Annotated in this window: 54 protein-coding genes (1 of these 54 only partly in view); 35 read left to right on the top strand and 19 right to left on the bottom strand. The window is 41.9% G+C overall.

Annotated features, from left to right (window positions below):
- From nrfA to ACFQ1G_RS05765, 5 genes are all read right to left on the bottom strand, one after another.
- Window positions 1–974: the 5' portion of an ammonia-forming cytochrome c nitrite reductase gene (gene nrfA, locus ACFQ1G_RS05745; protein WP_380737474.1), read on the bottom strand. The gene continues 529 nt to the left of window position 1, outside the view; only the first 974 of its 1,503 coding nucleotides appear in the window; it begins with the start codon at window positions 972–974; its stop codon lies off the left edge, out of view.
- Window positions 964–1,578 carry a cytochrome c nitrite reductase small subunit gene (gene nrfH / locus ACFQ1G_RS05750; RefSeq protein WP_380737476.1) on the bottom strand — a complete coding sequence of 205 codons (615 nt, stop codon included), beginning with the start codon at window positions 1,576–1,578 and terminating at the stop codon, window positions 964–966. Before nrfH ends, nrfA begins: the two co-directional genes overlap by 11 nt.
- A 304-nt stretch (window positions 1,579–1,882) precedes the next feature.
- Window positions 1,883–4,138 carry a catalase/peroxidase HPI gene (katG, locus tag ACFQ1G_RS05755; RefSeq protein WP_380737478.1) on the bottom strand — a complete coding sequence of 752 codons (2,256 nt, stop codon included), beginning with the start codon at window positions 4,136–4,138 and terminating at the stop codon, window positions 1,883–1,885.
- Window positions 4,139–4,318: 180 nt separating this feature from the next.
- Window positions 4,319–4,738 carry a hypothetical protein gene (locus ACFQ1G_RS05760; RefSeq protein ID WP_380737480.1) on the bottom strand — a complete coding sequence of 140 codons (420 nt, stop codon included), beginning with the start codon at window positions 4,736–4,738 and terminating at the stop codon, window positions 4,319–4,321.
- Window positions 4,739–5,019: 281 nt separating this feature from the next.
- Window positions 5,020–5,244, bottom strand: a complete 225-nt coding sequence (locus tag ACFQ1G_RS05765) for a hypothetical protein (RefSeq protein WP_380737482.1) — start codon at window positions 5,242–5,244, stop codon at window positions 5,020–5,022.
- A gap of 298 nt (window positions 5,245–5,542) precedes the next feature.
- Here ACFQ1G_RS05765 and ACFQ1G_RS05770 point away from each other — a divergent pair, with 298 nt between their 5' ends.
- Window positions 5,543–6,331: a DUF1206 domain-containing protein gene (locus tag ACFQ1G_RS05770; RefSeq protein ID WP_380737484.1), complete on the top strand. Its 789-nt coding sequence runs from the start codon at window positions 5,543–5,545 to the stop codon at window positions 6,329–6,331.
- 183 nt (window positions 6,332–6,514) lie between these two features.
- Here ACFQ1G_RS05770 and ACFQ1G_RS05775 read toward each other — a convergent pair whose 3' ends face one another.
- From ACFQ1G_RS05775 to ACFQ1G_RS05785, 3 genes are all read right to left on the bottom strand, one after another.
- Window positions 6,515–7,204, bottom strand: coding sequence for an aspartate/glutamate racemase family protein (locus ACFQ1G_RS05775; RefSeq protein WP_380737485.1), 690 nt, complete (start codon window positions 7,202–7,204; stop codon window positions 6,515–6,517).
- 119 nt (window positions 7,205–7,323) lie between these two features.
- Entirely contained in the window at window positions 7,324–8,541 is a 1,218-nt protein-coding gene (locus ACFQ1G_RS05780; RefSeq protein WP_380737487.1) for a S8 family peptidase, read from the bottom strand.
- A 219-nt stretch (window positions 8,542–8,760) separates the two neighbouring features.
- Window positions 8,761–9,072, bottom strand: a complete 312-nt coding sequence (locus tag ACFQ1G_RS05785; RefSeq protein ID WP_380737488.1) for a rhodanese-like domain-containing protein — start codon at window positions 9,070–9,072, stop codon at window positions 8,761–8,763.
- Window positions 9,073–9,398: 326 nt separating this feature from the next.
- Here ACFQ1G_RS05785 and ACFQ1G_RS05790 point away from each other — a divergent pair, with 326 nt between their 5' ends.
- The 9 genes from ACFQ1G_RS05790 (at window position 9,399) to ACFQ1G_RS05830 (ending at window position 16,298) form a co-directional block, all read left to right on the top strand.
- Window positions 9,399–10,793, top strand: coding sequence for an anthranilate synthase component I family protein (locus ACFQ1G_RS05790; protein WP_380737490.1), 1,395 nt, complete (start codon window positions 9,399–9,401; stop codon window positions 10,791–10,793).
- 30 nt (window positions 10,794–10,823) lie between these two features.
- Window positions 10,824–11,453 (top strand): anthranilate synthase component II, encoded by a 630-nt coding sequence (locus ACFQ1G_RS05795; protein ID WP_380737492.1) that lies wholly within the window; start codon window positions 10,824–10,826, stop codon window positions 11,451–11,453.
- On the top strand, window positions 11,450–12,445 hold the full coding sequence (gene trpD, locus ACFQ1G_RS05800) for an anthranilate phosphoribosyltransferase (protein WP_380737494.1): 996 nt from the start codon (window positions 11,450–11,452) through the stop codon (window positions 12,443–12,445). The genes ACFQ1G_RS05795 and trpD overlap by 4 nt, the downstream gene beginning before the upstream one ends.
- 13 nt (window positions 12,446–12,458) lie before the next feature.
- Entirely contained in the window at window positions 12,459–13,247 is a 789-nt protein-coding gene (gene trpC, locus ACFQ1G_RS05805; RefSeq protein WP_380737496.1) for an indole-3-glycerol phosphate synthase TrpC, read from the top strand.
- Between the two features lies 1 nt (window position 13,248).
- Window positions 13,249–13,911: a phosphoribosylanthranilate isomerase gene (locus ACFQ1G_RS05810; RefSeq protein WP_380737498.1), complete on the top strand. Its 663-nt coding sequence runs from the start codon at window positions 13,249–13,251 to the stop codon at window positions 13,909–13,911.
- Between the two features lie 11 nt (window positions 13,912–13,922).
- A complete protein-coding gene (trpB, locus tag ACFQ1G_RS05815) occupies window positions 13,923–15,104 on the top strand; it encodes a tryptophan synthase subunit beta (protein ID WP_380737500.1) in 1,182 nt (393 codons plus the stop codon).
- A gap of 51 nt (window positions 15,105–15,155) precedes the next feature.
- Complete coding sequence (gene trpA, locus ACFQ1G_RS05820; RefSeq protein ID WP_380737502.1) at window positions 15,156–15,923, top strand: tryptophan synthase subunit alpha; 768 nt, start codon at window positions 15,156–15,158, stop codon at window positions 15,921–15,923.
- 82 nt (window positions 15,924–16,005) lie between these two features.
- Window positions 16,006–16,164, top strand: a complete 159-nt coding sequence (locus ACFQ1G_RS05825; protein ID WP_380737504.1) for a hypothetical protein — start codon at window positions 16,006–16,008, stop codon at window positions 16,162–16,164.
- Window positions 16,164–16,298: a 30S ribosomal protein THX gene (locus tag ACFQ1G_RS05830; protein WP_380737506.1), complete on the top strand. Its 135-nt coding sequence runs from the start codon at window positions 16,164–16,166 to the stop codon at window positions 16,296–16,298. Before ACFQ1G_RS05825 ends, ACFQ1G_RS05830 begins: the two co-directional genes overlap by 1 nt.
- On the opposite strand, the gene ACFQ1G_RS05835 is transcribed toward ACFQ1G_RS05830, so the two are convergent.
- The 5 genes from ACFQ1G_RS05835 to ACFQ1G_RS05855 form a co-directional block, all read right to left on the bottom strand.
- A complete protein-coding gene (locus ACFQ1G_RS05835; RefSeq protein ID WP_380737508.1) occupies window positions 16,295–16,954 on the bottom strand; it encodes a uracil-DNA glycosylase family protein in 660 nt (219 codons plus the stop codon). The genes ACFQ1G_RS05830 and ACFQ1G_RS05835 overlap by 4 nt on opposite strands.
- Before the next feature lie 53 nt (window positions 16,955–17,007).
- Window positions 17,008–20,460: a pyruvate carboxylase gene (locus ACFQ1G_RS05840; protein WP_380737510.1), complete on the bottom strand. Its 3,453-nt coding sequence runs from the start codon at window positions 20,458–20,460 to the stop codon at window positions 17,008–17,010.
- 156 nt (window positions 20,461–20,616) lie between these two features.
- The gene (gene yaaA / locus ACFQ1G_RS05845) at window positions 20,617–21,378 is read right to left on the bottom strand and encodes a peroxide stress protein YaaA (RefSeq protein WP_380737512.1); all 762 of its coding nucleotides are present in this window, start codon (window positions 21,376–21,378) and stop codon (window positions 20,617–20,619) included.
- A gap of 118 nt (window positions 21,379–21,496) precedes the next feature.
- The gene (locus ACFQ1G_RS05850) at window positions 21,497–22,549 is read right to left on the bottom strand and encodes an RluA family pseudouridine synthase (protein ID WP_380738466.1); all 1,053 of its coding nucleotides are present in this window, start codon (window positions 22,547–22,549) and stop codon (window positions 21,497–21,499) included.
- Window positions 22,539–23,174 (bottom strand): PASTA domain-containing protein, encoded by a 636-nt coding sequence (locus tag ACFQ1G_RS05855; RefSeq protein WP_380737514.1) that lies wholly within the window; start codon window positions 23,172–23,174, stop codon window positions 22,539–22,541. The genes ACFQ1G_RS05850 and ACFQ1G_RS05855 overlap by 11 nt, the downstream gene beginning before the upstream one ends.
- 101 nt (window positions 23,175–23,275) lie before the next feature.
- On the opposite strand from ACFQ1G_RS05855, the gene ACFQ1G_RS05860 reads away from it, so the two are divergent.
- Together ACFQ1G_RS05860 and coaD are read left to right on the top strand one after the other, a co-directional pair.
- Window positions 23,276–24,253, top strand: a complete 978-nt coding sequence (locus tag ACFQ1G_RS05860; protein WP_380737516.1) for a D-alanine--D-alanine ligase — start codon at window positions 23,276–23,278, stop codon at window positions 24,251–24,253.
- Window positions 24,254–24,298: 45 nt separating this feature from the next.
- A complete protein-coding gene (gene coaD / locus ACFQ1G_RS05865) occupies window positions 24,299–24,751 on the top strand; it encodes a pantetheine-phosphate adenylyltransferase (protein ID WP_380737518.1) in 453 nt (150 codons plus the stop codon).
- Window positions 24,752–24,760: 9 nt separating this feature from the next.
- On the opposite strand, the gene ACFQ1G_RS05870 is transcribed toward coaD, so the two are convergent.
- Window positions 24,761–27,049, bottom strand: coding sequence for a TonB-dependent receptor plug domain-containing protein (locus ACFQ1G_RS05870; RefSeq protein ID WP_380737520.1), 2,289 nt, complete (start codon window positions 27,047–27,049; stop codon window positions 24,761–24,763).
- Between the two features lie 186 nt (window positions 27,050–27,235).
- On the opposite strand from ACFQ1G_RS05870, the gene ACFQ1G_RS05875 reads away from it, so the two are divergent.
- The gene (locus ACFQ1G_RS05875; protein WP_380737522.1) at window positions 27,236–28,987 is read left to right on the top strand and encodes a M14 family metallopeptidase; all 1,752 of its coding nucleotides are present in this window, start codon (window positions 27,236–27,238) and stop codon (window positions 28,985–28,987) included.
- Here the strand turns inward: ACFQ1G_RS05875 and ACFQ1G_RS05880 are convergent.
- A complete protein-coding gene (locus tag ACFQ1G_RS05880; protein ID WP_380737524.1) occupies window positions 28,955–29,578 on the bottom strand; it encodes an NUDIX hydrolase in 624 nt (207 codons plus the stop codon). The two genes, ACFQ1G_RS05875 and ACFQ1G_RS05880, sit on opposite strands and share 33 nt — an antisense overlap.
- A gap of 7 nt (window positions 29,579–29,585) precedes the next feature.
- Between ACFQ1G_RS05880 and pyrE the strand changes: the two genes are divergently transcribed.
- Together pyrE and ACFQ1G_RS05890 are read left to right on the top strand one after the other, a co-directional pair.
- Window positions 29,586–30,227, top strand: a complete 642-nt coding sequence (pyrE, locus tag ACFQ1G_RS05885; protein WP_380737526.1) for an orotate phosphoribosyltransferase — start codon at window positions 29,586–29,588, stop codon at window positions 30,225–30,227.
- Window positions 30,228–30,231: 4 nt separating this feature from the next.
- Entirely contained in the window at window positions 30,232–30,627 is a 396-nt protein-coding gene (locus tag ACFQ1G_RS05890; RefSeq protein ID WP_380737528.1) for an SRPBCC family protein, read from the top strand.
- On the opposite strand, the gene ACFQ1G_RS05895 is transcribed toward ACFQ1G_RS05890, so the two are convergent.
- Window positions 30,624–31,355 carry a biotin--[acetyl-CoA-carboxylase] ligase gene (locus ACFQ1G_RS05895; protein WP_380737530.1) on the bottom strand — a complete coding sequence of 244 codons (732 nt, stop codon included), beginning with the start codon at window positions 31,353–31,355 and terminating at the stop codon, window positions 30,624–30,626. The two genes, ACFQ1G_RS05890 and ACFQ1G_RS05895, sit on opposite strands and share 4 nt — an antisense overlap.
- A 93-nt stretch (window positions 31,356–31,448) precedes the next feature.
- Here ACFQ1G_RS05895 and rsfS point away from each other — a divergent pair, with 93 nt between their 5' ends.
- The 6 genes from rsfS to ACFQ1G_RS05925 all read left to right on the top strand — a co-directional run bounded on the left by rsfS (window position 31,449) and on the right by ACFQ1G_RS05925 (window position 36,336).
- Window positions 31,449–31,820 (top strand): ribosome silencing factor, encoded by a 372-nt coding sequence (gene rsfS / locus ACFQ1G_RS05900; protein WP_380737532.1) that lies wholly within the window; start codon window positions 31,449–31,451, stop codon window positions 31,818–31,820.
- A 17-nt stretch (window positions 31,821–31,837) separates the two neighbouring features.
- Window positions 31,838–33,889 carry an ATP-dependent zinc metalloprotease FtsH gene (ftsH, locus tag ACFQ1G_RS05905; RefSeq protein ID WP_380737534.1) on the top strand — a complete coding sequence of 684 codons (2,052 nt, stop codon included), beginning with the start codon at window positions 31,838–31,840 and terminating at the stop codon, window positions 33,887–33,889.
- 98 nt (window positions 33,890–33,987) lie between these two features.
- Window positions 33,988–34,599: an LUD domain-containing protein gene (locus ACFQ1G_RS05910; RefSeq protein ID WP_380737536.1), complete on the top strand. Its 612-nt coding sequence runs from the start codon at window positions 33,988–33,990 to the stop codon at window positions 34,597–34,599.
- A gap of 1 nt (window position 34,600) precedes the next feature.
- A complete protein-coding gene (locus ACFQ1G_RS05915; RefSeq protein ID WP_380737538.1) occupies window positions 34,601–35,404 on the top strand; it encodes a phosphatidate cytidylyltransferase in 804 nt (267 codons plus the stop codon).
- The gene (locus tag ACFQ1G_RS05920) at window positions 35,394–36,047 is read left to right on the top strand and encodes a phosphatidylserine decarboxylase family protein (protein ID WP_380737540.1); all 654 of its coding nucleotides are present in this window, start codon (window positions 35,394–35,396) and stop codon (window positions 36,045–36,047) included. The genes ACFQ1G_RS05915 and ACFQ1G_RS05920 overlap by 11 nt, the downstream gene beginning before the upstream one ends.
- Before the next feature lie 22 nt (window positions 36,048–36,069).
- Entirely contained in the window at window positions 36,070–36,336 is a 267-nt protein-coding gene (locus ACFQ1G_RS05925; protein WP_380737542.1) for an acyl-CoA-binding protein, read from the top strand.
- Window positions 36,337–36,407: 71 nt separating this feature from the next.
- Here the strand turns inward: ACFQ1G_RS05925 and ACFQ1G_RS05930 are convergent, their stop codons facing one another.
- Entirely contained in the window at window positions 36,408–39,041 is a 2,634-nt protein-coding gene (locus ACFQ1G_RS05930) for a valine--tRNA ligase (protein ID WP_380737544.1), read from the bottom strand.
- Window positions 39,042–39,179: 138 nt separating this feature from the next.
- Between ACFQ1G_RS05930 and ACFQ1G_RS05935 the strand changes: the two genes are divergently transcribed.
- Window positions 39,180–39,566, top strand: coding sequence for a DUF1573 domain-containing protein (locus tag ACFQ1G_RS05935; protein ID WP_380737545.1), 387 nt, complete (start codon window positions 39,180–39,182; stop codon window positions 39,564–39,566).
- Between the two features lie 52 nt (window positions 39,567–39,618).
- Here the strand turns inward: ACFQ1G_RS05935 and ACFQ1G_RS05940 are convergent, their stop codons facing one another.
- Window positions 39,619–40,944, bottom strand: coding sequence for an aspartyl protease family protein (locus ACFQ1G_RS05940; protein ID WP_380737546.1), 1,326 nt, complete (start codon window positions 40,942–40,944; stop codon window positions 39,619–39,621).
- Between the two features lie 89 nt (window positions 40,945–41,033).
- Here ACFQ1G_RS05940 and ACFQ1G_RS05945 point away from each other — a divergent pair, with 89 nt between their 5' ends.
- From ACFQ1G_RS05945 to ACFQ1G_RS05980, 8 genes are all read left to right on the top strand, one after another.
- Complete coding sequence (locus ACFQ1G_RS05945) at window positions 41,034–42,224, top strand: pyridoxal phosphate-dependent aminotransferase (RefSeq protein WP_380737548.1); 1,191 nt, start codon at window positions 41,034–41,036, stop codon at window positions 42,222–42,224.
- A complete protein-coding gene (murB, locus tag ACFQ1G_RS05950; protein WP_380737550.1) occupies window positions 42,224–43,237 on the top strand; it encodes a UDP-N-acetylmuramate dehydrogenase in 1,014 nt (337 codons plus the stop codon). The genes ACFQ1G_RS05945 and murB overlap by 1 nt, the downstream gene beginning before the upstream one ends.
- A gap of 152 nt (window positions 43,238–43,389) precedes the next feature.
- The gene (locus tag ACFQ1G_RS05955; RefSeq protein WP_380737552.1) at window positions 43,390–43,596 is read left to right on the top strand and encodes a membrane or secreted protein; all 207 of its coding nucleotides are present in this window, start codon (window positions 43,390–43,392) and stop codon (window positions 43,594–43,596) included.
- A 13-nt stretch (window positions 43,597–43,609) separates the two neighbouring features.
- Window positions 43,610–44,710, top strand: coding sequence for a glycosyltransferase (locus ACFQ1G_RS05960; RefSeq protein WP_380737554.1), 1,101 nt, complete (start codon window positions 43,610–43,612; stop codon window positions 44,708–44,710).
- Window positions 44,701–45,270, top strand: a complete 570-nt coding sequence (locus tag ACFQ1G_RS05965) for an RNA polymerase sigma factor (protein ID WP_380737556.1) — start codon at window positions 44,701–44,703, stop codon at window positions 45,268–45,270. The genes ACFQ1G_RS05960 and ACFQ1G_RS05965 overlap by 10 nt, the downstream gene beginning before the upstream one ends.
- A gap of 123 nt (window positions 45,271–45,393) precedes the next feature.
- Complete coding sequence (gene lipA / locus ACFQ1G_RS05970; RefSeq protein ID WP_380737558.1) at window positions 45,394–46,263, top strand: lipoyl synthase; 870 nt, start codon at window positions 45,394–45,396, stop codon at window positions 46,261–46,263.
- Between the two features lie 29 nt (window positions 46,264–46,292).
- Window positions 46,293–47,300: a type I glyceraldehyde-3-phosphate dehydrogenase gene (gene gap / locus ACFQ1G_RS05975; protein ID WP_380738468.1), complete on the top strand. Its 1,008-nt coding sequence runs from the start codon at window positions 46,293–46,295 to the stop codon at window positions 47,298–47,300.
- Between the two features lie 31 nt (window positions 47,301–47,331).
- Window positions 47,332–49,563 (top strand): tetratricopeptide repeat-containing hybrid sensor histidine kinase/response regulator, encoded by a 2,232-nt coding sequence (locus ACFQ1G_RS05980; protein WP_380737560.1) that lies wholly within the window; start codon window positions 47,332–47,334, stop codon window positions 49,561–49,563.
- 102 nt (window positions 49,564–49,665) lie between these two features.
- On the opposite strand, the gene lpxK is transcribed toward ACFQ1G_RS05980, so the two are convergent.
- Window positions 49,666–50,667: a tetraacyldisaccharide 4'-kinase gene (gene lpxK / locus ACFQ1G_RS05985; RefSeq protein ID WP_380737562.1), complete on the bottom strand. Its 1,002-nt coding sequence runs from the start codon at window positions 50,665–50,667 to the stop codon at window positions 49,666–49,668.
- A 114-nt stretch (window positions 50,668–50,781) separates the two neighbouring features.
- Here lpxK and ACFQ1G_RS05990 point away from each other — a divergent pair, with 114 nt between their 5' ends.
- The 5 genes from ACFQ1G_RS05990 to ACFQ1G_RS06010 all read left to right on the top strand — a co-directional run bounded on the left by ACFQ1G_RS05990 (window position 50,782) and on the right by ACFQ1G_RS06010 (window position 55,894).
- Window positions 50,782–51,879, top strand: coding sequence for a Nif3-like dinuclear metal center hexameric protein (locus ACFQ1G_RS05990; protein WP_380737565.1), 1,098 nt, complete (start codon window positions 50,782–50,784; stop codon window positions 51,877–51,879).
- A 2-nt stretch (window positions 51,880–51,881) separates the two neighbouring features.
- On the top strand, window positions 51,882–52,661 hold the full coding sequence (locus ACFQ1G_RS05995; RefSeq protein ID WP_380737567.1) for a zinc ribbon domain-containing protein: 780 nt from the start codon (window positions 51,882–51,884) through the stop codon (window positions 52,659–52,661).
- Between the two features lie 474 nt (window positions 52,662–53,135).
- On the top strand, window positions 53,136–53,690 hold the full coding sequence (locus tag ACFQ1G_RS06000) for a hypothetical protein (RefSeq protein WP_380737569.1): 555 nt from the start codon (window positions 53,136–53,138) through the stop codon (window positions 53,688–53,690).
- A gap of 1 nt (window position 53,691) precedes the next feature.
- Window positions 53,692–54,354: a peptide-methionine (S)-S-oxide reductase MsrA gene (gene msrA, locus ACFQ1G_RS06005; protein WP_380737571.1), complete on the top strand. Its 663-nt coding sequence runs from the start codon at window positions 53,692–53,694 to the stop codon at window positions 54,352–54,354.
- A 52-nt stretch (window positions 54,355–54,406) separates the two neighbouring features.
- Window positions 54,407–55,894: a potassium/proton antiporter gene (locus ACFQ1G_RS06010; protein ID WP_380737573.1), complete on the top strand. Its 1,488-nt coding sequence runs from the start codon at window positions 54,407–54,409 to the stop codon at window positions 55,892–55,894.
- Window positions 55,895–56,522 lie beyond the last annotated feature (628 nt).

Consider the following 56,522-nt stretch of genomic DNA (forward strand, 5'->3'; position numbering starts at 1 on the left):
GCATTTGAGGTATTGTTCAAAGGAGATTGGATATGGTGGTCTGTGAACTTTTGACCGCCTTCACTTTTATAAGGCATATGACAATCCGCGCAGGAAACTCCCCTGTCTGCATGAACCCCTGTCACGAAAGTTTCATACCCCGGATGCTGTGCTTTTAGCATTGGCGCTTTACTTAACTTATGTGTCCAGTCTGAAAACTGAATATTATCATAATATCTCTCCATGTCTTCTACAGTGGTACCTTCTTCCCATGGAAATACCAGATAAGGCACACCTTCTTTACCCGGAAGGTTCTTATTAAAGTAATATTCCACGTGACATTGCGCACACACCAGCGAGCGCATTTCATTATGGGTAGCGTTATTTATATCTTTTCCCATAGCATCAAAGGCCTCTACTAGAGCAGGTCTGGTGATTCGAAGTTTCATACTTTTTGGGTCGTGACAATCTGCACAACCAATAGGATTCACCACCTCATGACCTTTATCTGCCCATTTTCCGCTGTAGAACTCGGCAACTCCAATTTCATTCATTAATCTTGGAACATCGGGACTTTTACAAGTCCAGCAGGTAGAAGGCATAGGCCCATCTCCTTCTCCTTTAGGGCCACCGGTTCTTAAAGTATTATGAATGTCCTCGATCGCGTAGGCATGTCCGCGACCCTGGTTATAATCTTTTGAAAAACCGTAACCTGCGAACAAAATAACAAGATTAGGGTCTTCTTCAAGAACGTCGATCATAGACGATCCTCCCTGGAAAGAGGAAAAGGAAGTATCCCTGGTTTGCATGAAAGACTGATATTCTTTAGGATAATTCTCGCCCCATACTTCATTTCTTGGTTCATTCTCTGCAATCTCAACTTTAGGGGTGAACTGATATTTTGCTTCAGACTTCCGGTTAATGATGCTGGAAGCCAATAGTCCTAAAAGGAATACGACTATAATGGTTACAATAAATAATACTTTATTTTTCATTCTTCGGGTTTTTATCTGTTTGTTCTGCCAACCAATCGGGAATAACCATTTCTTCCTGGTCGGTAGGAATAGGTGCCAAATTATATTTAATAGTAGTTAATCCGTGTACATCTCCATGAGGAACTTGTTGATGACAGCTCCAGCATTGTCTTCCAGTCCGTTTTTCGCGGTGATCATCCACCCAGCCGTCATATTTTACCTGAGTCACCTGCTGTACATGACAACGAATACAGTTTTGCTGAACCACTTCTTGAGAAGCCTCTTTCATCTTGATCACATCAGGTTCTGCTCTTGCCGTAAATACTGAAGCATGGTATAGACCATCTTTAGCTTTGAAATAATATTTATTCACCACATTATCATGTGGCACATGACAATCATTACAATTAGCCCATTCCCTATGTGAACTGTTCATCCAGCTGTTGTACACCGGGGTCATAACATGACAATTGACACATGCCTGCGGATCATCTGAAAGATATGAGGTTACCCTGGCCTCCTTCATCATGAACAATCCTAACCCAATGATAATTGCGATAAAAAATAATGCGACCTGACGCCAATTAGAGCCTTTTTGAGGTAATAGATTAAATGGTGATTTCATATTGGAAGGTCTGCTGGTTAGTTTACTCTAATGTCAATGTTATAGAATATGGGATTTTTATCAAATAGATTCTTCCAATTTTAAAAAGGGAACCTATTTGATTGGCTCTTAATCCGGCTATATCATTTTCATTACAAAAATATTCCGACCATTTTACCCGATTTATGACAATGATCAGTATTTGAAAAATAAAATTAAGAAAATTTTAATACTTCGGAAATTTAATAACTCAGTTATTCTTCTTTTTGGAAAGGACAAAAAAAAAGACCGGCTCTACCGGTCTTTTAACTAAATTATCGCTTAGTTATTTAAGATCAAAACGATCCAGCTCCATCACTTTTGCCCATGCTTTGACAAAATCCTTAACGAATTTCTCCTTAGCATCTGAAGAGGCATAAACTTCTGTAAGGGCACGCAATTCCGAATTTGACCCAAAAATTAGATCTACCCTGGTACCGGTCCATTTTACTTCCCCAGAAGCGCGATCTTTTCCTTCAAAAACATGTTTGTCATCTGAAGTTGCCTTCCAGGCAGTTCTCATGTCAAGTAGGTTGGTAAAGAAGTCATTTGTGAGCTTCCCCGGGTTATCGGTAAACACTCCGTGCTTCGAACCGTCAAAATTTGTTTCCAGCACGCGCATTCCTCCAACCAGAACGGTCATTTCTGGAGCGGTGAGTGTAAGCAACTGCGATCTGTCTACCAACATCTCTTCAGCCGAAGCCGTAACATCTTCACTCTGCCTTAAGAAATTTCGGAAACCGTCCGCACTCGGTTCTAAAGCATCAAAAGCCTCCACGTCGGTTTGCTCCTGGGAGGCATCGGTACGACCGGGATGAAACGGCACCTTAACTTCATATCCGGCATCTTTCGCGGCTTTCTCAACGGCAGCACAGCCTCCCAACACGATCATATCAGCCAGGGAAACTTTTTTGTTTCCAGATTGTGCTTCGTCAAAAGTAGATTTCAACTCTTCTAACTTCATGATCACTTTTTGTAATTCTGCCGGATTATTGACCTGCCAGTTCTTTTGAGGAGTTAAACGAATTCGAGCTCCATTAGCCCCTCCCCTTTTATCAGAACCCCTAAAAGTAGATGCAGAGGCCCAAGCTGTTGTAACTAGCTGCGAAACGGTCAAACCTGAATCCAGGATCTTTGATTTCAATTCGGAAATATCCTGCTCGTTGATCAAATCATGATCAACCGCTGGAACAGGATCCTGCCATATTAATTCCTCTTTTGGCACATCTGGCCCAAGATACCTGTTAATTGGACCCATATCCCTATGGGTCAATTTATACCAGGCTTTTGCAAAGGCATCTGCAAACTCATCGGGATTCTCATAAAAATGTCTGGATATCTTTTCATACTCCGGATCCATCCTTAAGGAAAGATCTGTGGTCAACATAAAGGGAGGATGTTTTTTTGAAAAGTCGTGAGCGTCAGGGATCAGGTCGGCATCAACACCATCTTTAGGTTGCCATTGATAAGCACCACCCGGTCCTTTCACGCATTCCCAGTCATATTTAAAAAGGTTTTCAAAGAAAAAATTACTCCATTTCGTAGGAGTCTGTGTCCATGCTCCCTCTATACCACTGGTTATGGTATCTCCGGCTTTCCCACTCTGGAAGCTGTTTTTCCAGCCTAATCCCATATCTTCAAGAGAAGCGCCTGCAGGCTCTACATCTACATATTTTTCAGGATCAGCAGCACCATGAGTTTTTCCGAAGGTGTGTCCCCCTGCGATTAAGGCAACTGTCTCATAATCGTTCATTGCCATTCTTCCGAAGGTCTCCCGAATATGATCGGCAGCGGCAATAGGATCGGGATTTCCGTTAGGGCCTTCAGGATTAACATAGATCAATCCCATATGGGTAGCTCCAAGAGGGTTTTCCAATTTCTCCTTCTGGAATCGTTCTTTATTTCCCAACCATTCCCCTTCAGATCCCCAATAAATATCCTCTTCAGGTTGCCAGATATCCTCACGTCCTCCACCGAATCCAAATGGTTTAAGTCCCATAGACTCCAAAGCGCAGTTACCAGCCAGTATCATTAAATCTGCCCAGGATATCTTTCTTCCATATTTCTGTTTAATCGGCCACAGCAAAAGACGGGCCTTGTCCAGGTTCGCATTATCAGGCCAGCTGTTAAGTGGGGCGAATCTCTGAGATCCTGAACCTGCACCACCACGTCCATCTCCAATACGATAAGTTCCCGCACTGTGCCAGGCCATTCTTATAAAGAAAGGGCCATAATGACCATAATCTGCCGGCCACCAGTCCTGTGAATTGGTCATTAGTTCAAAAAGATCTTTTTTGACCGCATTCAGATCGAGACTTTTAAATTCTTCGGCATAATTAAAATCCTCGTCCATAGGATCAGCTAAAGTAGAATGTTGACGAAGGATACTTAGATTAAGTTGATTAGGCCACCAATCCCGGTTCGAAGTTCCGGTCCCGGCGGTAAATTTCACGGCTCCCCCTGTAAAAGGGCATTTACTTGATTCGTTAACTTCCCAAACTTTGTGGCTATCGGGATTGCTGGAGTGCTCATGTTGTGACATCTTTTTGATTTTTGATTTAACAGATACCCTAAAATATAAGAATATAATTTCTTGTATTTTAACTTTTTATCGCAAAAATCAATGATAACCATGTATAAAATTTATATCACCTTCTAAAAAGCAAAATCCCGTCAAAACTTTTGACGGGACCTATCATTTTTTCCGAAGAAACCGGAACTACTATTTTCTCTTTTGAATGGCTTCCGCTTCTTTTTGAGAAATTCGTTTTCCATTGTAGAAATATACCACGAAGGCATCGTCAAATCCATTCCTACGAAGCTCTCGCTTTAATCGTGAAGCTTCATGACGTAGACGAGTCCTACCCCAAATATATTTGGTCAATCCGTTATGTTCATAGGAATAAACGTTTCCTAAATTCTTTAAACGTGCATCAGTTGATGAAAGTGGTTCTTTCGAAGTCAAAAATTGAACTTTGTAAACCAGACCGGACTGCCAGTCTAATAAATTAGCTGAAGTCATGTTAGAAACTTCTGAAATGGCTTTAATGGCCGATTCATCTGAAGTTTGTTTTGATTGAGCACCCGCATATGAAGTTATAAAGCCCAATAATACGGTTAAGATCAGAGTAATTTTTCTCAAGGCTGTTAGTTTTATGGTGTTAAAAAAAGGTTAATTAAGGCGAAAGTATAAAATTCAGAACGAAAAACTACATCCACTCGCCAAAGTGCGCGATTTACAGGTTATGTGACACAATCAACACTAATAAAGCGTGGAATAAAATACTTGAGAAGACATTAGGATCATCACAAATAAATTTTTGTCAGGCCTAACTAAACGAAAAAAAGAGGTAAATTTTTGCAGGCGGAATCCTGGGTTGGTGATATAAAATTCAGAAAGAATTGGAGAATATTATTTAAGCCTTAGGACCCTGAAGACAGTCTTTGCATTCTTCGCTGGTAAACCTCAGCTAGGATAGCATTGGTTTCCTTGTATTTAGGAGTTAACTTTTCGACACTGCCATTGGCAGTATCGGTCAATTCTTCACCACAACACTTACATCTATACTCATGAACGTGGGCGGTAATATTATTTGAGACCACATACTGATGTCCTAAAACTGCACAGATTAATTTTTTGAGGATCATATTGAAATGATTTTTTTCTTAAACATTCTTAAGCCAACTCCCTGACCGTTAACGCTAATTTAACAATAAAAATATGGAAATCTGCTTAAAAATATTATTTATTCGATGAAATACACAATTTAGTTTGTTTTCCTACTTAATTTTTGTAGGACACATGTTAAATATTTCCCTACAAAATAAGAGTCTGTTTAGAAATTTCCAAAAATAATTCTAGCTCCGGTTCCTTAAATTATTTATAAATCATTTGTAGTCATCGGCTTTTCCAGTATTTTAAGAGATCAACCAACTAAACAACCAGATGGACAAAAAAATCAAAAACACGGCGAGGACAGGATTTGTTGCAAAAGGAGTAGTATATGGTATCACCGGCGTACTAACTTTTATGGCAGCATTTAATATGGGCGGCCAAAAAACAGGACGCTTACAGGTCCTTGAATTTCTGGACAAACAGACCTTCGGAAATATTCTTCTAATCTTAATGGGAATAGGTCTTATCGCATATGCCATATGGAGGTTTATTCAGAGTATAAAGGATCCTGAAAATATAGGTACTGATACCAAAGGAAAGGCTAAGCGAGTCGCTTTTTTCATAAGTGGGATCATTTATCTCGGCCTGGCAGTGATGGCAATTTTAAGAGTCGTAGGCTCAGGAGGCGGTAGCGGTTCAGGATCACAGGCACAGAAATCATCTTTTCTGGCCAGCGAAACGGGTTTGATTTTGATAGGGATAGCCGGTGCAGGAATTGTGATCGCCGGGATCTACCAGTTCATTAAGGCTTATAGAAATGATTACACCAAAAAATTCGACCTATCCTCGCTAAGTGAAGAGAAAAAAAGAAGGAGCATTAAAAAAACAGCTGAATTCGGATTAAGTTCAAGAGGGGTCATTTTCCTGATCATAGGTTATTTTGCCCTAAAAGCCTCGTTTACATCAGACCCATCAAAAATTAAAACTACTACAGAAGCATTTTCATTTATACAGGATTCATCTTATGGCGCATGGCTCATGGGATTGGTAGCAGCAGGTCTGGTTGCTTACGCGATCTATATGTTCCTCATGGCAAAATACAGGAGATTCCAGGGGTAAATTAGAAGAACATTTTTGGGGGTTTTACCCCATAGCGTACGCATTACTTTCTAACTACATTTGAATATACCAATTAAGATTTAACACGTGTACGATTTTAAAAGGTAGTTTGTAAATTTTTAGTATTACAAAGAAGGAAGAGAGATTGGGGGATCTCTCTTCCTTTTATTTTATACCTTTTAATCAATAATCGGTTTCCAGAATAAAATCCACGGCTTTTTTAGCATGCAGATGGGTGGTGGCAATTAGAGGGATATCAAAATCCTTCTCATCTACCAGTAAAGGCAATTCTGTGCAACCAAGGATAATTCCCTCAGCTCCTTTTTCCTTTAACAATTGCATCTGGTCAATAAAGAAAGAACGGGCTGTTTGGGTGAATTTACCCTGGGTAAGTTCCGCAGAAACAAATTGGTGAGCTGTATCCAGATATTCCTCCTCAGGAATGATGGTGTCAATGTCATAATTAGCTTTTAACCTCTTCTGAATAAAGCCTCCCGTCATGGTGGGCTTATTCCCTAAAAGACCCAGGGTTTTCAATTCCCGTTTCGTTGCCTCTTCCCCAACCGAATCAGCAATATGAAGAATAGGAATAGAGATCTTTGGCTGAACATATTCATACACCATATGAGGCGTATTGGCACATATCACTAATGCTTTCGCTCCGGCTATTTCGAGTTTTCTGGCAATATGCAAGTATGCCAAATTGATCTTTTCCCAGTTCTGCTCCCTCATTAATTCAATATTAAGACTATAAATAATGAGAGGAGGATTGGCCTGTGGGCCTATTTTCTTCCCTGCCAATTCATTAATAAGACGATAATACACAATTGTGGAGTGCCAGGAAGTTCCTCCTATAAGACCTATGGTACGCATAACTTCGAAACTTTGTTTAAAGATATGTAAACCATCAGGTTGCTTTTGTGACCAAGGTCACATATAATAAAAAAAGCACCCATACGGGTGCTTTTAATTATTTCAAGTAAGATCTTTTCTTAATGAACAATGATAGCATCTGCGTTTCCGTCAGGATCACCGTTTACAGTTCCGTCTGTACTTGCATTTCCTAAAAGAAGTACACCGGCAGCATGTGGAGATGCCATAGAAGTACCGCTAATAGTATTATAACCACCATCTTTCCATGTAGACTTAATAGCCACACCAGGTGCACAATAATCTACTGGCGGGTTACTGAAGTTAGAGAAAGAAGCCCAGTTATCATTTTTATCCATGGCAGAAATTGTATAGATATTTGGACCATTTGCTCTGGCTGGAGAATGGTTATTCGCATCATCAGTCTCATTACCGGCTGCAAGTGCGAAAATAATTCCAGATGCAGCAGCATTTTTCACAGCTGTATCCAAAGCATCTGAAACAGGACCTCCAAGACTCATGTTTGCAACATCACCTGGATTTCCATTTTGAGCAACATGGTTAACACCCGCAATAACTCCTGAATAAGATCCGCTTCCACGGCTATCCAAAACCTTTACAGGGATTACAGTTGCTCCCGGAGCAACACCAATTACCCCTTCGCTGTTATCAAGAGCACCAATGGTCCCTGCAACGTGAGATCCGTGACCGTTACCATCGTCAAGAGATTTGGCATCTCTTCCTGAAGTAAAAGCGTTAAACCCTCTTGAAGCGTCTACATTAAGGTCAGGGTGATCAAGATCGATTCCTGAATCGATTATCCAGGCCACGCCAGATCCGGTATAAGCACCGCCTCCATTAACTCTGGTGATACCGAAAGGAACTTCCTGACCGCTTCCACCTCCTCCGGTTCCTGGATCTGAACAAGGGTTAGTTGGAGTTCCACAAGGAGGTGCCAAAGCAATAATTCTGTCTTGCTCCACAAAAGCCACGTCTGCACTGTTTCTTAGCTTAGCAGCCTGGTCTTTTGTCATCCTTACACTAACACCTGAAAGTGCAGCACTATAAACACTTAAGATCTCAGCATTACCGATCATATTGTCGGACATTATCTTCTGGGTCTTAGATTTGACCGCTTCCTTGTTCAGGTTATGATCTCCCTGTAATTTTCCGCCTTCGCGGTACACAACTATATACTGGTCAGGAATAGGTTGTGAAAAAGCTTGAGCAGCTTCCGGTGCATCTGGGGTTGAAACTTCTGTTCCGTCTTTGGAGCAGGAAACAAATGCTGTCGCAGCAAATGCTAAAGCCCAAAGAGTAGAGGTTTTTTTAAACTTCATAAAGTAAATTTTAATGGTTAATGTTAAAAGATTTGCCGAATCTATGTTTTATTAATTAAAATTAAAATTTTTTAACATTTAAAGAATCAGCAATAAACTCATTAAAAAGCATCATATTAGACACAAATCCCCCATAAAACCTACACCTATTGACGTAAAAAAGGGCAACTGTTAAAAATTTCACAGCCGCCCTTTTTCGGTTTTATAATAATCTGAAAGTTACTCAGCCTTCTCGCCTTCCCATTGTGAAAAACCTCCAATAAGATTATAGGTTTGCTTAAAGCCTTTTTGATCCATCAAATTACAGGCTTGAGCACTTCTTGCCCCCGACCTGCAATACACATAATAATTCTTTTCTTTATCCAGCTTATCAAGTTCCTGAAGAAACTCCTGGCCTTTATAAATATCTATATTTTTGGCTTCAGGAATATACCCTTCTTCCACCTCTAATTCGGTTCTCACATCAAGGATCACGGCATTGTCGTCATTACTGATCTGCTTTCTCCACTCTTCTTGTGATAATTCTTTCATAAACGCTATTTTTAATTTGTTATATACCTACAATAAATGTTCCGCTCGCAAATATAAGAATCCAAACTTCCCACCTTCGTTAGAGGATTCAAAAATCTACGATGTTATAATCTGTCATAAAAAGTTGGTAATAATACAAATCCCTTTTATATTTGTCCGCAATGAACCTAACTGTACAACATAACTGGTGGTGGAAATACTTACGTCAAACGTCGTGAGCAACACCTCCTGTAACTATATTACAAAGGCTTGTCATCGCGACAAGCCTTTTTTATTTTCAGCTATTTTGATCTTCTGCAGAAGCGGAATCATTTAAAAAGACAAACATGATTAAACTGAATACCACTTATAAAAAGTTACTTGCCGATACCTTTACCCCTGTAAGTATTTATTTAAAGATAAGAGACCGCTACCCGAACAGTCTCCTGCTTGAAAGTAGCGATTACCACGGCAGTGAGAACAGTTTTTCATATATATGCTGTAATCCGCTTGCGTCAATAAAGGTTCAAAATGAAAAGGTCACCGAAACTTTTCCTGACGGTAGTTTAAAAGAGACTAATATTACCGGCGAAACCAGTATTCCCGAAACCGTACAAAACTTTGCCCGTCAGTTTGAGACGACAGGCCCTCACTTTAATTTCATTAACCAGGGTCTCTTCGGATACATCGCCTATGATGCGGTAAAATATTTCGAAAACATCGAACTTCAGAAGAAAAAAGGAGACCTTCAAATCCCCGAAATTTATTACGCCGTCTATCAGAACATTATTGCGATCAACCACTTCAACAATGAGGCGTATATTTTTGATCATAGCGTCAATTCCGAAAATAACCTGGATGAGATCGAGCAGCTTTTAAAAGTGAAGAATTTTGCTTCCTTTCATTTTTCCGCGGAAGGTGAGCCGGTTTCAAATGAAACCGATGAAGGTTATATTGAAAAAGTGTTGGAGGCAAAAAAACATTGCCATCGCGGAGATGTTTTCCAAATGGTACTCTCCCGAAGATTCTCACAGGCCTTTAAAGGGGATGAATTCAATGTTTATAGAGCCCTGCGGAATGTGAATCCTTCCCCATATTTATTTTACTTCGATTACGGTGATTTTAAGATCTTCGGAAGTTCTCCCGAAGCTCAACTGGTAGTAAAAGATGATAAGGCTGAGATCCATCCCATCGCCGGAACTTTTAAGAGAACGGGAAACGATGAACACGATGCTCAAAGCGCTAAAGCACTGGCCGCCGACGAAAAAGAAAATGCAGAACACGTAATGCTCGTTGACCTTGCCCGTAATGACCTGAGTCGTCATGGTAGTGAGGTGAAAGTGGAAACTTATAAAGAGATCCAATTCTTTTCACATGTGATCCACCTGGTAAGTAAGGTTACTGGTAAAAAGAACGATGACACCAGCACTATGCAAATGGTGGCAGATACTTTTCCTGCCGGTACTTTGAGTGGCGCACCAAAACACAAGGCGATGCAACTCATTGAGAAATTAGAGAATGTGAACCGGGATTTCTATGGTGGAGCCATCGGGTTTATGGATTTCAAAGGAAATTTCAATCATGCGATCGTCATACGATCTTTTTTGAGTAAAAATCATCAGCTTCATTACCAGGCGGGAGCCGGAATTGTTTCCGAATCAAAAGAAGAGAATGAATTACAGGAAGTTTATAACAAATTAGGCGCCCTTACCCGGGCACTTGAAATAGCAGAAACCATCTAATCCCGGTAAAATGGGAATAACTATATAGAGATGAAAAAGAATACAAAACAAATTTCAGTACTGGTGATCGATAATTACGATTCCTTTGTTTACAACCTGGTTCATTACCTGGAAGAATTGGATTGCAAAGTCACCGTAAAACGAAATAATGAACTTGATCTCGAAGAAGTAGAGGACTACGACAAGATCCTGCTTTCTCCCGGACCCGGAATACCGGATGAAGCCGGCCTACTTAAAGCAATCATTTCCAAATACGCATCCAAAAAGAGCATTTTAGGAGTCTGTCTCGGGCAGCAAGCTATAGGGGAAGTTTTTGGCGGAAAGATCATCAACCTTAAGGATGTGTTCCATGGGGTGGCATCAAAAATAAGTGTTTCGGTAAGCGATGAGCTTTTATTCAAGGACCTTGAAAAGGAAATGGAAGTTGGCCGTTATCACTCATGGGTGGTGGACAAGGCCCTCCCAGATTGCCTGGAGGCTACATCTTTTGACGAGAACGGGCAGATCATGTCATTACGCCACAAAATATATGATGTTCGCGGGGTGCAGTTTCATCCGGAATCTGTTTTGACTCCACAGGGAAAACAGATGATCAGGAACTGGGTCGAGAATACTCCTTTAACTGAAAATGAACCGGAAAACAAACCAGAAGCAGAATGAAAGAATTATTGAACAGACTTATCAATCACGAAACCATTTCGAAAGCCGAAGCAAGATCAGTATTGGTAAATATTTCGAAGGGCGAATATAACGAAAGTCAGATCGCCGCTTTTCTCACGGTCTATATGATGAGGAGCATTACCATCGATGAACTGGAGGGTTTCAGGGACGCTTTACTGGAATTGTGTTTAAAGGTTGATCTCCAACAATATGATCCCATCGATCTCTGCGGAACGGGTGGCGACGGAAAAGACACTTTCAACATCTCTACCCTGGCTTCCTTTGTTACGGCAGGTGCAGGAGTGCCGGTGGCAAAACACGGAAATTACGGGGTGTCTTCAGGCTGCGGAAGTTCAAATGTTATGGAGTTTCTGGGAATACGATTCAGCAATGAGAAAGACTTTCTGAAAAAAAGCATGGATGAAGCAGGGATCTGTTTTTTACACGCCGCTCTTTTTCACCCGGCAATGAAAAAGGTGGCACCCATCAGAAAATCTCTGGCGGTTAAAACCTTCTTCAATATGCTTGGGCCAATGGTGAATCCGGCATTTCCGAAGAAACAGGTGGTGGGTGTTTTTAATCTGGAACTTGCCAGGATGTATGGATACCTGTATCAAAAAAGCGATAAAAGCTTCAGTATTTTGCATGCATTAGACGGTTATGACGAGATCTCCCTCACGGGAAACACCAAACTCATCTCAAATAATTCCGAGGGAATCCTGAAGCCTGAAGATTTCGGGGTGGAGAAAATATCCTCCGAAGCGATCTCAGGCGGAAACAGTATAGACTCAGCGGCTGCTATTTTCATGCACATCTTACATGGAAACGGAACGGAAGCTCAAAACAATGTCGTTTGTGCCAATGCGGGTGTAGCTATTCAAACTGCCAAAAATGTCAGTTTACAGGAAGGTTTTGATATGGCAAAAGAATCCCTCCTTTCAGGGCAGGCACTCATGACCTTTAAAAAATTGAAAAACCTAAGCCGGGCTTAAAAAAGAAATAACCATGAACATTTTAGATAAGATAGCAGCTCATAAACGTGAGGAAGTAGAATTGCGCAAGGAAGAAGTACCGGTAGAAATGCTCGCCTTATTACCGCATTTTGAAAGGAAATGTGTGTCTATGAGTGAGAATCTGAAAAAGTCATCCACAGGGATCATTGCCGAATTCAAGAGGCGCTCCCCTTCCCACCCGGAGATTAACCTGGATGCAGATGCGAAGGAAATCACTACCGGATATGAACAGGCCGGAGCTTCGGCCCTTTCAGTGCTTACCGATGAGGAATTCTTTGGCGGAAGCATGGATGATCTCATGCTTGCAAGAGAAGCAGTAAAACTGCCATTACTTCGGAAGGATTTCATCATTGACGAATACCAGATCTATGAAGCAAAGGCCATTGGTGCAGACGCTATTCTTCTTATCGCCGCGATACTTGATCGAAAGGAAATTGAAGATTTTTCCGGCACTGCTAAAAAACTTGGGCTGGAGGTACTTTTGGAAGTTCATAATGAGGAAGAGCTGGAACGTTCGATAATGCCGGGTATTGACATGATTGGTGTCAATAACCGAGACTTAAAAACCTTTGAAGTAGATCTTGAAAACAGCAAAAAACTGGCTGCGAATATCCCTGATGAATTCGTGAAGATCTCAGAAAGCGGGATCAATGATACAGCGGCAATTAAGGATCTTCAAAAATATGGTTTTCAGGGGTTCTTGATCGGCGGGAATTTTATGGCTACAAATGATCCGGGAAAGAGCGCGACAGATTTCATAAATGAGTTGAAAAGCAACTAAAATGAATTTGAAACTGAAAATATGCGGTATGAGGGAACCTGAGAATATTGACCAGGTTGCCGGCTTACATCCCGATTATTTAGGACTGATCTTTTTTGAACGGTCTCCCCGTTTTGTAAAAAATGATATTCAGGAACTGGATCCTGCTATCAGGAAAACCGGAGTTTTTGTAAATGCTTCGGAAGAAGATATTTTAGAAAGGACCTTGAAATATGATCTAAAAGCCATTCAGTTGCATGGTGATGAATCGATGGAATTTTGCCTGGATCTCAAAAAGAAACTTTCTGCAGCAGGCATGGATCCGGAGCTTATCAAAGTTTTCAGTATAAAAGATGTATTTGATTTCAGCATTTTAAAGGATTTTGAAAACACGGTAGATCTTTTCCTGTTTGACACCAAAGGCAGGAACAAAGGTGGTAACGGGATCACTTTTAATTGGGAAGTGTTGAAGGACTACCCTTCCTCTACCCCCTTTTTCCTAAGCGGGGGAATTGGTCTTGAGGAAATTCCTGAGATAAAAACCCTTTACACGTATTTTCAAAAAGAGAATAAACAAGACCTTTTTTACGGAATTGACATCAACAGCAGATTCGAAACTTCACCCGGATTAAAGGACACAGAGAAACTAAGAACTTTCAGAAAAGCACTTTTTTCTGAAGCTTAAAAAATAAAAAAATGAGTTACCAGGTAAACGAACAAGGATATTACGGCGATTTTGGAGGCGCTTTCATACCCGAGATGTTGTATCCCAATGTCGAGGAATTGAGAACCAATTACCTCAAGATCATGAAAGAGGAATCTTTTCAGAAAGAATTTCGGGATCTTTTAAAGGATTATGTGGGCCGACCTACCCCGTTGTATTTTGCTGAACGTTTAAGTAAAAAATACGGCACAAAGATCTACCTGAAAAGGGAGGATCTTTGTCATACAGGAGCTCACAAGGTGAACAATACCATTGGGCAGATCCTAATGGCCAAACGGCTGGGCAAGAACCGAATCATCGCGGAGACCGGTGCCGGGCAGCATGGAGTGGCCACTGCGACCGTTTGTGCCCTCATGGGGCTGGAATGTATAGTTTATATGGGAGAGATCGATATTGAGCGACAGGCTCCCAATGTTGCCCGCATGAAGATGTTGGGCGCGACCGTAGTTCCGGCTAAATCGGGTAGTAAGACCTTAAAGGACGCTACCAATGAAGCCATTCGGGACTGGATCAATAATCCGGTGGACACTCATTATATAATTGGTTCAGTTGTAGGACCACACCCCTATCCTGATATGGTAGCCCGTTTTCAAAGTGTCATTTCTGAAGAAATAAAACAGCAACTTCTTGAAAAAGAAGGCCGGGAAAATCCTGATTATGTTGTAGCCTGTGTAGGCGGCGGAAGTAATGCCGCAGGAATCTATTACCATTACCTGGACAATGAGGACGTGGGGATCATCGCTGTGGAAGCAGCAGGCGAAGGAGTTTCAAGCGGAAAAAGCGCGGCGACCTCAGCCCTTGGAAAAGAAGGGATCATTCATGGAAGCAAGACTTTATTGATGCAAACCGATGATGGGCAGATCACAGAGCCTTATTCAATTTCAGCGGGATTGGATTATCCCGGTGTAGGGCCTATGCACGCCAACCTCTATAAAACCGGGCGCGGGGAATTCATTTCCATCACTGATAAAGAAGCTATGGCTGCCGGACTAGTGTTGTCAAAACTGGAAGGAATTATCCCGGCTATAGAAACAGCACACGCTTTGGCCATTTTTGAGAACCGAAAATTCAAAAAAGATGATGTAGTGGTGATCAACCTTTCCGGTCGCGGAGATAAGGACCTCAACACTTACATTGACTATTTCAACTTATAATAAATCAAACCTAACAGGTTTTGGAAACCTGTTGGGTTTTAGCTCATACTTATGAACAGAATAAAACAAAAGCTTCAGGAGGACCCTCAAAAAAAGCTGCTTTCCCTGTATTTTACGGCCGGTTATCCGCAGCCGGAAGATACTGTATCCATTATCCAGGAACTGGAGAACAACGGGGTAGACATGATCGAGATAGGGTTACCATTTAGTGATCCTCTGGCAGACGGCCCTACCATCCAGGAAAGTTCACAGGTCGCCTTACAGAATGGAATGACTACAAACAAATTGTTTGACCAGTTAAAAGACGTCAGGAAAACTGTCTCCATTCCCTTATTGATCATGGGCTATTTCAACCCCATCCTTCAGTACGGAATTGAGGAATTCTGTCAAAAATGTCAGGAAACAGGCATTGACGGACTCATTATTCCTGACCTTCCGCTGGAAGAATATACTACTCACTATAAAAGTACCTTTCAGAAATATGATCTATTACCGGTATTCCTGATCACTCCGCAAACTTCCGAAGAAAGGATCAAAGCGATCGACGAAGCTTCGGAAGGATTTATCTATATGGTAAGCAGTGCGAGTGTTACCGGATCAACAGGAGGTTTCGGGCAGGCTCAAAAAGAGTATTTTAAGAGGGTGTCCAAAATGGGATTAAAATCCCCACTTATAGTTGGCTTCGGAATTAAAGATTCTGAGACATTTGAACAGGCTACAGAGCATACGAAAGGAGCTATTATCGGGAGTGCTTTCATCAAGCAACTTACCGAAAAGGGAAAGACAAAAATCACTGAATTCATTAAGTCAATCCGGTGAGTTTAACCTTCTTATAACAAGTCTTTAATAGAATCGGCAACGTGATTTTTGTATATTGAATAGAATCAAAAAACTAAAGATCATGGGAATTATTGAAGACGATAAAAAGAAGAAAGACAGGTCTCGCAGGAGACGAAGTGATAATGACCCATTAAGTGGCGAAATAGGAAACCGTGATATTGAAACCAATGATTTTGATATTGATGAACCAACTATTAGAGACCAAAAAAAGAAAAAGTAATGGGAAAAGGTGACAAAAAGACCAAAAGGGGAAAAATAGCCATTAACAGCTACGGTAAATTGCGGCCAAAAAGGAAGAAATTCAAGGTACGCCCGCAAAAAATAAAGAATCCGCAGGAAAAAGAACCCGTTTAGTTCTCTAAGAACTCGCGGTATTGCATGACCCTGAAGTCAATCGTATTGAATTCAGGGTCATGTTTTTTTAGATCCTTATACAGCTGCATGCTTCCAATCGCTCGATTCGCCGACCCTGAAGGTGCGGTGAGAGAAACAGTGTTTATAGGCCTGCCATCCAGAACAAACTGATGGATCCTGGGAACATGATTGGATACCACTTTTAACTTAAGTCCGTATTCTTTTAAATGTCTTCGGAAAAAATATTCCGGGCCGTTTTTACTGTTCCCTCCTGTAAATAATAAGGTGTCAACGGATTCATTTTCACGTAAGATCGAAATAAGGTCCCTGAGTTCGACCTCCTGCATCCCAAGATCTGAAGCATCGATCTTCTCCCTGCGACAGCTCTCTACCGTATCACAAATGCCAATACCATTTTGAGCCAGGAATTCTTTACGTTGTTTTACAGCCTCTTCAGTACTTTCAAACTTCAGGTCGAGTTCAAACACCCTATCGATCACCGTCCAGAGAAGTCCATCCCTACTTCCGTAGCAAAAATCTACATCCCCTTCCTTAAGCTGGCCTGTAGTGAACCGTGGCGGCGGCAAAGTCCCCACGATTAATTTAGTGGCATTTTCGGGAATAAACGGTTTAAAAGGGTGCGTATGATGAAACATAAAAAAGGAAAATCAATTTGGTTTTTTACCCGCAAAATTCAAACCAACATGGTTTATTTCATTACTACCACAAGATCATCGGCATAAACCATATCTCCTTCTTTTAAAACTATCTTATCAACTTCCCCCGGAGTATTGGCGGTAATAGTGGTTTCCATCTTCATGGCTTCTATCACAAACAACGGCTGATTCTTGTCAACCTTGTCGCCGGGTTTCACCTGGATATTAGATAAGGCACCCTGTAGGGGAGCACCTATTTGCTTCTTGTCTTCCTTGTCAACTTTTTGATGAACTACTTTTTCCACTTTTACAGACTTATCCTTGACCTCGACTGTACGGGTTTGACCATTGACCTTAAAAAAGATCTTTGCCATCCCGTCTTCATTCGGCTCGCTGGAAGAAATGAACTGAATTAGCAAGGTCTTGCCTTTATCAAGCTCCACGATGATCTCCTCTCCAGGATCCATTCCGTAGAAGAAATTTTTAGTAGGAATATTCACGACACTGCCAAATTCCACATGATGGTTGTAGGCGTCTGTAAATACCTTCGGATATAATTTATAGGAAAGAAAATCTGTCATGTCCAGTTCCCGTCCCATCCCTTCTCCAAAGGTCTTTTCAAACTCAGCATACTCTTCTTCAAAATCTATGGGTTTAAGATGGGCGTTGGGCCTGTCTGTATATGGCTTTTCATCTTTAAGAACTATCTTCTGGATCTTTTCAGGGAATCCTCCATAGGGCTGCCCGAGATCTCCACGGAAAAAACTCTTTACCGATTGAGGAAAGGAAAGCTCCTCCCCTTTTTCCAGCACATCCTCGATGGTGAGATTATTACTCACCAGGTACTGCGCCATATCACCCACTACTTTTGAACTTGGCGTCACCTTAATAATATCTCCAAACAGGTCGTTGACCTTTCCGTACATTTCGGTGATCTCGTGAAATCTGTCCGCCAATCCTAGCGACTCTGCCTGAGGCTTCAGATTGGAATATTGACCTCCGGGAATCTCATGTTTAAAGACTTCTCCGCTTCCGGCTTTCAATCCCGATTCAAAAGGATAGTAATAGCGTCTCACCGCTTCCCAATAATGAGAATATTCATTAAGCTTGTCGCTGTCTATTTCTCTTCCGCGGTCATGGAATCTCATCATTTCCACGATCGAATTGAAGTTAGGCTGGGAAGTAAGGCCTGAAAGGCCGCCCAGGGCAACATCTACCACATCTACTCCAGCTTCGATAGCTTTTAGATATGTAGCCGCCTGTATGGAAGAGGTGTCGTGAGTATGCAAGTGAATGGGTATATTGATCCTTGATTTTAAAGACGCTACCAGTTCATAAGCCGCATCGGGCTTTAGAATTCCCGCCATATCCTTGATCGCTAAAATATGGGCACCGGCATTTTCAATATCTTTCCCGAGTTGAATGTAGTATTCCAGGTTATATTTACTCTGCTTAGGGTTCATAATGTCCCCGGTATAACATATGGTACCTTCAGCCAGGCCTTCGGTTCGCTTTCGAACGTATTCAATACACGGGGCGATAGACTCCATCCAGTTAAGACTGTCAAAAATTCGGAAAACATCTATCCCGTTCTCCCAGGATTTTTCCACGAACTTTTCGATCAAATTATCGGGGTAAGCAGTGTAACCAACCCCGTTAGATCCGCGAAGCAGCATTTGCAATAAGATATTAGGCATTGCTTCCCGCAGTCTACGCAATCTCTCCCACGGATTTTCTTTTAAAAACCTGAGACATACATCAAAGGTAGCTCCACCCCAAACCTCTAAACTGAACACCTCGGGATGATTGCGAGCAAATCCTTCGGCGACCTTAAGCATATCTGTAGTTCGCATCCTGGTCGCCAGCAAGCTTTGATGCGCATCACGCATGGTGGTATCTGTATAATGGATCTTTCCTTCATGCCGTAACCAGCGGGAAAACTTATCAGGTCCATACTCTGTCAGCAGGTCTTTTGTACCCTTGGGATATTCTTCCCCTTCGGGAAAAGATGGGATTACGGGTTTAATGAAATCGCTGCGTTTTTCGGCATTTTTAACATCCTCATTTCCGTTTACGATGATATCTCCCAGAAACTTCACCATTTTAGTGGCCCGGTTTCTGGCCTTTTTGATCTCGAAGAGTTGCGGATTATCTTTTATAAAATTAACCGTGACTTCCCCTTTTCTGAAGGTTTGATCTGACAATATATTATCCAGGAAACCTATGTTGGTCATAACCCCCCGAATCCTGAACTCGGCCAGGGCACGGCGCATCTTTCTGCAGGCCCCGTCAAGGGTTCTACTGCTCGCCGAAACTTTCACCAACATGGAATCAAAGAATGGCGACACGGTCACTCCCTGGTAGATACTTCCAGCATCGAGACGTATTCCAAATCCGGAGGCGCTTCTATATGTTGTGATCGTTCCGTAATCGGGTTTGAAGTCATTGGTAGGATCTTCGGTAGTGATCCGGCATTGCAGGGCATATCCATGTATACTAAGGCTCTCCTGGCTTTGGATCTTGATCTGTTCATCAGACAGTTTGTAGCCACCGGCTATAAATAGCTGGGTCTTTACAAGATCAATGTTAGTGATGATCTCTGTAACCGTATGCTCTACCTGGATACGCGGATTCACCTCAATAAAAAAGATCTCTCCACTGCGGTCCACTAAAAATTCAACGGTCCCAATGTTGTTATAACCCACAGCTTTACAAAGGTCTAAAGCGTATTTGTAAAGCCGCTGTTTAATATTCTCATCCAGCCCCATTGAAGGAGCGAATTCGATCACTTTTTGATAGCGCCTCTGCACAGAACAATCCCTTTCAAATAAGTGAACGATGTTTCCATGATTATCAGCTACTATTTGTATTTCAATATGCTTGGGGTCTTCCACGAATTTCTCAAGAAAAACGGTGTCATCCCCAAAAGCGTTCAAAGCTTCCCGCTTAGATTCATTGAAACCGCTTTTTAGTTCCTCTTCATTCCTGATGACCCTCATCCCGCGTCCGCCACCACCCGAAGCTGCTTTCAGCATAACAGGATACCCAATCTTCTCTGCCTCTTCTAAAGCTATTTCTACGGAAGTAAGTTCGCTTTCATTACTTTGAATGACCGGAATATGATTTTCGATCGCCACTTCCTTGGCTTTGACCTTATCTCCAAGAGATTTAAGGACGGATACTTTAGGCCCGACGAAAATAATTCCGTTCTCCTCACATTTCTGAGCGAATTCGGCATTTTCCGATAGAAAACCGTAACCCGGATGGATCGCGTCCACTCCGTTCTTTTTTGCCACCCTAATAATGGCGTCTATATTCAAATATGGTTTTAAAGGTTCATTATCAGCGCCAATCTGGTAAGCTTCATCGGCCTTATACCTGTGAAGGGAATATCGGTCTTCAAAAGTGTAAATTCCCACGGTACGCAAACCAATTTCGGTACAGGCTCTGAAGATTCGAATTGCTATTTCTCCCCTGTTCGCGACTAAAACCTTTTTAATGTTCATTCTGAAAATGCTTTTTTTGATTAGTTGGCAGAAAGCTGAAGAGTTCAGTCAATAAAATGGCTGAAAAGGACGGCAGCTTCACAAGCTCAGAAATTAAAAAGAAAAAAGCGGTGAGACACCGCTTTTTAAACTTTTTTAACAATAAGAAATTAACATTTACCGGGTGAACACCAATTCATTCTTTTTGGCGCTTTCCTCTTCACTGTAACGATAACCATCATAATCAAATCCTTTCAGATCTTCCAGGGTCTTTGCGTTGGTATCGATAATATATCGAACCATGGAACCACGCGCCTTTTTTGCGAAGAAACTTATGATCTTCAATTTCCCGTTTTTGAAATCCTTAAAAACCGGAGTAATTACCGGTGTCTTAAGTTTATCTGTATCTATAGCTTTGAAATATTCCTGGCTGGCCAGATTTACAAAGAGTTCATCTTCCTCCAATTCTTTGTTAAGCTTGCCAGTTACCTTTTCCTGCCAAAGCTCATACAGGTCTTTATTTCTACCTACTGAAAGGGAAGTTCCCATTTCAAGGCGGTATGGCTGCATAAGATCAAGAGGTTTCAATATTCCGTAGAATCCGGAAAGTATTCGTAATGTATCCTGAAGAAGATCTAATTTTTCGGTAGGGATCGTATAGGCATCTAATCCGGTATATACATCACCTGCAAAAGCGTAAACAGCGGGACGGGAATTACTCTTGTTGTGCTCTTCCTCAAATTCGTGGTAACGGGAATGATTGAGATCGGCGAGCTTGTCACTGATGCTCATCAACTCAGAGATCTCCTTCTTGGACATGCGAGCTAATTTCCGGTTTACGGTAGTCGCAGTTTCAAGAAATTCGGGTTGGGTTCCACGGGTTGTAGGAAGCTTGGTTTTGTAATCAAGGGTTTTAGCGGGGGAGATAACAATTTTCATAAAAAAGTTTTCCGAAGAAATGATTTTTTGGTTTTACACCACTAAAATACCAAATCCTCTTCTCCCCTGAAACCGCTTTGCCTTTTTGTTCCTGATATAACTATCAAAAAAGCTTATTTTAATCGATAAATTCCTTTTGATTCTTAGCGTAGTTGCGCCATTTTTCGATACACTGCTGCATATCATCGGGAATTGGGGTATCAAAACTCATCCACTCTCCACTTACCGGATGTTTAAAACCTAAGGTTTTTGCATGTAAAGCCTGCCTGGGAAGCACTTTGAAACAGTTCTCCACGAATTGCTTGTATTTAGAAAAGGTAGTCCCTTTCAGGATCCTTTCCCCACCGTAGCGTTCATCGTTGAACAAGGTGTGACCTATATGCTTCATATGCACACGGATCTGGTGAGTTCTACCTGTTTCCAGTTTACAGGAAACCAGTGTCACATACCCTAGCCGTTCGATCACCTTATAATGTGTAACCGCCGGTTTTCCTTTATCCTCATCATCACCCAGGTAAACCGTGTTCTGAAGTCGGTTTTTAGGATGGCGACCAATGTTACCTTCCACGGTACCTTCATCTTCTTCCACATTACCCCATACGATCGCGACATATTCGCGCTCACTGCTCTTATCAAAGAATTGCTTTGAAAGCTTGGTCATGGCCTGCTCTGTCTTAGCGACCACGAGCAATCCGCTGGTATCTTTATCAATACGGTGAACCAGTCCAGGTCTTTCGGAACTGTTTTGAGGCAGGTTATCAAAATGATAGACCAATGCGTTTATAAGCGTACCACTGTAATTTCCATGTCCCGGATGCACCACCATACCCGCAGGTTTATTTACCACAAGCAGGGCATCATCTTCATGAACTATGTCTAACGGAATATTCTCTGGTGTCAACAGGAATTCGTACGGTGGATGTTCAAACATCACCTGTACGACATCACCCGGTTTCACCTTATAATTTGACTTTACGGGAACTTCATTTACATGAATGTTCCCATCTTTAGCCGCATTCTGTATCTTATTTCGGGTAGCATTTTCAATGTAGTTCATTAAATACTTATCCACCCTAAGTGGTTGCTGGCCTTTATCGGCTACGAACCTGTGATGCTCATAAAGCTCATCATCATTTTCATCCAGTTCAGGATTGTAATTATCAGAAGTCATACTCTTCATTCTCCAAATCGTTCAAAATTTCCTCTTCATTCGTCGTCGTCTCTTCCTTTTCCATGTCATATCTTCCCGAGCCGTCACCCAGCACAAGATCAATTTTGGAGGTTTTCATGAGCTTCATTCCCGGTTCCAGCTTCTCACCTTTATGTCTTAATTCCAATACGGCATCTTTTGCCACATCTGGCTTATAAGTGATACTTCCGATCTCAAACCCGAGGGACCTTAAAGTTGGTTCTACCTGTCTTCTGGTTCTTCGGACAAGGTTCTCCGGAATTTCCACTTTTCTGTATCCCGAAGGATTCAGCGTGAGATAGATCTTACGGTTCTCTTTTACGAATTTTCCCGGAAGCGGCACCTGATCGATCACCGAAAACGGCGGATAATCGGGATTGTAATTAGCTGAATCAAGGATCTCTCTTCTAAGATCCAGCTCATTCAATTGCTCATCGACCTTATCAAGCGAAAGCCGTGCCAGATCTGGAACGGTAATCCGTTGGTCCTGATTGGTGGAATAATCAAGCCATTTTAGGATTATAAAAACGATCAATACCAGCGCGAAAACTGCCAAAACCAATTGCATCAAAAAGGTTTTGCTAAAGATAAATTTGAGGAAACTCATAGTTTAAATTAAAAAACAAAGATATAAAAACAGGTGGTTTTGTGGCCATTCATTTAATAGTCCTATTTTTGTTAACGTAATTAAATTGCCTTTATTTAAGTATGAAGAAAAATGTCGCCATCGCCATGGGCGGATATTCCAGTGAATATCGCATCTCCATCAACAGTGGAAACGTAGTCTACAAAAATCTTGATCGCAGTAAATACAACCCTTACCGCGTACATATTTTACAAAAGGAATGGTTCGTTATAGGTGAGAACGACATGCCTTATCCTATAAACCGAAGCAATTTCACGGTGACCATTGATGGTAAACTTATCACCTTTGACTGTGTGTTTAACACCATACACGGTACACCGGGTGAGAACGGACTTCTTCAGGCTTATTTGGAATTACTGGGTATTCCTCAGACTTCCTGCGATTTTTATCAATCGGCTTTGACCTTCAACAAAAGAGATTTGATCAGTGTTCTTAAACCCTACGGAATTAAGACTGCGGAAAATTACTTCCTGGACAAGGGAGACGAAGTAGAACCAGATGAGATCGTAAAAAAGGTTGGTTTACCCTGTTTCGTAAAAGCCAATAAGGCGGGAAGCAGTTTTGGGATCACCAAAGTGAAGAAAAAAGAGGATCTTATACGGGCTACCAAATTCGCTTTTAAAGAAGATAATGAAGTGATCATTGAATCCTTCCTTGACGGAGTAGAAGTTTCGGTAGGAGTGATCATGCATAACGGTGAAGTGACCGCACTTCCGGTTACCGAAATAGTTTCCGAAAATGAGTTTTTTGACTACGAAGCCAAGTACCTGGGGAAATCAGAGGAGATCACACCCGCGAGAATTTCCGAAGAACAAACTAAGAAAGTTCAGGAGATCGCCAAGCTTATTTACACAAAACTAAAAATGAAAGGATTCTCCCGTTCAGAATTTATTTTTCATAATGACGAACCACATTTCATTGAAATGAACACCAATCCGGGGTTAAGCGAGGCGAGTATCTTACCTCAACAGGCTGCAGCTGCAGGAATTTCACTGCCAGAGCTGTTCGGAAGCGCCATTGAAGCGGCCACCCGGTTTTAAGTTCAGGAGAATTGTTTACTTTAGAATAGCAGAAAAATTTACGGAATGAAAAAAGCAGTATTTCCGGGCTCTTTTGACCCGATCACTCTTGGACATGTAGACATAATCGAACGGGGATTACCTCTTTTTGACGAGATCATTCTGGCCATAGGCGTGAATGCCGATAAGAAGTACATGTTCTCGCTGGAGGACCGCGTAAAGTTCCTGGAAGAAACTTTTAAAGATCAACCTAAAATAAAGGTTATGACCTATGAAGGTATGACGGTGGATTTTTGCAAAAAACAAAATGCCGATTTTATCCTTCGCGGCCTGCGCAGTTCTACAGATTTTGACTTCGAAAAGGTTATTGGGCAGACCAATTTTAAAATGACGGGGATCGAGACCTTGTTCTTCATTACCTCTTCCGGAAAAAGCCACATTTCATCTACCGTGGTGCGGGATGTGATTCGTAACGGCGGAGATTATTCTTTTATGGTACCTAAGGCTGTAAAAAAATAAAACCCTCACTTAGAACAAATACTCTAAAGAAATTCCTCCAAAATAGTTCCTGGGATTGCCGGGATAATAATAGCGCGGGGCAGCACCTCCAAAACCAACCGCGTTGGGAACGATCGATGCCGCGTACTGTTCTTCAAAAACATTGTTTACACCTGCAAAAAATTCTGTTTTCCAGTTTGCAAATAAGCGCGGAGCATAAGTCGCTTTCAGGTTAACAAGCTCATAGCTTTTGGTAAAAGAAGAATTTTCATCATTCAGCGGCATGGCTCCCTCATGCTGAAATGAGGTAAACAGAGAGATCCCTGAATTAGAAGAAATATCAACTCCGGCATGAATGCTTTTATTCGGTACAGCCGGCAGTTTATTTCCTGAAAAATCATTTCCCTCATCGGTAAAATCATCAAACCTGAAGTGATTGAGGGAGCCGTTCAAAAATGTTCTTACTGTAAGTTTTGAGCTAAGTTCGAAGTTATGGTTCAGCAGAAATTCAACCCCATTATGATCGGTTTTTCCAAGGTTACGACCAATGTACTGATCTTCTGAAACCCTTTCGGCTACTAAAAGGTTATTGACCTGTATCGTGTAAAAAGCAACTTCAGCATACAACCGGTTATTCATGAAATTGCCTTTGAAACCCATTTCATAATTAATCCCTGTCTCCGGACGCAACCGAGTATTGATAAGACCTTCCGGCGTAAGCGTTTCTGCTACAGTGGGAGTGGAAAATCCGTGGCTGATGACGGCATATAGATTCTTTCTTTGGCCTACAGAACAGGCTATTCCCAGTCGCGGTGAAAACACGGTTTTGAATCGGTATTCGCCTGACTGATCAATTTGGTCCTCCTCAAAAAGGTCTTCCAGTTCATAACGCGTAGAATTTAAATTCAGTCCGGCTTCTAGTTCTGTTTTTTGGGACAAAGTCAAATTCCATTGAGCGAAAACATTCATATAGCTGCGGTCCTGCTTGTTTTGACTGAGTACATCTCCCTCCAGGCTACCCTGCCCGGAATTCTCCTCGTAAAGATTTTCGAAAATGGAATTTTCATACCATTCATTGTAAACCTCACCGCCAAAGCCAATATCTGAAGGAAGCTCAAAAATGTCATTTTTAAGACTGAATTTAGTTCGTGCACCCACTGCAACCCTGTCCTCTTCTAAAATATTAAATGGCCTGGGTTCGTATCCATTTCTGAACTTCAGATAAGCTGAAGTGGTATTGGAAAGGCTTTTCGAAAACTCATGAGCATACGAAAGTCCGAAGAGGCCTTTGTCATAAGACTCATAACCTTGCGCAGCTTCCCAGGCAAACGCCGCTGAAGAAGGCTGGTTTTCAAAATCTTCTTTACTCAGGGAACTGGGAATAAATGCTTTCAAACGTGTTACCTGCGCAAGAACAGAAAGCTCATTGGTTTCCCCGAGAGAGACGCCACCGGTAATTGTAATAGAATTTCGTTCGTATTTTCCATTATCCCGAAAACTGTCAGTTCTTAAATTATTATAGGTACCCGAAAAATGCCCTTTTTGAGTAGCATGTGAAATATTAACCGTATTCCTCAGCAGCTCAAAACTTCCGAAACTTGTCTCTGATCCCGCCTTTGTTCCAATCGCCATATTTTCCACCGGATATAGATTTATCACTCCGCCCAGGCCGGCACCGTAGATCCCTGAGGCCGGCCCCTTGACGATCTCCACCTGGCCAACCACGGCAGGATCAATATCATCTAGAGTCGTCTCCCCTTCGCCACTAGAAAGTGGAATTCCCATAAAATAGGCCTTCAAGCGGTTAGAACTGTATTGAGCCCTTGCTCCTACCCCTCGAATATTGATCTTGTTGGTATTTAAAGCACCTTGCTGCACATATACCCCGGCAACCGAGTTCAATGCCCCTACGATGGATGTCTCATCTGTACGCTCCAGGTCTTCGACACTAATTATACTTACTGAAGCAGGTGTGGATTGTACATCCCTCGGAATAATAGTACTTCGCAACACTACTTCAGACAGGGTTTCTGATTCAGGAAAAAGATAGATCAGATGCTCTTTCTGAGACTCGCGAAGCGTTAACCCGAGGGTTTCAAAACCTGTCGCTGAAAACTTCAGAATCACAGGAAATTCGTGCACTGCAAGGGTAAATGACCCGTCACTCGCTGTAGTAGTTTTCAAAGAATCGGCTACTAATATGCTCACCTCAGGAATAGGTTGACCTGTATAAGAATTCATTACCTTTCCCCGAATGTTTTGAGCAGAAATACTTCCGAAGAAAAAGAAAAAAAAGACAATAGAAATGAGCTTTTTCACAGGTTAATCAGGTTGAAGGTGAACAAATAATCTTGTGGCATTTGAACTTTTAAACTTAGGCGCGTCTGCTGCGCTAAATTATGTTTTATTTTTATGGAGGTAAAATCTAATAGATCTCAAGATCAAAGGCGTGAATTGGCGGATTTTGAGTTTTTAAGTATGTTTACAGTCCCTAATAGTTTTTAGATGAAAAAGACCCTGTTTCTGGCGATCATTTTTTTAGGCCTGGTCTCCTGTGATTTTTCCGATTATATACTCGAACAAAATTACGATTTCACCACCGTGTTTGAAAAATCAGGTGGTACCGAAACCGCTACTTACCAGCAGGTGATAGATTTCTATGAGGACCTGGCTGCGGTCTATCCCCAGGTGAATATTCGAAAAATTGGAGAAACTGACAGTGGAAAGCCACTTACCCTCGCCATTTACAGTAAATCTAACAGTTTTGATCTCGATGAACTGAGAAAGGAAAATACGATCATATTGATCAACAACGGAATTCATCCGGGAGAAAGCGACGGAATTGACGCGACAATGATGCTATTCAGGGATCTAGCACAGGATTCTATAGACCTTCCGAAGAACACCGTGATCGCCACCATTCCCATTTATAACATTGGCGGCGCACTTAACAGGAATTCCAATTCCCGAACCAATCAAAATGGCCCGAAATCATACGGTTTTAGAGGAAATGCCCGCAACTTTGACCTGAACCGCGATTTCATAAAGGCCGACACTAAGAACACTCGGGCCTTTTACGAGATCTTCCACATGGTAGACCCTGATATTTTTGTCGACACCCATGTAAGCAACGGCGCAGACTACCAATATACGCTCACACATCTTTTCACCCAGCACGATCAAATGGGCGGCGAATTGGGAAAATATATCAATATTGACTGGAAACCTGCTCTTGAAAAAGCGCTCCGGAAAAAGGACTGGGAAATGACCCCTTATGTGAATGTCTTTAACGATATTCCCGAAAACGGCTTTTCACAGTTCTTGGACACTCCTCGTTATTCTACCGGATATACCAGTTTATGGAACACTTTGGGATTAATGATCGAAACTCATATGCTGAAACCTTACGACAAAAGGGTGCGTGGGACCTATGAAGTGTTGAGATCTGTCATTGATATTGCAGATGAGGATTCCAAAATGATAAAGAAGCTACGGGCCCAGGCTACGGGTAATTTTCCGAAGCAGGAGAATTATCGATATGACTTCACAATAGACAGCAGTGAAGTCTCTTCTTTAACCTTTAAAGGTTTTGAGGCCGAAACTATTAAAAGTGAGGTCACCGGTATGAACCGACTCAAATATGACACCACCAAACCCTTTACAAAGGAGATCGATTATTACGAAAGCTTTAAACCAACCCGGCAAGTTGCCATTCCTAAGGGATATGTAATTCCGCAAGGCTGGTGGCCGGTCATAGATCTTTTAAAGCTGAACAAGGTTAAAATGACCGAATTTGAGAAGGATACTGCGATTTCGGCCGAGGTTTACCTGATAAAGGACTTCAAGACCAGGGAAAGATCATACGAAGGACATTATCCTCATTACGACACTAAAATCACTTCAAGCAACAGAAAAGTAGTGGTTAGAGAGGGAGATGTTTTTGTTCCTATAAATCAGAAAGCTGCGAAATATATAATGGCTACTTTAGAACCAACCGCTCCCGATTCTTTCTTTAACTGGAATTTTTTCGATAGCGTATTGCAACAAAAAGAAGGTTTTTCCCCCTATGTTTTTGAAGATGTAGCCCGTGAACTTTTAGACGATTACCCAAAACTGGAAGAAGAATTCCTGGAGAAGAAAGAGAACGACCGCGAATTTGCGGCCGACTGGTATGCACAACTGGACTGGATCCATAAAAGGTCCAGTCATTACGAAAAATCACATTTAAGATATCCCATTTTTAGAGTAAACAGGTAAAAGTTCTTCCGGGAACAAAAGTTTAATATTCGCATAAGATTTTTTGAGGGCTTTCTGGGCTTTCTCCTTATCCTTCCATTTCACTTTCATAATGCCTTCGCTTTCTTCAGGCACCAGTTCCCCGGTATAATCTGTCTTCATTTCATACCAGTAGGTCACCTTCAGTTTATATTTTCCTTTCCGCTGAAAGACATGATAGGTTTTTTGAAGAAATTTAGTGACTTCCAGGTTCTTCACTCCCGTTTCCTCTTCTACTTCCCGTATCGCCCCCTCTTCAAGGCCTTCTTCTTTTTCTATTTTTCCTTTCGGAAGATCCCACCTCCCATTTCTATAAATGAATAGAACTTCATCATTTTGATTCAGGACCATTCCTCCACCGGCAGTAACCACTGGAAGTTTCTTAAAAAGATGCTTCAGGAGTTTCTTTTCTTTCGAATGAAACAGGTTCACATATAAAAGCCTGCCTTTATTAATATCTTTGATAATCCTCTTAAATTTTACTTCTTTAATCGGGATGGAAGTATATTTATCCCCCATATCCTTGATGGTAGAGAGAATTATCGGAATATCATTTACAAAAACTTTATACATTTGCAGTATGGTATTAGACAAAGAAACAGCTCGTAAAACGGCTGAGTTATTATTGCAAATTAAGGCAATAAAATTAGATGCACAACAAGGTTTTCAATGGGCCAGCGGATGGACCTCACCAATTTACTGCGATAACCGGGTGGTCCTTTCCTATCCTCCAATCAGGAATTTCATTCGCGAAAACATGGCCAAACAAATAGAAGAACTCTATGGGCGTGCCGATGTTATTGCTGGAGTCGCGACCGGCGCCATTGGTATTGGGATGCTGGTTGCCGAATATCTTGGGCTGCCATTTGTGTATGTTCGTCCAGAGCCAAAGAGTCATGGAAGAAAGAACCAGATAGAAGGAAAACTCGATGAAGGCCAGAAAGTGGTGGTGGTTGAGGACCTTATTAGCACCGGAAAAAGCAGTCTTAACGCGGTAAATGCTCTCAAAGAAGCTAATGTCCAGGTCAAAGGAATGCTGGCGATATTTTCTTACGGATTCGAGGAAGCCAACAAAAATTTTAAAAATGCAGGTGTGGAATTGCATACTTTGAGCAACTATGATTTTCTTATTGAAGTTGCGCAAAAGACCAATTATATTAATGAAGCCGAGGCGGAGCTGTTACAAGGCTGGCGAAAAGACCCGTCAAACTGGAAAAAATAAAACTATGGAATTAGAAAGTCAGAAGGTCACTGTTCAAAAAAGCCAGGAAGAGCTTTTTCAATTTTTGACCAATGTTGAGAACTACGAAAAGATAATGCCCGACAGTAAGGAGAAGTTCGAAGTGAAGTCACAAGACACCTTCGCGTTTGCGCTTAAAGGAATGCCGGAAATCGAGCTTCAGATCAAGGAAACCAGAGAACCTGAGTTCATTGTCCTAGGGTCAACTTCAGATAAATTCAACTTCTCATTAGATGTGGTGGTTGAACCTGCCGGTGAAAACCAGAGTCATGCGCAGCTTTTCTTCCACGGAAAGTTCAACGCCATGATGGCTATGATGGTAAAAGGCCCGTTGAAGAAATTCATTTCGGCCCTGGCAGACAATACCGCCAACCTGAGTTAATAACACAATTTGATCTCCTTAAGGTCATATTCTTTAAGGAGATCATCTTCAGTCTTCACCAGCAGCTTCCCACCTGGTAAAACATCCACGATCATCCCGCTGAAATACGCTCCTTCGGGCAGTTGAAAGGTTGAAGGAACCTGCTTCCTGAAAAGGTGTTTTTTATACTCTTTTAAAATTTCTTCGGAATTCTTTTCTGAAAGCTCATCCAGGTTTTTCTCAAGATCCTTCAGAAGCAGATCCAACACTTTCTGGGTGTCAAATTCCTTACCTGAAGCAGTACTCATTGAACCCGCCAGTGGCAATCCGGTAAAATCGGTTTGATTCACATTCAAACCTATTCCTATTACACTTGCGACAACTTTGCCTTCAGTAATGACATTTTCAATAAGAATTCCCGCTATTTTGGAATTTGCTGACATTATGTCGTTAGGCCATTTGACCGCTAATTTAGGGAGTTCGAAAAAAGATAGTGAGTTCACGAGGGAAGTCGCCACGGTCGCACTAAGCAGGAATTGTTGACCGGGAGAAATTTGCGGCTTTGGATAAACGATACTGAAAGTGAGGTTTTGACCGGGTTTAGATTCCCAAACTGTACCTCTTTGTCCCCTGCCCTGCAATTGTTTTTCGGCAACAATACAGGTGGCCCGCATACCCGGATTGGTCCTAAACATTTCACGTCCAAAAGAATTCGTGGAGTTGATGGCATTAACTTTGATAAGGTGCATATAAAGGATAGATTAATGCAGGCGTTAAATGTTGTGAAAACCAAGACTCAAAAAGAGTAAAAAGTAATAACTTTGCGCAAAGAAATAAATTTAATGACAAATAAAGAAACGAGCAACGACATACTTATTGCACATATTATAAAAGGAATTGAAGAAGTAAAAGGAAATGATATCGACATCCTGGATTTACGAGAAATAGAAAATACCGTTTGTGATTACTTCATTATCTGCAACGGAACTTCGAACACGCAGGTAAATGCAATAGTCAATTCCATTCAAAAAACCGTAAGCAAATCATTAAAGGATAAGCCCTGGCATATTGAAGGTTCAGATAATGCCGAGTGGGTGTTGATGGATTATGTAAATGTGGTAGTACATGTTTTCCAGAAACATATCAGGGAATTTTACGATATTGAAAGCCTGTGGGGAGATGCCAAGGTAACTTCTATCGAAACAAATTATTAAGAATTAAGAATTAGAGCATGGCCAAAGAGCAACCAAATAAAAATACACCTAAGAAACCTAAATTTAGTGCCTACTGGATCTACGCGGCTATAATTTTAGTTTTCCTGGCGATCAATTTCTTTAGCGGAAGCGGGTTCAATGAACCTGCTAAGACCAATCCTGCCGAGTTCGTAAACTGGCTTGAACAGGGTGATGTAGAGAAAGTAGTGATCGTAAACCGTAATCAGGCAAGAGTTTTTCTTACCGAGGAGGCGAAACAAAAAGATATTCACAAACAGGCAGTTCAGGATGAGCTATTTCCTACAGGAGACACCCCGGCCTATGTTTTTGAATTTGGAGACCTTCAAAACCTGGAGGATGACATTAGAGAAGCTAAAGCCGAAAACAACCTGGATACCCCGGTAGTTTTCGAGTCCCAACACAATGTATGGGGAGATATCTTTTTAACGTTATTACCATTCATCCTAATTATTGGGATCTGGATCTTCATCATGCGACGTATGAGTGGGGGCGCAGGTGGTGGAGCCGGTGGACAAATTTTCAACATCGGGAAATCCAAGGCCAAATTGTTTGATCAAAATACAGACGTAAAAGTTTCCTTTAAGGATGTTGCCGGTCTGGAAGGGGCAAAAGAAGAAGTTCAGGAGATCGTGGACTTTCTAAAACAGCCTGAAAAATATACCTCCCTGGGAGGTAAGATCCCGAAAGGGGCATTATTGGTAGGACCTCCGGGAACCGGTAAAACCTTGCTTGCAAAGGCTGTGGCCGGAGAAGCGAAAGTACCTTTCTTCTCGCTGTCAGGTTCAGATTTCGTAGAAATGTTCGTAGGGGTTGGTGCTTCAAGAGTAAGAGACCTTTTCAAACAAGCGAAAGAAAAATCTCCATCCATCATCTTTATTGATGAGATCGATGCGATTGGTCGTGCCCGTGGAAAAAGTAATTTCTCAGGGTCGAATGATGAAAGAGAAAATACACTTAACCAGTTATTGACAGAAATGGATGGTTTTGGGACCAATACCAATGTCATAGTGATCGCGGCTACAAACCGTGCAGATGTACTGGATAAAGCCTTGATGCGTGCCGGTCGATTTGACCGTCAGATATATGTAGACCTTCCGGATGTTAGGGAGCGTAAAGAGATCTTTGACGTACACCTTCGTCCGCTTAAAAAAGTAGCCGATGAGTTGGATACTGACTTCATGGCGAAGCAAACACCGGGATTCTCGGGAGCAGATATTGCCAACGTTTGTAATGAAGCTGCCCTTATTGCTGCCCGTAAAGGCAAACAAGCGGTAGGAAAGCAGGATTTCCTGGATGCCGTAGATCGTATAGTAGGAGGTCTTGAGAAAAAGAACAAGATCATCACTCCGGAGGAGAAACAAGCGATCGCTTTTCACGAGGCAGGACACGCAACCGTGAGCTGGATGTTGGAGCACGCTGCTCCGCTGGTCAAAGTAACCATTGTACCGCGTGGTCAATCCTTAGGAGCTGCATGGTACCTTCCAGAAGAAAGATTGATCGTTAGACCTGAGCAGATGCTCGATGAGATGTGTGCAGCTCTTGGTGGTCGCGCAGCAGAAAAGGTTATTTTCAACAACATTTCTACCGGAGCTCTTAGCGATCTTGAGAAAGTGACCAAACAGGCTCGTGCCATGGTAACCATCTATGGTCTGAACGACAAGATCGGAAACCTGACTTATCATGATTCTTCAGGGCAAAGTGAATACAATTTCACTAAGCCTTATAGCGAGAAAACTTCAGAATTAATAGACAGTGAGATCTCAAATCTAATTGAAGAACAATACCAGAGGGCTATAAAATTACTGGAAGAGAATAAGGATAAGCTTACTCAGTTAGCCGAGATCCTACTCGACAAAGAGGTCATTTTCAAGGACAACCTGGAAGAGATCTTCGGAAAAAGGCCTTACAAGAGCCGCGATGAGATCATGGACAACGAAGCCTTGAAGAAAAATGTTCCGGTTCGTGAAGAAACAGTAACCGAAAAAGAAATTCCTTCTGAAACTCAAACCGAGGAAACCCCGGCAAGTGAGACTACAGAAGAAAAATAAAGCCACAACAGTAAAAAATCTTAACTTTAATTAATCTATAAGTTAAGATTTTTTACCTTTGGTTAAAATGCTACTTAGTGTAATATTCAAAAACCTATATGAGTCTATTTAGAAATTTTTTGAATCCTAAATCTAAATCAGACAAAGGTCAGGAATCGCCAGAAAATTCTGACCGTAGCAAGTATATGCCAGATGTTAAGCTTCCAACCGATGAGCGCTTCATGCTTAACTTCAAAAATAACGGTGGAAAATTCCTTTATTGTGAAAGCAACGAAGAGTTACTTGAAGCCTTTGACAACATCATGTTGGAGAATGATTGGTATGAAAAGAAAGCTTGTTGTTTTGATTCAAATTTAAGGGACAAATTCTCAGCTTACAATCTTGAGTTCACTAATTCTGGGGAATCTACATTTTTTCTTAGCACCTGTGAATATCTAATTGCCAACGATGGCTCAATTTTAATTTCCTCTAACCAGATCAAAGAAAAGAAACTAAGGGAATTGCCTTATAACTTTGTGATCATCGCTTCAACCAGTAAGCTGGTAGACGCCATTGGAGAAGGCTTGAGGGGTATAAAGTTCAAGAACAAAGAACGTATCCCATCTAATATTACCACCATTAAAAACTTCGAAAATAATAAGGAAGGAGACTTCATGAGTTATGGAAGTAGCACAAAAAACCTATATTTGCTGCTTCTGGAAGATTTATAACATGAAGGAAAATATTATTCGTGGTTTATCAGGTGTGATGTATGTCTCTATACTTGTAGTATCCATTTTTTCATCTGAATTCGCTTTTACCACCCTTTTCCTATTGTTTGGGGTAATTTGCCTGCGTGAGCTGCAAAGACTGCTTCATTTAAAAAGTTACCTTGGATATATTCTTTTATTCGCACTATTCTACTTTTTCAGCTACGCACGCTGGAGTCCATATGCGACCCTTGTATTATTATTGATAACCCTCTTTGTGAATATGTTCCTTGTCAAGGATCTGATGCTGGTAAACAAGATCCCTCTTTTTGAAAAGAAGAAGTATATCATCATTATATTCTACCTCATTGCCTCTTTGATATTTTTAACCCTGATTCCAAGCTACACCGGAGATTTCACTCCTGAACTGGTAATTGGCATTTTCACTCTTATCTGGATCAACGACACATTTGCCTATTTGGTCGGGAAGAACTTCGGAAGGAAAAAGCTTTTTGAACGCATTTCTCCGAAGAAAACTATTGAAGGATTTCTTGGCGGGCTAATTTTTTCAGCTGTTGCCGCATATTTAGTATATTTTTTTACCGGCCTATTAGAACTGCACACGTGGGTAGGAATGGCGATAATACTCAGTATTTTCGGGACTTTAGGAGATCTTATCCAATCAAAATTTAAAAGACAGGCTGGCGTAAAAGACAGCGGAAGATTGATGCCTGGCCATGGAGGCTTGTTTGACAGGCTAGATAGTATTATTTTTGCAAGCCCGTTTGTATACGCTTACTTACAATTACTAAATTATGTTTCATAAAGAAGGATATAAAATTATGGCCATTGCAATGATCTTATTGATCGTTGTCAACTTAGCTGCCCAAACATTCATTTTTACTGACTGGATCAAACAGGTGATCCTGGTGGGTACTGTAATCCTTTTCCTTCTTATTGTTCAGTTTTTCAGAAACCCTAAGAGAGACACCCAGCACAATGATTCTCATATTGTAGCTCCTGTAGATGGAAAAGTGGTTGTGATCGAGGAGGTCTATGAAAAAGAATATTTCAAGGACCAGCGTTTAATGGTTTCGGTTTTCATGTCCCCTATCAATGTACATGTTACACGCCACCCTGTTAGCGGAGTGGTTAAATACAGTAAATACCATCCTGGAAAATACCTCGTGGCCTGGCATCCCAAAGCCAGTGAGGAAAACGAACGCACAACAGTAGTTGTCGAAAATAAAGTTGCCGGCGAAATCCTATACAGACAAATAGCCGGAGCCCTTGCAAAACGGATTGTAAATTACGCTGAAGTTGGCACTGATGTTATTCAGGGAAGCGACAGCGGCTTTATCAAGTTCGGTTCAAGGGTAGACGTATTTCTTCCCGTAGGCACCCCCTTGGAAGTGAAACTTAACCAAAAAGTTAAAGGTGGCTTAAGTGTGATCGCCAAGATCTCCTAATTTTTTTTTATTTTTTATTGCTATGACTTCGGAAGAAATTGACAAACAATTTTTGGCTGCCTATGAAAAGGCCAGCACCACCAGCCAGAAGTTTCCGCCTGATATTATGCTGAAATTTTATGCTTATTATAAACACGCAACCGAAAATGAAGGGATCTACACCCCTTCTGGAGATGATGAGGTAAGAAACGCCTTCAAACTGAACGCCCTGCTTCAAATCAAAGGCATCAGCACTACAGAGGCCAAGAAAAAATACATTGAACTGGTCAACCAGCACATCACCGAATAAAGATATTTAACCCTATAATAAAAAAGGTCCGGCTTTCGCCAGACCTTTTTTATTTATACAGTTTTGAAGATTTAGGCTCCTAAAGCCTTCAAACTTGATTCTATCGCTTCGATCTTCGCTTCAGCATCCTGTTTCTTCTGCTGCTCGATCTCAACCACCTGTGCAGGAGCATTGTTCACAAAGCGCTCATTTGAAAGTTTCTTTTCCACAGATTTCAGGAAACCTCGGGTATAATTAAGCTCTTCTTCCAGTTTTGCTTTTTCGGCCTCTATATCCACCGCCCCGGCAATGGGGATAAAGTAATCATTAGATTTCACCCTGAAGGAAAGCGCGCCCTGTACTTGCTGATCTACATAAGACAGCTCAGAGATATTACCCATCTTTTTGATCACAGGATCATAAGTTGACGGGGTTTTCTCATTATTAAGAACCTGCAATTCGATCTGCTCTTTATGAGGGATATTTTTTTCCTTACGAATGCCTCGTATTCCTGAAATTACTTCAGAAGCAACCATAAATTCATCGATCTTAGAACGGTCAAAAGAAGTGATCTCAGGCCATTCTGCAATGATCAAAGCTTCCTGTGGAGACCTTTCTTTTAATGCCTGCCAGATCTCTTCAGAAACAAATGGCACAAAAGGATGAAGGATCTTTAAATTATCCTCCAGAATTTCAATTATGGAATTATAGGTAACCGCATCCATAGCTTCCCCAAACGGAGGCTTCACCATTTCAAGCAGCCACGAGCAATAGTCATCCCACACTAGTTTATAAGTAGCCATTAAGGCGTCACTCATTCTGTATTTCTTGTAATGATCTTCGATCTCCAGCAAAGCTTGCTGGAAACGCGCTTTATACCATTCGATGGCTATTTTTGAAGATTCTGCCTGAACTTTTTCTTCGGAAACTTCCCAGGACTTAACCAGTTTGAAAGAGTTCCATATCTTGTTCACAAAAGCACTACCCTGCTTACAAAGATCTTCTTCAAACATCAAGTCATTTCCTGCAGGGGAACTCAAAAGCATCCCTACACGTACTCCGTCAGCTCCATATTTCCCGATCAACTCAAGAGGATCAGGTGAGTTTCCAAGGGACTTTGACATTTTGCGACGCTGCTTGTCGCGAACGATACCGGTAAGGTATACATTATTGAAAGGCTTCTCCCCTCTGTATTCATAACCCGCAATGATCATACGCGCCACCCAGAAGAATAATATCTCAGGAGCTGTTACCAGGTCATTGGTTGGGTAATAGTAATTTATTTCTTTATTATCAGGCTCAAGGATTCCGTTAAAAACACTAATTGGCCATAACCAGGAAGAGAACCATGTATCTAACGCGTCTTTATCCTGGGTAAGATCTTCAGCTTTTAAATCTGAATTCCCTGTTTTTTCAATAGCTTTTTCCAAAGCTATTTCTTTGGATTCGGCCACTACAAAATCCTCTTTTCCATCCCCGTAATAAAAAGCCGGAATCTGGTGTCCCCAGATCAACTGTCTTGAAATGTTCCAGTCACGAACATTTTCCATCCAGTGACGGTAGGTATTTATAAACTTATCCGGAACCAGGTTTACGTCTTTATTTAGAACAGCATCCAATGCCGGTTGCGCCAGTTCTTTCATCTTCAGGAACCATTGGTCACTCAACTTAGGTTCAATGACTGCTCCTGTTCTTTCACTTGTCCCTACTTTATTAACGTGATCTTCGGTCTTAACCAGAATTCCCTTTTCCTCAAGTTCTTTTACGATCTTTTTTCTCGCTTCAAAACGATCCATTCCTTCGTAATGCATTCCGTAGGAATTAAGGGTAGCGTCATCGTTGAAAATATCCACAACTTCAAGCTTGTGTTTATCACCAAGCATCTTGTCATTCTCATCATGTGCGGGTGTCACTTTTAAACACCCTGTTCCAAATTCCACATCTACATACTCATCCTCAATGATAGGCACAACCCGCTCACATAAAGGAACGATGGCTTTTTTCCCTTTTAAATGGAAGTAACGTTCATCATTTGGATTGATACAAATGGCGGTATCTCCTAAAATAGTTTCAGGACGGGTGGTCGCGATGGTCAACACTTCATCACTGCCTTCAATCTTATACTGAAGGTGATATAAGTGCCCCTGACGCTCCTGATAGATCACCTCTTCGTCTGAAAGCGTAGTTTTCGCTTCAGGATCCCAATTCACCATTCTATAACCACGATAAATATGGCCTTTATTAAAAAGGTCTACGAATACCTTGGTTACCGATGCAGACATATCATCATCCATGGTAAACTTTGTACGCTCCCAGTCACAGGAGGCACCCAGTTTTTTGAGCTGCTCTAAAATTATCCCACCATGTTTGTGGGTCCATTCCCAGGCGTGTTCAAGAAATTCCTCCCTAGAAAGTTCATTTTTGTCTATTCCTTCAGCTTTTAACTTGGCCACAACCTTTGCTTCGGTCGCGATAGAAGCATGATCTGTTCCCGGCACCCAGCAGGCATTCAAGCCTTTAAGCCTCGCCCTACGGATCAATACATCCTGGATGGTATTGTTCAGCATGTGCCCCATATGCAGCACCCCGGTCACGTTTGGCGGCGGAATAACTATCGTATAAGGCTCCCTTTCATCAACTTCAGAATGGAAATAGTTATTCTCCATCCAGTATTTATACCATTTATCTTCTACTTCTTGAGCTATGTATTTTGATGCTACAGACATACTTTGGTGCGGTTTTTGGAATATCAGGCAAAAGTAATTATAACTTCAGGATTATAAAAGGCAATGAATTGGAAAACATTTTATTTGCCCATTATTGTGTAGAAACAGTATATTTACAATTCTGTAAAACCAAAAACTATGAAAAAATTAGTAGCCTTCGCTATAGTTCTTTTCGTTGGATTTGCTGTGCAGGCACAGGAAACAGCGAAAATAGAATTTAAGTCTGAAGTAATAGACTACGGCGAAATAGCAAAAGGAAGTGACGGAGTTCGCGTTTTTGAGTTCACGAATACAGGCAAAGTGCCATTAGTGATCACTGACGTAACTTCCAGCTGCGGATGTACCATCCCTGAGAAGCCATCTGATCCCATTCAACCGGGAAAAACAGGTGAGATCAAGGTGAAATATGATACAAACCGCGTAGGGCCTATTCGAAAAACCATTACAGTATATTCAAATGCTGAAGAACCGGCCAAATCGATCAAGATCAAAGGTAAAGTTCTGGACCCTGAGTCACAGGGATAAGATCTGAAAATATTACCAAAAGCCCCTCCCAATAAAGGAGGGGCTTTTTTTATCACAACACCTTTTCAAGTCTGAATTCAAATTTCAAACTTGCAAGTCCCCTGTTGACCACTAATTTGATCAATTTTCCTTCTTCGGAAGCAAGCAAAGAGATGATCTCATCAAGATCATATCTGAAGATGTCACGCCCGTTTATTTTCACCAGCTCATCTCCCACCTGCAGACCAGCCCTGTGGGCCGGCGAATCTTTCCTTACACCTACTATCTTAAAAGCCCGTTTTAATTCAAATGTCTTGCGGTTTTGCAAGCCGGTTTCCAATACTATTTCTTTCCCCTCTGTTCTTCTATAACCGTTTGATTCGTAAACGGCAACAGTAGATTCTACAATTACAAATCCGCTATGCTCTATAATAAGACCGCTCATATCATAATTAAAAGGATCATCAAAGAATCTATTTTTTCGCAGAAAAAGACGCTCTGCCCGGTAATCGAAAACCATATTGAACCTTCGAAGTATCTCTCCTCCAAGACTTCCGTTTCTCATTTCAAATAATTTCAAGCCTTGCAATGAAAGACTATCAGGAAAAGCTGCCGAAACTTCCTTTAATTCATAGTTACCAAGCTCCAGGGAATTGATCCGGCTGCGCTTCCCTGTCACATCCCCAAGCAGTCCTAAGCCTAACAGATCATCAAATGATTTCTCCGGAACCTGGATACCAGCATCTTCACTAAAAAGCCAGACCGCATCCCCAAGTCCGCTGTCCAGCAACAGGGTCACATCCGTTTTCCTATCCATAATTTGTACGGTGCTGTTTATATATGGTTTGTTTTGGAAAAACCTCAACGGCAACTCCTTATACCCGGACAAACCCTTTCTAAATTGGTTTGGATCATGAGCTCTAATAAACCTTCGGGCATAATTGACCTCCACAATAAAATCCTTGAAAAAATCATAACCAATGATCCCGTTCACAGGTACTCCCAGGCGTGGGGAAAAATTCACCTCCTTGGTGAAAATGAGGAAAACATCCATATTCTTAGACGTCACCTTTCCTATTTTCAGTTCATTTCCATGGGTTTTATAAGCCTCGATCAGTTCTTCACCGCCCAGACCCCGCAGGTTTATTTTTTGAGCATTTTTCAACATTACAGAATCCACCTCTTCCAGGTTGAGAAGCACTGTGGTACTAACCCCGGTATCCAGTAAAAAAGACAATTCCTGACCGTTCAGCTCTACCGGAATGATCATTAAATTATTAACCAGGTCAAATTTAATTTTAGCAGAACGCCTTCCTTTCTCAATAAAAAAACCTTCCTGGCAATATGTTGAAAGGGTGAATAAAAAAAATATCAGGACAAGGGGGCTCGTTTTAAGCATGTTTGAGGTTTAATGAAAAAGAAAATTTACAAAAAATTACCATGTAAAATGTAATATTTTCGCAACTTTGTAAGCCAAAAATTAGCATTATGCCAAGTATTTCAAATAAAGGGCAGGCGATGCCCGAATCACCTATAAGAAAATTAGTTCCCTACGCTGAAGCAGCTGTAAAAAAGGGCCGGAAAATTTACCAGCTTAATATTGGGCAACCCGATATTAAAACTCCTGAAAAGGCGCTGGACGCGGTAAAGCACAATAACATTGAAGTGCTGTCCTACAGCCACTCCGCGGGATTTGAAAGTTACCGCAACAAACTTTCAAAGTATTATCAAAACCATAATATCGATGTTTCTCCAGATGAGCTTATCATTACCACAGGAGGATCAGAAGCCCTTCTTTTCACAATGGGTAGTATTTGCGATGCCGGAGATGAAGTCATCATACCAGAACCATTTTATGCTAATTACAATGGGTTCGCAACTTCCTCGGGAGTGAAAGTGGTGCCTGTAAAATCTAAGATCGAAGACGGGTTTGCCCTTCCTCCTATTTCAGAATTCGAAAAACTTATTACTTCCAAAACCAAGGCGATCCTAATTTGTAACCCTGGAAATCCTACCGGATACCTTTATACAAAAGAAGAGATCGACCAACTGGCAGAAATTGTAAAGAGACATGACCTGTTCATTGTTGCCGATGAAGTATACAGGGAATTCGCTTATGACGGAGCAAAACACTATTCTATCATGAGCGTGCCGGGAATTGAGCAGAACGCGATCATGATCGACTCGGTTTCTAAGCGTTATTCCATGTGCGGTGCACGAATTGGATGTTTAGCTTCCAAGAACAAAGAGGTAATGGCTACTGCCATGAAATTCGCTCAGGCCAGACTTAGCCCTCCAACTTTCGCTCAAATTGCCAGTGAGGCTGCCCTTGAGACTACCCAGGAATATTTTGACGAGGTGATCGAAGAGTACACTTCAAGAAGGAATCTTTTAGTCGAAGGTCTTGAAAAGATCGACGGGGTAAAAGTTGCCAAACCGAAAGGGGCTTTTTATTGTATCGCCGAGCTTCCGGTAAAAGATGCCGAAGATTTCGCCAAATGGCTGCTGGAAAGTTTTGAACTGGATAACGAAACGGTAATGGTTGCTCCTGCCGCCGGTTTCTATTCCACCCCAAATACCGGGCTAAACCAGGTGAGGATCGCATATGTATTGAAAAAGGAAAATCTTTTACGCGCTATCGAAATTCTAAAGGCAGCATTGAAAGAATATAAAGGATAATGCAGACTTTCACCAACAAGTCCCTGAAAGAATACAATACTTTTGGAATTGACGTCAAGGCCCGAAAGTTCATTTCTGTGGAAACGGTCGAGGAGCTAAAGGAACTTCTGAAAAATTCCTATGCCTCAGAACTTTTTGTCCTGGGAGGCGGCAGCAATATGTTGCTTACCGGCGATATAGAGAAAACCGTGGTTCACATTAACCTGGAAGGTATCCGAATCAAGGAGGATCTTGAAGATGAAGTCCTGGTCGAAGCCATGGCCGGAGAGAACTGGCATCAATTCGTGCTTTTTTGCCTGGACCACGGGTTTGGCGGACTTGAAAATCTCTCCCTTATCCCTGGCAATGTAGGTACTGCTCCTATTCAGAATATTGGCGCTTACGGAGTGGAGATCAAAGACACCTTTGAAGAATGTACGGCCCTGGATGTGCAGACGCTGGAGCTGAAAAAATTCAGCCTGGAAGATTGCCGATTTGGGTACAGGGATTCTATTTTCAAGAACAGTGAAAAGGGAAGATACATTATTACACAGGTCACTTTCAGATTAACCAAGAATCGTCACCTCCTTCATACAGATTATGGCTCTATAGGCGAATATTTAGCTGAAGAAGGCATCGAAAATCCCGGAATAAGGGATGTTTCCAATGCCGTTATCAGCATTCGCAGATCAAAACTCCCCGATCCTAAGAAAATCGGGAACAGTGGAAGTTTTTTCAAAAATCCGGTGATCTCCAATCAACAGATCACGGAATTACAGGAGATCTATCCTGAAATGCCATTTTACAAGGTTGACGAGGAGCATGTAAAGGTGCCTGCAGGCTGGCTTATTGACAGGGCAGGTTTAAAAGGTTACCGCGAAGGCGATGCCGGGGTGCACACCAAACAAGCCCTGGTACTGGTGAATTACGGAAATGCGACAGGTCAGGAAATACTTCGGCTTTCAGAAAAAGTACAGGAAAGGGTGTATGATCTTTTCAAGGTAAAATTGCAGCCCGAAGTGAATATATTTTAAAAATAGGTTGTAAAATTCTTAAAAAGGTTGTTAAAAATGACATTTTTGGCAACCTTTTTTCATTTAGTTTACCACACAGTCAATACATAATTTTTTCTTCGCTCCTTTCATTTCCTGCGGTTTAATTGTTATTTTTGCCTAAAATTTTCAGCATGAAACTTTTATTGATAACCGTAGTACTTCTGGCACTTGCAGTAGCAGGGATAGCAATCAAGATTTGGGGAAAGAAAGAGGGTAAGTTCAGTGGAACTTGCGCCAGTCAAAGCCCATTTTTGAACAAGGAAGGTGAAGCCTGTAGTTTCTGCGGAAAATTGCCTGATGAGGCAAAAGATTGCGACAATACCCAATCGGTTAAATAATCCTTCTTCCTAGATGCTCGCCATTTTTATAGCCTTTGCTGCCATAGGCCTGGTAAACCTGTGTTATTACCTCGGATTTTTCAAATTCGCACTTACCACTTCAGATTCTGAAGCTACCCCACAAAACCTACCGGTTTCAGTAATTATTTGCGCAAAAAATGAGGCGGACAATCTTCGGGATTTCCTGCCGCAGATCCTGGCTCAGGACCACCCTGATTTTGAAGTTGTGGTCATTAATGATGCATCAGGCGATGAAACCCTGGATATTCTGGAAGAATTCCAACAGGCAGACAGCCGACTCAAAATCGTAGACGTTCAGAATAATGAGGCTTTTTGGGCCAACAAGAAATACGCCCTGACCTTAGGGATCAAAAAAGCTAAAAATCCGTATTTATTATTTACAGATGCAGACTGCAAGCCAGAATCTGAACACTGGCTTTCGGAAATGAGCTCGAGATTCACGGCTCAAAAAAGTATCATTTTAGGGTACGGTGGTTATTTCATCAACAGCCGCTCCCTTCTCAACAAGCTTATCAGGTTTGAAACCCTTTTTACAGCCGTCCAGTATTTCTCTTATGCCAACTGGGGACTGCCGTATATGGGGGTTGGCCGTAATCTGGCATATACTTCGGAAGAATTTTATAGGCAAAATGGATTCGCCACACACCTACACTTAAGGTCTGGTGACGATGATCTTTTTGTGAACCAGGCAGCGAATAAATTTAATACAGCATTGTGTTTTTCACCCTCCGGAATTACCCGCAGTGTCCCGAAAGAAGACTTGAAATCCTGGATTCGTCAGAAACGCAGGCATGTGTCGGTTGCAAAACACTACAAAGGAGCTCACAGATTCTTACTCGGAGTTTTCTACGCTTCTCAACTCTTGTTCTGGCTGCTATTCCTGGCAACGCTTTTCACACCTTACTGGCATTTCGCATTGGCATTCTTAGCCATACGCTTTATTGTACAGGGTACGGTATTTTATAATTCTGGAAAAAAGTTTGGCGAAACAGACCTTTTCTGGCTATTTCCCTTCCTGGAACTGTTTTTAATTTGGGCCCAATTAGGTATATTTATAGCTAATTTAATTTCAAAACCTACTCATTGGAAATAATCCCGGATCCGCTTCAGCAACAGATCGAAAAAGCCAAAAAGGGCAAACAGTCGGCTTTTAATTATTTACTGGACAGATTCTGGAACGATTTGTATGGATTTCAGTTAAAGCGCACTCAAAATGAATATGACGCTGAGGATATCACCATCCAAAGCTTTTCCCGCGCCTTTGACAAGATCGATACTTTTGATCCTAATTACTCTTTTAAGACCTGGCTTTTTACTATTTCCAGGAACATCCATGTAGATCTTATTCGGAAGAAAAAAGCATCCATCAGGGCTCAGACTACAGATGAGGAAGACGATCGCGTTCACAGGATCGCTGATGATGCGCCAACGATTGAAGATACGCTCATCACCGAACAAAACCTGGCTCAACTATTAAGAGACATCAAAAAACTAAAGCCTCATTATCAGGAAGTGATCAACTTGCGCTATTTCCAGGAAATGAGCTACAAAGAGATCTCTGAAACCCTCCAGGAACCTATGAACAACGTCAAGGTAAAACTCCTAAGAGCCAAAAAACTGCTTTCCCAGGTCATCGAAAACAGAAAACGCTGATCTTTTTCTAAAAAAACCTTCTATTTACTTCATTTTCCAGGACCATCCACTCTCGTGAAGAGGCCCTTGGAACTTTATGCGATTCGGCTAATTATTGTATCTTTGCGGGCAAGAAAATTTTCTATGGAAACACAAGAAATCACCACCCAAAGAACCCCTAAACCCAAGTGGTTAAGGGTAAAGCTCCCTACCGGTAAAAAATATACCGAACTGCGCGGAGTGGTAGATAAATATAATCTTCATACCATCTGTACCTCGGGTAGCTGCCCGAATATGGGAGAATGTTGGGGAGAAGGTACCGCAACCTTTATGATCCTTGGTAATATTTGTACCAGGTCATGCGGATTTTGCGGCGTGAAAACAGGAAGGCCGGAAACCATAGACTGGGATGAACCTGAAAAGGTGGCCCGTTCCATCAAATTAATGAAGATCAAGCACGCGGTGATCACCAGTGTTGACCGTGATGACATCAAAGATATGGGTTCTATAATCTGGGCTGAAACAGTGAAAGCCATCCGTAGAATGAGCCCGGAAACCACTCTTGAAACCCTTATCCCTGACTTCCAGGGAGTGGAAAGAAACTTAAACCGAATTATCGAGGTAAATCCTGAGATCGTTTCCCACAACATGGAAACCGTCAAAAGGTTGACTCGCGAGGTTCGTATCCAGGCCAAGTATGAGAGAAGTCTTGAAGTTTTAAGATACCTGAAACAGCAAGGCATCAAAAGAACCAAATCAGGGATCATGCTGGGACTTGGAGAAACTGAAGAGGAAGTGATCCAAACCTTAAAAGACCTTCGGGAAGTAGATCTTGATATTGTAACTATCGGGCAGTACCTGCAACCTAGCAAGCAACATCTTCCTGTAAAGGAATTCATCACCCCCGAACAATTCAAGAAGTACGAGACCATCGGATTGGAAATGGGCTTCAGGCATGTTGAAAGCGGGGCTCTGGTAAGATCCTCATATAAAGCTCAAAAACACCTTACCTAATGCAGAAGGCCTCATCTTCCGCAGAAGAAATGGAAAAAAAAGTCCGCATCGGGATCAATGGATTTGGCCGGATAGGTCGTAATCTTTTTAGATTATTGCTCAATAATCCTTCTATTGAGGTAGCGGTAATCAATGATCTTGCACCTGCCACCACCCTTGGCCACCTGTTAAAGTACGACAGTATTCACGGGGTGCTCAAAAATAGCGTTTCAGCAGAAGATGGATTCATTAAGGTAGATGATAAGAAAATACCGGTTTTGAACCAAAGCAGTCCCGGAAATATTCCCTGGAATGAGCATGGCGTTGAGATCGTTGTAGAAAGCACAGGTAAGTTCAAATCGCGCGAGGAACTTGAACCACATTTGAAGGCGGGAGTTGAAAAAGTGATCCTTTCAGTACCACCCGAAGATGACTCTATAAAAATGGTGGTTTTAGGAGTAAATGAGGAAATCCTGGACGGCGATGAGGATATCATCTCCAATGCCTCATGCACTACCAATAACGCCGCGCCAATGTTGAAGGTTATTCACGAACTTTGCAAAGTAAGCTCGGCATATATCACAACGGTTCATTCTTACACTACAGATCAAAGCCTGCACGACCAGCCACATAAGGACCTGAGACGTGCCAGAGCTGCCTCCCAGTCCATAGTACCTACTACTACGGGCGCGGCAAAAGCCCTTACCAGGATCTTTCCAGACTTGAGTGAGGTGATAGGAGGCTGCGGAATTAGAGTACCTGTCCCAAACGGTTCGCTTACAGATATGACCCTTCATGTGGAAAGACCTACAACCATTGAAGAGATCAATACTGCATTTAAAAAAGCTTCAGAAGGAAAACTCAGCAGATTTCTTGAATATACCGAAGATCCCATTGTTTCCATAGACATTAACGGGAATACACATTCCTGTATTTTTGATTCTCAGATGACTTCGGTCGTTGGCGGAAATCTTGTAAAGATCATTGGATGGTATGATAATGAAATAGGATATTCCAGCAGACTTATTGATTTAATTTCTCATGTTTCCAAGAAATAATTATATTTAGCCTCAGTTATCTACGTCCCCAATGAATAAATTCATAATTTATGTAGTAGCATTTTTATTTTTTTCTTTTTCCTATGCCAATCAGGAAAAGAGCCTACAGGAAAAAGAAGATATCACAGCTACTATAGAACAGTTATTATCAGATGCTGAAGAGTCCATCAATAGTGCTGATTTCGAAACAGCCTTAGGACAACTCAACACTGCTCTGGAACTTTCCCGCTCCATCAATCACCAACGCCTTACCGCCCTCTCCAGCAATATTATGGCTCAACTATATTATGTGAGACATGAATATGACAAGGCAGCTACCGAATTACAACGTGCCATTTCAATACAACGTAGTATCCAGGATAAAGAGGGTCTCGCGTACAGCTATGTGAACTACGGAAAGATCTTCACTCAAAAGGAAGTTCACGATCGCGCATCAGAATATTTTACTATAGCACAAGACCTTTATTTGCATTTGGACGACACCGAAGGTTTAGGTATTGTTGACCTGAACCGGGGGGTGCTTGAATTACATGTTTCTCAAAAGCCTGAAACAGCCTTATCGTCATTTAATGCAGCTGCAATAAAATTGGAAGGCACTGATAATCCTTACGAATTTACCCGCCTACATTATTTCATGGCCAGGGCTCACCAATCAATGGAAAATTATGGACTGGCATTAAAAGAAGCCGGAAAATCCCTGGAATTGGCCGAGGATCATGACTTCAAAAGCATGATTCTATATTCTCATGGACTAGTCAGTAATATCCTTGAGCAAACCGGAAACTACCAGGAAGCTTTAGCCCATGTTAGGCTAAGCAATAAACTTCGCGATTCGCTTTACGATCTTAGTGTAAAAGCCATTGTGACCGATGCGAATGCCCGCGCAGGAGTAGACGCCTTGAAGAGTACAATGGATGAATATATCATCAAAAACAAGGAGCAGGAACGCACTTTAAAAGTGAATAAATTGACCACTATTCTAAGCGTGGCTTTGATAACAATTCTTTCCCTTCTTACTTTATCACTTTACAAAAACAATAATTTAAGGGCTCGTGCCAATGATCTTTTGCAGAAAAAGAATTCTGAATTGATCAAGGCCAAAGAAAATGCAGAAAAGGCTTCCTTAGCCAAGGCCCAGTTCCTTTCCACCATTACTCATGAATTAAGGACTCCATTGTACGCTGTGACTGGTCTTACCCACCTCCTGCTAGAAGAAAGTCCTACAGAAAATCAAAAAGAACACCTGAATTCGCTTAAATTCTCTGGAGAATACCTGCTTTCTCTTATCAATAACATCCTTGACCTCAACAAGCTGGAAGCGAAGAAAGTTGAAATGCTTGAAAGCTCCTTTAACCTTCAGAAGAGAATTTCTGATGTTTTGGTAGCCTTAAAAAATTCTGCGGAAGACAAGCTTACCAAAATGCACCTGGAATTTGACAATGACATTCCACAAAAGCTGAAAGGTGATCCGTTAAAGATCTCACAGATACTTATCAACCTGATCGGTAACTCAATCAAGTTCACCGAAAATGGGGATATTTGGGTTCGCGTTAAGAAACTCAACCAAACAGGATCAAGAGTAATGCTTCGCTTTGAGATCGAAGATACTGGAGAAGGGATCAGTAAAGAGAAGCAAAAAGCTATTTTTGAGAACTTTACCCAGGGCTCACTTCAGATCAATAGAAAGTTTGGAGGCACCGGACTTGGACTTTCAATTGTCAAAAATCTGCTAACCTTAATGGGCAGTGAGATCCACCTGGAAAGCGATCTTGGAGAAGGATCCCTATTCTACTTTGATCTAAAATTTGAAGCTCTTGAAGCTGCTCGTGAGGGAAGTCAGAGTACAAACCAGGAAATCCCTGAACCCCTCAGTAATGAGATCATGCACAACAAGAGAATTCTTGTAGTGGAAGATAATAAGATCAACCAGATGATCACTCGCAAGATCCTTGAAAAGAACAAAGTGATCTGTGAAGTCGCCGATAATGGTACCAGTGCAGTGGAAAAAGCTGCTAACGAAGAATTTGATCTTATACTCATGGACATCCACATGCCGGGAATCAGCGGGATCGAAGCAACCAAACAGATCAGGAATTTCAATGAAAATATCCCGATCATCGCCCTTACCGCAGTAACCCTGGATGAAAATTTAGACGAATTTTACCTGAACGGATTTACCGATATCATTCCGAAACCCTATAAAACAGAAGAGTTCTTTCAAAAGATCAATAAATATCTAAGCCAGGAAAAAACACCGGCATAAAAGATGGCATGCAGTTTGATAAAAGGTTAATATCAGATTATTGAAAAAGAAGATAGTTTGAATTAGCCGATAAAAAAATGAGACCCTCCACGGTCTCATTTTTTATTTAAACTCTTTTATAAGTTGACCAAAGACGTCCTTTCTTTCCAGGAACTCGGTAGCGATGGGGAGATAGAATAAACGCTCCTTGGAAATATCATTTTTGAGCCGCATATAATCCTTCTCGGTAGTAAGGATCATTTCTCTTGATCGAAGTTCCTTTAGTTCTGAAACGGAAAAATTATGATGATCGGGGAATTTCAAGTGCTCAAAATTCAAGCCTTTATTTTGTAAATACGCAATTAGCGGTTTTGGATTGGCAATGCCGGTAACCAAAGTAAATTTTCTGTTTTTGAGATCCTCTACCGAAAATGATTCCGAACCACCATATACCTTTTCACTGTACGCGATCCTGCTAAAGAACAACTCCTGATCCTCTTCCAGCTTAAGATCATTCTCAATTCTTTCTCTTTCGGAAGAACTAAGTCGCTCCGGGCATTTGGTTACAATAATAACATCTGCCCGCTTAGCTCCCCATTTAGGTTCGCGAAGGTTTCCGGCCGGAAGCACAAGATCGTCACTGTACAAATTTTCGAAAGGAGTCAATAAAATATAGAATCCGGCTTTCACTTTTCGATGTTGAAAAGCGTCGTCCAGGATAATTACTTCCGGTTTCGGGTTTTGCTTAAGAAGTTCTCGTATCCCGTGGCTTCGGTCTTCATCAACCGCCACCAATACCTCGGGAAACTTCATTTTGAACTGCAAAGGCTCATCTCCCACCTCAGCAGCAGCTTCTTTTCCGGTGAGCAAATGAAATCCGCTCGTACTGCGTTTATATCCCCTGCTCAAAGTGGCAACCTGTTTCTTATTTTTCAGAAGAGTGACCAGATATTCCACCATGGGGGATTTTCCGGTGCCACCCACACTGAGATTCCCAACGGCGATCACCGGCAGGTCAAAAGTATTGGAACTGAATATTCCCCGGTCATATAACTCATTCCGAAGGGCGGTAACACCTCCGTAAAGCAAAGAGAAAGGGTATAATAATTTTCGGGCTGCAGACATAGCAGCGAAATTAGTATATTTTTGGTTAGACCGGAAATAAGAAACATTTCTCGACAAAAATCAGGGTGGGGAAAATCTATAAGAACTCTTATCTTTGAAACAAATGAATTTTACATGCCATTAATTAAAGATATCACCTCCTCTCTGGAGCGCCTGGCGCCCCTTCACTACGCCGAGGATTTTGACAACGTGGGATTACTTACCGGGGACAGCAATCGCGAATGCACCGGAGTTCTTGTTACGCTTGATGCCCTTGAAGAAGTTGTGAATGAGGCAATCCAGAAGAACTGTAATTTGATCGTAAGCTTCCACCCTATCATCTTTTCAGGCCTGAAACGTCTTACCGGATCGAATTATGTTGAAAGAGCGGTCTTAAAGGCCATTAAGAACGACATTGCGATCTACGCTATACACACAGCTCTTGACAACCATTTTAAAGGAGTTAACGACCGAATTTGCGAAGAACTGAACCTCATCAACAGGAAGGTGCTTGTTCCGCAGAAAAGTACCATTAAAAAGCTTTTAACCTTCGTTCCTAATTCTGAAGCTGATACAGTGCGCGAAGCGCTTTTCGCTGCCGGCGCCGGAACTATAGGGAATTATGATAATTGCAGCTTCAATGTCACCGGAAGAGGTTCTTTTAAAGGAAATGAAGACTCGAATCCGGTAGTGGGCAAAAAAGGGGAAACGCACCTGGAAGAGGAAACCCAGATCGGGGTGACATTTCCGAAGCATTTGGAAGGGGCTATTCTAAAAGCCCTTTTTGACAGTCATCCTTACGAAGAGGTAGCTTATGAGGTGACCAGCCTTGAAAATATAAATCAGCATATTGGAATAGGAATGGTTGGAGAACTGGAAAAACCAATGGCCGAAGTTGAGTTTTTGGAATTGGTAAAAGACAGGTTTGGTCCCGGCTGCATCAGACATTCGGCTTTATTAGGAAAACCAATAAATAAAGTAGCTGTTTTGGGCGGGAGCGGCAGCTTTGCTATCGAAAAAGCCATGAAAGCAGGAGCAGATATTTTCCTTACCGCCGACCTGAAATACCACGACTTCTATAAAGCCGAGGAAAAACTGGTGCTGGCAGACATTGGACACTACGAAAGTGAACAGTTTACAAAAAACCTTATGTGTTCTTATCTTAAGAAAAATTTTGCTAATTTTGCAATCGTTTTATCAAACACAGATACCAATCCTATCAAGTATTTTTAACTATGGCAAAAAAAACCGATGTTACTGTAGAAGAGAAGTTAAGAGCGTTGTACGATCTTCAACTTATAGATTCCCGCGTGGATGAGATAAGAAATGTACGAGGTGAACTTCCGCTGGAGGTAGAAGATTTAGAAGATGAAGTAGCCGGCTTGAATACCCGTTTAGAAAAACTGGATGCAGATCTAGAGGTGATCGACCAGGATATCAACACGAAGAAAAATCTTATTGAAGATGCAAAAGCATCTATCAAGAAATATACAGAGCAGCAAAAAAATGTTCGTAACAACCGTGAGTTCAACGCCCTTTCTAAGGAAGTTGAGTTCCAGGAACTGGAAATAGAACTCGCTGAAAAGCAGATCAAGGAGTACAAGGTACAGATCGAGCAGAAGAAAGAAGTGATCGATCAAACCAAAGAACGTCTTGAAGAAAGAGAGAAGCATTTAAAGCACAAAAAAGGTGAATTAAATGAGATCCTTGCTGAAACTGAAAAAGAGGAAAAAGCTCTTTTAGAAAAGTCTCAGGAATTTGAGAAGCAGATCGAAGAGCGTCTTGTAAATGCTTACAAGAGAATTCGCACCAGCGTTAAGAACGGTCTTGCAGTTGTGCCAATCGAAAGAGGTGCTTCAGGTGGATCTTTCTTCACTATTCCTCCACAAATTCAGATGGAGATCGCAGGTCGCAGAAAGATCATTACAGATGAGCACAGTGGTCGTATCCTTGTAGATGAGGAACTGGCACAGGAAGAAAGAGAAAAAATGCAACAGTTGTTTGCAAGCTTCTAAGCTTTCTCACTTTATAAAATCAAAGAAACCCTTCACATTTGTGAGGGGTTTTTTTATGGCCGATGGTTTTTCATAAGGACCTCTCGACTCCGCTCAAGGGGACAAGCGGGAAGAACCGGATGACCAAAGACACTTCGGCTTATCTTCCCTTCGGTCAGGCTCAGTGTGACAAACCGGAAAGATCTGAAAACCGATATTCAAAAAGTTCCCTAGTCACCTTGCACCTTTGTCGGGATAACAACAGAAACCGGAGACCGGGAACAGAGAACCGACAACCGAAGACACTTCGACCCTTCGACAAGCTCTGGACAGGCCCTTCTTCCCTGCGGGCAGGCTCGGTGGGACAATCAGGAAAAAACTTAGAACAGACAACTGTCAACTGACAACTGGAAACTGGTAACTGGCAACCGTTAACACCTCTTTCACATAAAACAAGTAACGAAACGCTAACTTTATATGATCAAAACTCAAATCATGAAAACATACCTGATCTTATTGTTTGCATTAATTTTTGCTTCGTGTCAAAACGAAAAGAAGAATACTGCCGAAAAAGTCGAACTGAATGAAAAAACCACTGAAACCATTCCGGAGAAAGTCGAAGAAGAAAGAGATGGCGTGAAGATAGAGAAAGAAGACCCGAAAGTAACAACCACGTTTAACGGCAAATACCGAAAAATGGTGAAGGACGAACCGGCAGCCGATTGCAACTGCAACTGCGTGGAGATCTCTTTTGAAAAGGACACCGAATGGTGCATCGTAAAAGACAAGATCTACATTACCGCGAGGAGCCAGAAAACCGGAGAAAATTCCGCAGACCTCTATTTAGTAGGAGTCTCACGGGAAGAAAATACAGACAGACCACTCCCCTGGAAAGATTTCGACACCCAGTCGCCCATCGCAAAGATCGCCTTTCAACCAGATGGCAGTGCCGATATTAACTGGATAGGTTTTTCCACCAACGGACAGGTAATAACCGATTATGCCATTTACGGAAAGAAAACTCTTGAAGGCAAATACAAAAGAGAATAGTATGAAATTAGCTCTCACCCTTTCGATAATACTCAGTCTTAGTACGGGCTGCAAAAATAATTCTGAAGCTGATACAAAACAGGCGGAACTAGCCAACGTCGACCCTGTAGAAGTTCCCGCGCAAGAAGGCCTGGAAAGAGCTTATTTTGCCAGCGGATGTTTCTGGTGTGTAGAAGCCGTATACGAAAGTGTGAAAGGTGTGAACGAAGCGGTTTCAGGCTATTCCGGAGGGCATACTAAAAATCCAACGTACGAGGAAAGCAATACCGGTAAGACAGGACATGCTGAGGCCGTAGAGGTAATTTATGACCCCAAAACAGTAAGTTTCCAAACTTTGGTAGATGTATATTTCGGCTCTATGGATCCCACTCAAAAGAATGGCCAGGGACCTGATATGGGCTCACAGTATCGATCGATCATATTTTATCAGAATGAAGAGCAAAAGCAGATCATTCAGAAAAAAATCGAAGAGCTCAGCGAAAACTACAAAAAACCGATAGCGGTGGAAGTAAGGCCTTTTCAAATGTTCTGGAAAGCAGAAGATTACCACCAGGATTACGAGAAAAGCCACCCGAACGATCCATACATTCGAAACGTTTCTATTCCCAGGATCAACAAGTTCAAAAGGAAATTCCCACAACTCTTAAAAGAAGAGGCCCACTAAAAGCAGATAAAGTTTTACCTTTCCGATCAGTAAGAATAAGGGGTTTCCGATTATGAACATAACTACAGAAAACATTTTACTGATAGGATCACTGCTACTGCTCATCAGCATTCTGGCAGGAAAGACGTCGTATAAATTCGGCGTCCCTACGCTTATTTTGTTCCTTTCCGTAGGAATGCTTGCCGGCTCTGAAGGCCTGGGCGGCATCCATTTTGACGATCCGCGACTGGCGCAATTCGTAGGGATCGTTTCCCTGAATTTCATCCTGTTTTCGGGAGGACTGGATACCAACTGGAAGAGTATAAAACCGGTCTTATGGCACGGAATTTCACTTTCCACCCTTGGAGTCCTGCTTACCGCCTTAAGTGTTGGGACCTTCGTTTGGGCGATCACAGATTTTACCATTTATGAAGGCTTGCTCTTAGGGTCTATCGTTTCATCTACAGATGCTGCCGCCGTATTCTCCATTTTAAGATCGAAGAACATGGCTTTAAAAGCCAATTTACGACCTACATTAGAGCTGGAAAGTGGTAGTAATGACCCGATGGCCTATTTCCTCACCATCGCGTTCCTGGGACTGGTGGTGAATCAGGATCAAAGTTTACTTAGCATAATCCCGTTATTTCTTCAACAGATCCTCATTGGAGCTTTACTCGGGTTCACCTTCGGAAAGCTCAGTAAAATGGCGATCAACAGGATCACTTTAGACTTCGAGGGACTATACCCAGTTTTAGGTATCGCCCTTATGTTCGTGACCTTTTCAGCAACCGACTTTTTAGGCGGAAATGGCTTTTTAGCGGTTTATTTAAGCGCGGTATACTTAGGAAACCAGGATTTGATCCACAAAAGGACCATCATGCGCTTTTTTGACGGTCTTGCCTGGCTCATGCAAATAGTACTTTTCCTTACCTTAGGTTTATTGGTGTTCCCAAGCGATATCGTCCCGATCCTTGGACTGGGGATCTTAGTATCCGTATTCCAGATCTTCATAGCGCGACCGCTGGCGGTATTCTTAAGTCTCAGCCCTTTTAAAATGAAGACCCGTCGCAGGTGGTATATCTCCTGGGTAGGTTTAAGAGGCGCGGTCCCTATCGTGTTTGCCACCTATCCGCTCCTGGCCGGGATCGAAAAGGCACACATGATCTTCAATATCGTATTTTTTGTTTCCCTTACCTCTGTTTTGGTACAGGGAACCACCCTTTCAAAAGTCGCGAAGTTTCTGCACGTGGCCCTTCCTAAAAAGGTGAAAAAAATCTCTCCCGTGGATGCCTTTTTAGCGGAAGGAACCAAGTCCCTTATAAGAGAGATCACTATTCCTTCAGATAATTTCTCCGTCGGAAAAAGGATCGTAGATCTGCATTTTCCCCGGAAGGCGATCATCGCTATGATCTCCCGAAATGGAAAATTCCTAACCCCCAATGGCGCCACTCAGATCGAAGAAGACGACACCCTGATTGTATTGACGGAGGACAGAAAAAGTATTGAAGCAGTTTATGACAGCCTGCAACTAAATATGGAGCAGGATTTCGATGATGAGTAGATGTCAATTGGCGGTTCTCAGTTGTTAGTTGTCGGTTCTCTGTCCTCTACCCACTACCCACTTCTAAATGTCACACTGAGCCTGTCCGCAGGTAGTCAAAGTGCTTTGCGGTTATATTTATATAATTGAAATTTTTAAGAAGACCCTGAAATAAGTTCAGGTTGACGGTGACAGGTCGCGAATTGTGGGTTGGCGTCTCTCCGCTTTTCCCCGGCCCTAAAGGGTGGCGGAGAGGATAGGTTTTTATTCAAGTTATAGGTATCTCAGTTGTGAGAAGAATGTCACACTGAGCCGCCAAAGGCGATCAGTCGAAGTGGCTTGAGTTACCTGTTCCAGGTGACGGTGACAGATCGCGAATTGTGGGTTGGCATCTCTCCGCTTTTCCCCGGCCTAAAGGGTGGCGGATAGGATAGGTTTTTATTTAAATTATAGGGATCTCAGTTGTGAGAAGAATGTCACACTGAGCCGCCAAAGGCGATCAGTCGAAGTGGCTTGAGTTACCTGTTCCAGGTGACGGTGACAGATCGCGAATTGTGGGTTGGCGTCTCTCCGCTTTTCCCCGGCCCTAAAGGGTGGCGGAGAGGGTAGGTTTTTATTCAAGTTATAAGGATCTCAGTTGTAAGAAGAA

This window comes from Salinimicrobium gaetbulicola (assembly GCF_042676025.1).
Classification (GTDB): domain Bacteria; phylum Bacteroidota; class Bacteroidia; order Flavobacteriales; family Flavobacteriaceae; genus Salinimicrobium; species Salinimicrobium gaetbulicola.

Coding starts and splice junctions, on each gene's coding strand:
- ACFQ1G_RS05890 (WP_380737528.1), top strand. CDS start 30,232: ATGGAATTAGAAAGTCAGAAGGTCACTGTTCAAAAAAGCCAGGAAGAG.
- ACFQ1G_RS05940 (WP_380737546.1), bottom strand. CDS start 40,944: ATGCTTAAAACGAGCCCCCTTGTCCTGATATTTTTTTTATTCACCCTT.
- ACFQ1G_RS05955 (WP_380737552.1), top strand. CDS start 43,390: ATGAAACTTTTATTGATAACCGTAGTACTTCTGGCACTTGCAGTAGCA.
- nrfH (WP_380737476.1), bottom strand. CDS start 1,578: ATGAAATCACCATTTAATCTATTACCTCAAAAAGGCTCTAATTGGCGT.
- ACFQ1G_RS05935 (WP_380737545.1), top strand. CDS start 39,180: ATGAAAAAATTAGTAGCCTTCGCTATAGTTCTTTTCGTTGGATTTGCT.
- msrA (WP_380737571.1), top strand. CDS start 53,692: ATGAAATTAGCTCTCACCCTTTCGATAATACTCAGTCTTAGTACGGGC.
- ACFQ1G_RS06010 (WP_380737573.1), top strand. CDS start 54,407: ATGAACATAACTACAGAAAACATTTTACTGATAGGATCACTGCTACTG.
- ACFQ1G_RS05785 (WP_380737488.1), bottom strand. CDS start 9,072: ATGAAAGAATTATCACAAGAAGAGTGGAGAAAGCAGATCAGTAATGAC.
- ACFQ1G_RS05980 (WP_380737560.1), top strand. CDS start 47,332: ATGAATAAATTCATAATTTATGTAGTAGCATTTTTATTTTTTTCTTTT.
- katG (WP_380737478.1), bottom strand. CDS start 4,138: ATGTCACAACATGAGCACTCCAGCAATCCCGATAGCCACAAAGTTTGG.
- ACFQ1G_RS05930 (WP_380737544.1), bottom strand. CDS start 39,041: ATGTCTGTAGCATCAAAATACATAGCTCAAGAAGTAGAAGATAAATGG.
- ACFQ1G_RS05875 (WP_380737522.1), top strand. CDS start 27,236: ATGAAAAAGACCCTGTTTCTGGCGATCATTTTTTTAGGCCTGGTCTCC.
- trpD (WP_380737494.1), top strand. CDS start 11,450: ATGAAAGAATTATTGAACAGACTTATCAATCACGAAACCATTTCGAAA.
- ACFQ1G_RS05915 (WP_380737538.1), top strand. CDS start 34,601: ATGAAGGAAAATATTATTCGTGGTTTATCAGGTGTGATGTATGTCTCT.
- ACFQ1G_RS05765 (WP_380737482.1), bottom strand. CDS start 5,244: ATGATCCTCAAAAAATTAATCTGTGCAGTTTTAGGACATCAGTATGTG.
- ACFQ1G_RS05775 (WP_380737485.1), bottom strand. CDS start 7,204: ATGCGTACCATAGGTCTTATAGGAGGAACTTCCTGGCACTCCACAATT.
- ACFQ1G_RS05945 (WP_380737548.1), top strand. CDS start 41,034: ATGCCAAGTATTTCAAATAAAGGGCAGGCGATGCCCGAATCACCTATA.
- ACFQ1G_RS05840 (WP_380737510.1), bottom strand. CDS start 20,460: ATGAACATTAAAAAGGTTTTAGTCGCGAACAGGGGAGAAATAGCAATT.
- ACFQ1G_RS05995 (WP_380737567.1), top strand. CDS start 51,882: ATGGCAAAAAAAACCGATGTTACTGTAGAAGAGAAGTTAAGAGCGTTG.
- ACFQ1G_RS05855 (WP_380737514.1), bottom strand. CDS start 23,174: ATGAGTTTCCTCAAATTTATCTTTAGCAAAACCTTTTTGATGCAATTG.
- ACFQ1G_RS05910 (WP_380737536.1), top strand. CDS start 33,988: ATGAGTCTATTTAGAAATTTTTTGAATCCTAAATCTAAATCAGACAAA.
- trpA (WP_380737502.1), top strand. CDS start 15,156: ATGAACAGAATAAAACAAAAGCTTCAGGAGGACCCTCAAAAAAAGCTG.
- trpB (WP_380737500.1), top strand. CDS start 13,923: ATGAGTTACCAGGTAAACGAACAAGGATATTACGGCGATTTTGGAGGC.
- ACFQ1G_RS05795 (WP_380737492.1), top strand. CDS start 10,824: ATGAAAAAGAATACAAAACAAATTTCAGTACTGGTGATCGATAATTAC.
- coaD (WP_380737518.1), top strand. CDS start 24,299: ATGAAAAAAGCAGTATTTCCGGGCTCTTTTGACCCGATCACTCTTGGA.
- yaaA (WP_380737512.1), bottom strand. CDS start 21,378: ATGAAAATTGTTATCTCCCCCGCTAAAACCCTTGATTACAAAACCAAG.
- murB (WP_380737550.1), top strand. CDS start 42,224: ATGCAGACTTTCACCAACAAGTCCCTGAAAGAATACAATACTTTTGGA.
- ACFQ1G_RS05780 (WP_380737487.1), bottom strand. CDS start 8,541: ATGAAGTTTAAAAAAACCTCTACTCTTTGGGCTTTAGCATTTGCTGCG.
- ACFQ1G_RS05790 (WP_380737490.1), top strand. CDS start 9,399: ATGATTAAACTGAATACCACTTATAAAAAGTTACTTGCCGATACCTTT.
- pyrE (WP_380737526.1), top strand. CDS start 29,586: ATGGTATTAGACAAAGAAACAGCTCGTAAAACGGCTGAGTTATTATTG.
- ACFQ1G_RS05920 (WP_380737540.1), top strand. CDS start 35,394: ATGTTTCATAAAGAAGGATATAAAATTATGGCCATTGCAATGATCTTA.
- trpC (WP_380737496.1), top strand. CDS start 12,459: ATGAACATTTTAGATAAGATAGCAGCTCATAAACGTGAGGAAGTAGAA.
- ACFQ1G_RS05830 (WP_380737506.1), top strand. CDS start 16,164: ATGGGAAAAGGTGACAAAAAGACCAAAAGGGGAAAAATAGCCATTAAC.
- ACFQ1G_RS05895 (WP_380737530.1), bottom strand. CDS start 31,355: ATGCACCTTATCAAAGTTAATGCCATCAACTCCACGAATTCTTTTGGA.
- ACFQ1G_RS05860 (WP_380737516.1), top strand. CDS start 23,276: ATGAAGAAAAATGTCGCCATCGCCATGGGCGGATATTCCAGTGAATAT.
- ACFQ1G_RS05925 (WP_380737542.1), top strand. CDS start 36,070: ATGACTTCGGAAGAAATTGACAAACAATTTTTGGCTGCCTATGAAAAG.
- ACFQ1G_RS05825 (WP_380737504.1), top strand. CDS start 16,006: ATGGGAATTATTGAAGACGATAAAAAGAAGAAAGACAGGTCTCGCAGG.
- ACFQ1G_RS05850 (WP_380738466.1), bottom strand. CDS start 22,549: ATGACTTCTGATAATTACAATCCTGAACTGGATGAAAATGATGATGAG.
- rsfS (WP_380737532.1), top strand. CDS start 31,449: ATGACAAATAAAGAAACGAGCAACGACATACTTATTGCACATATTATA.
- ACFQ1G_RS05960 (WP_380737554.1), top strand. CDS start 43,610: ATGCTCGCCATTTTTATAGCCTTTGCTGCCATAGGCCTGGTAAACCTG.
- ftsH (WP_380737534.1), top strand. CDS start 31,838: ATGGCCAAAGAGCAACCAAATAAAAATACACCTAAGAAACCTAAATTT.
- ACFQ1G_RS05810 (WP_380737498.1), top strand. CDS start 13,249: ATGAATTTGAAACTGAAAATATGCGGTATGAGGGAACCTGAGAATATT.
- lipA (WP_380737558.1), top strand. CDS start 45,394: ATGGAAACACAAGAAATCACCACCCAAAGAACCCCTAAACCCAAGTGG.
- gap (WP_380738468.1), top strand. CDS start 46,293: ATGGAAAAAAAAGTCCGCATCGGGATCAATGGATTTGGCCGGATAGGT.
- ACFQ1G_RS06000 (WP_380737569.1), top strand. CDS start 53,136: ATGAAAACATACCTGATCTTATTGTTTGCATTAATTTTTGCTTCGTGT.
- ACFQ1G_RS05770 (WP_380737484.1), top strand. CDS start 5,543: ATGGACAAAAAAATCAAAAACACGGCGAGGACAGGATTTGTTGCAAAA.
- lpxK (WP_380737562.1), bottom strand. CDS start 50,667: ATGTCTGCAGCCCGAAAATTATTATACCCTTTCTCTTTGCTTTACGGA.
- ACFQ1G_RS05835 (WP_380737508.1), bottom strand. CDS start 16,954: ATGTTTCATCATACGCACCCTTTTAAACCGTTTATTCCCGAAAATGCC.
- ACFQ1G_RS05880 (WP_380737524.1), bottom strand. CDS start 29,578: ATGTATAAAGTTTTTGTAAATGATATTCCGATAATTCTCTCTACCATC.
- ACFQ1G_RS05990 (WP_380737565.1), top strand. CDS start 50,782: ATGCCATTAATTAAAGATATCACCTCCTCTCTGGAGCGCCTGGCGCCC.